At 72.4% G+C, this 57671-nt stretch carries 47 protein-coding genes (1 of these 47 running past the window's edge); 14 read left to right on the forward strand and 33 right to left on the reverse strand.

The features are described 5' to 3' along the window. The first annotated feature begins 85 nt into the window (after positions 1–85). The 4 genes from IE274_RS03850 (at position 86) to IE274_RS03865 (ending at position 4106) form a co-directional block, all read left to right on the forward strand. Positions 86–949, forward strand: a complete 864-nt coding sequence (locus IE274_RS03850) for a phosphatidate cytidylyltransferase (protein ID WP_190114154.1) — start codon at positions 86–88, stop codon at positions 947–949. Further along, positions 946–2250, forward strand: a complete 1305-nt coding sequence (locus IE274_RS03855) for a lysophospholipid acyltransferase family protein (protein ID WP_268255554.1) — start codon at positions 946–948, stop codon at positions 2248–2250. Before IE274_RS03850 ends, IE274_RS03855 begins: the two co-directional genes overlap by 4 nt. 110 nt (positions 2251–2360) lie before the next feature. Next, positions 2361–3092, forward strand: coding sequence for a nitroreductase family protein (locus tag IE274_RS03860; protein ID WP_190114155.1), 732 nt, complete (start codon positions 2361–2363; stop codon positions 3090–3092). 144 nt (positions 3093–3236) lie between these two features. Beyond that, positions 3237–4106 (forward strand): alpha/beta fold hydrolase, encoded by an 870-nt coding sequence (locus tag IE274_RS03865; RefSeq protein ID WP_190114156.1) that lies wholly within the window; start codon positions 3237–3239, stop codon positions 4104–4106. A gap of 98 nt (positions 4107–4204) precedes the next feature. Here the strand turns inward: IE274_RS03865 and pruA are convergent, their stop codons facing one another. Together pruA and IE274_RS03875 are read right to left on the reverse strand one after the other, a co-directional pair. Then, on the reverse strand, positions 4205–5836 hold the full coding sequence (pruA, locus tag IE274_RS03870) for an L-glutamate gamma-semialdehyde dehydrogenase (RefSeq protein ID WP_190114157.1): 1632 nt from the start codon (positions 5834–5836) through the stop codon (positions 4205–4207). A gap of 50 nt (positions 5837–5886) precedes the next feature. Further along, positions 5887–6867 (reverse strand): proline dehydrogenase family protein, encoded by a 981-nt coding sequence (locus IE274_RS03875; RefSeq protein WP_190114158.1) that lies wholly within the window; start codon positions 6865–6867, stop codon positions 5887–5889. A 150-nt stretch (positions 6868–7017) separates the two neighbouring features. Here IE274_RS03875 and IE274_RS03880 point away from each other — a divergent pair, with 150 nt between their 5' ends. Further along, positions 7018–8328, forward strand: coding sequence for a helix-turn-helix domain-containing protein (locus IE274_RS03880; RefSeq protein WP_190114159.1), 1311 nt, complete (start codon positions 7018–7020; stop codon positions 8326–8328). 53 nt (positions 8329–8381) lie between these two features. Here IE274_RS03880 and IE274_RS03885 read toward each other — a convergent pair whose 3' ends face one another. The 3 genes from IE274_RS03885 to IE274_RS03895 all read right to left on the reverse strand — a co-directional run bounded on the left by IE274_RS03885 (position 8382) and on the right by IE274_RS03895 (position 10938). Continuing rightward, a complete protein-coding gene (locus IE274_RS03885) occupies positions 8382–9002 on the reverse strand; it encodes an isochorismatase family protein (RefSeq protein ID WP_190114160.1) in 621 nt (206 codons plus the stop codon). Between the two features lie 185 nt (positions 9003–9187). After that, the gene (locus IE274_RS03890) at positions 9188–10219 is read right to left on the reverse strand and encodes a GlxA family transcriptional regulator (RefSeq protein ID WP_190114161.1); all 1032 of its coding nucleotides are present in this window, start codon (positions 10217–10219) and stop codon (positions 9188–9190) included. A gap of 71 nt (positions 10220–10290) precedes the next feature. After that, entirely contained in the window at positions 10291–10938 is a 648-nt protein-coding gene (locus IE274_RS03895; protein ID WP_190114162.1) for a TetR/AcrR family transcriptional regulator, read from the reverse strand. A 110-nt stretch (positions 10939–11048) separates the two neighbouring features. On the opposite strand from IE274_RS03895, the gene IE274_RS03900 reads away from it, so the two are divergent. Further along, entirely contained in the window at positions 11049–12614 is a 1566-nt protein-coding gene (locus IE274_RS03900) for an MFS transporter (protein ID WP_190114163.1), read from the forward strand. A gap of 93 nt (positions 12615–12707) precedes the next feature. Here IE274_RS03900 and serA read toward each other — a convergent pair whose 3' ends face one another. The 6 genes from serA to IE274_RS03930 all read right to left on the reverse strand — a co-directional run bounded on the left by serA (position 12708) and on the right by IE274_RS03930 (position 22964). Beyond that, on the reverse strand, positions 12708–14312 hold the full coding sequence (serA, locus tag IE274_RS03905; protein WP_190114164.1) for a phosphoglycerate dehydrogenase: 1605 nt from the start codon (positions 14310–14312) through the stop codon (positions 12708–12710). A gap of 295 nt (positions 14313–14607) precedes the next feature. After that, on the reverse strand, positions 14608–15606 hold the full coding sequence (gene ilvC, locus IE274_RS03910) for a ketol-acid reductoisomerase (RefSeq protein ID WP_190114165.1): 999 nt from the start codon (positions 15604–15606) through the stop codon (positions 14608–14610). Between the two features lie 142 nt (positions 15607–15748). Next, on the reverse strand, positions 15749–16273 hold the full coding sequence (ilvN, locus tag IE274_RS03915) for an acetolactate synthase small subunit (RefSeq protein ID WP_030358981.1): 525 nt from the start codon (positions 16271–16273) through the stop codon (positions 15749–15751). 42 nt (positions 16274–16315) lie between these two features. Continuing rightward, the gene (locus IE274_RS03920; protein ID WP_190114166.1) at positions 16316–18178 is read right to left on the reverse strand and encodes an acetolactate synthase large subunit; all 1863 of its coding nucleotides are present in this window, start codon (positions 18176–18178) and stop codon (positions 16316–16318) included. Positions 18179–18431: 253 nt separating this feature from the next. After that, positions 18432–21566: a putative bifunctional diguanylate cyclase/phosphodiesterase gene (locus tag IE274_RS03925; protein ID WP_190114708.1), complete on the reverse strand. Its 3135-nt coding sequence runs from the start codon at positions 21564–21566 to the stop codon at positions 18432–18434. A gap of 447 nt (positions 21567–22013) precedes the next feature. Beyond that, positions 22014–22964, reverse strand: coding sequence for a 2-hydroxyacid dehydrogenase (locus tag IE274_RS03930; protein WP_190114167.1), 951 nt, complete (start codon positions 22962–22964; stop codon positions 22014–22016). Positions 22965–23070: 106 nt separating this feature from the next. Here IE274_RS03930 and IE274_RS03935 point away from each other — a divergent pair, with 106 nt between their 5' ends. Beyond that, a complete protein-coding gene (locus tag IE274_RS03935; protein ID WP_190114168.1) occupies positions 23071–24066 on the forward strand; it encodes an aldo/keto reductase in 996 nt (331 codons plus the stop codon). Between the two features lie 143 nt (positions 24067–24209). Further along, the gene (locus tag IE274_RS03940; protein ID WP_229909194.1) at positions 24210–25394 is read left to right on the forward strand and encodes a PQQ-dependent sugar dehydrogenase; all 1185 of its coding nucleotides are present in this window, start codon (positions 24210–24212) and stop codon (positions 25392–25394) included. Positions 25395–25511: 117 nt separating this feature from the next. Here IE274_RS03940 and IE274_RS03945 read toward each other — a convergent pair whose 3' ends face one another. The 11 genes from IE274_RS03945 to gatC form a co-directional block, all read right to left on the reverse strand. Then, on the reverse strand, positions 25512–25718 hold the full coding sequence (locus tag IE274_RS03945; protein ID WP_190114169.1) for a DUF6191 domain-containing protein: 207 nt from the start codon (positions 25716–25718) through the stop codon (positions 25512–25514). A 74-nt stretch (positions 25719–25792) separates the two neighbouring features. Further along, complete coding sequence (locus IE274_RS03950; RefSeq protein ID WP_190114170.1) at positions 25793–28870, reverse strand: helix-turn-helix transcriptional regulator; 3078 nt, start codon at positions 28868–28870, stop codon at positions 25793–25795. Positions 28871–29018: 148 nt separating this feature from the next. Then, positions 29019–29213, reverse strand: a complete 195-nt coding sequence (locus tag IE274_RS03955; protein ID WP_190114171.1) for a hypothetical protein — start codon at positions 29211–29213, stop codon at positions 29019–29021. Between the two features lie 693 nt (positions 29214–29906). After that, the gene (locus tag IE274_RS03960; RefSeq protein ID WP_190114172.1) at positions 29907–30581 is read right to left on the reverse strand and encodes a hypothetical protein; all 675 of its coding nucleotides are present in this window, start codon (positions 30579–30581) and stop codon (positions 29907–29909) included. A gap of 120 nt (positions 30582–30701) precedes the next feature. Further along, complete coding sequence (locus tag IE274_RS03965) at positions 30702–31307, reverse strand: GNAT family N-acetyltransferase (RefSeq protein ID WP_190114173.1); 606 nt, start codon at positions 31305–31307, stop codon at positions 30702–30704. Between the two features lie 87 nt (positions 31308–31394). Further along, complete coding sequence (locus tag IE274_RS03970; protein ID WP_190114174.1) at positions 31395–33620, reverse strand: MMPL family transporter; 2226 nt, start codon at positions 33618–33620, stop codon at positions 31395–31397. 253 nt (positions 33621–33873) lie between these two features. Further along, entirely contained in the window at positions 33874–35970 is a 2097-nt protein-coding gene (locus IE274_RS03975; protein WP_190114175.1) for a phosphocholine-specific phospholipase C, read from the reverse strand. Positions 35971–36156: 186 nt separating this feature from the next. Further along, positions 36157–37674, reverse strand: coding sequence for an Asp-tRNA(Asn)/Glu-tRNA(Gln) amidotransferase subunit GatB (gene gatB / locus IE274_RS03980; RefSeq protein ID WP_190114176.1), 1518 nt, complete (start codon positions 37672–37674; stop codon positions 36157–36159). A gap of 18 nt (positions 37675–37692) precedes the next feature. After that, positions 37693–37947, reverse strand: a complete 255-nt coding sequence (locus IE274_RS03985) for a hypothetical protein (RefSeq protein WP_190114177.1) — start codon at positions 37945–37947, stop codon at positions 37693–37695. Further along, on the reverse strand, positions 37944–39446 hold the full coding sequence (gatA, locus tag IE274_RS03990; protein WP_190114178.1) for an Asp-tRNA(Asn)/Glu-tRNA(Gln) amidotransferase subunit GatA: 1503 nt from the start codon (positions 39444–39446) through the stop codon (positions 37944–37946). Before gatA ends, IE274_RS03985 begins: the two co-directional genes overlap by 4 nt. A gap of 6 nt (positions 39447–39452) precedes the next feature. Next, positions 39453–39749, reverse strand: a complete 297-nt coding sequence (gene gatC / locus IE274_RS03995) for an Asp-tRNA(Asn)/Glu-tRNA(Gln) amidotransferase subunit GatC (protein WP_016642027.1) — start codon at positions 39747–39749, stop codon at positions 39453–39455. A gap of 218 nt (positions 39750–39967) precedes the next feature. Here gatC and IE274_RS39990 point away from each other — a divergent pair, with 218 nt between their 5' ends. Then, positions 39968–41452: a glycosyltransferase 87 family protein gene (locus tag IE274_RS39990; RefSeq protein ID WP_190114179.1), complete on the forward strand. Its 1485-nt coding sequence runs from the start codon at positions 39968–39970 to the stop codon at positions 41450–41452. Between the two features lie 85 nt (positions 41453–41537). Here the strand turns inward: IE274_RS39990 and IE274_RS04005 are convergent, their stop codons facing one another. The 5 genes from IE274_RS04005 to IE274_RS04025 all read right to left on the reverse strand — a co-directional run bounded on the left by IE274_RS04005 (position 41538) and on the right by IE274_RS04025 (position 49455). Beyond that, the gene (locus tag IE274_RS04005; protein WP_373305714.1) at positions 41538–43700 is read right to left on the reverse strand and encodes a putative bifunctional diguanylate cyclase/phosphodiesterase; all 2163 of its coding nucleotides are present in this window, start codon (positions 43698–43700) and stop codon (positions 41538–41540) included. A gap of 1259 nt (positions 43701–44959) precedes the next feature. Next, entirely contained in the window at positions 44960–47143 is a 2184-nt protein-coding gene (ligA, locus tag IE274_RS04010) for an NAD-dependent DNA ligase LigA (protein ID WP_190114180.1), read from the reverse strand. A gap of 41 nt (positions 47144–47184) precedes the next feature. Further along, positions 47185–48183: a methionine synthase gene (locus IE274_RS04015; protein ID WP_190114711.1), complete on the reverse strand. Its 999-nt coding sequence runs from the start codon at positions 48181–48183 to the stop codon at positions 47185–47187. Positions 48184–48200: 17 nt separating this feature from the next. Next, on the reverse strand, positions 48201–48890 hold the full coding sequence (locus IE274_RS04020; protein WP_190114181.1) for an SDR family oxidoreductase: 690 nt from the start codon (positions 48888–48890) through the stop codon (positions 48201–48203). Between the two features lie 25 nt (positions 48891–48915). Continuing rightward, complete coding sequence (locus IE274_RS04025) at positions 48916–49455, reverse strand: LOG family protein (protein WP_190114182.1); 540 nt, start codon at positions 49453–49455, stop codon at positions 48916–48918. Between the two features lie 136 nt (positions 49456–49591). On the opposite strand from IE274_RS04025, the gene IE274_RS04030 reads away from it, so the two are divergent. Further along, a complete protein-coding gene (locus IE274_RS04030) occupies positions 49592–49924 on the forward strand; it encodes a DUF427 domain-containing protein (protein WP_229909196.1) in 333 nt (110 codons plus the stop codon). Here the strand turns inward: IE274_RS04030 and IE274_RS04035 are convergent. Next, positions 49921–50901 (reverse strand): GlxA family transcriptional regulator, encoded by a 981-nt coding sequence (locus tag IE274_RS04035; protein WP_190114183.1) that lies wholly within the window; start codon positions 50899–50901, stop codon positions 49921–49923. The genes IE274_RS04030 and IE274_RS04035 overlap by 4 nt on opposite strands. A gap of 94 nt (positions 50902–50995) precedes the next feature. Here IE274_RS04035 and IE274_RS04040 point away from each other — a divergent pair, with 94 nt between their 5' ends. After that, on the forward strand, positions 50996–51973 hold the full coding sequence (locus IE274_RS04040) for an NADP-dependent oxidoreductase (RefSeq protein WP_198897788.1): 978 nt from the start codon (positions 50996–50998) through the stop codon (positions 51971–51973). A 38-nt stretch (positions 51974–52011) separates the two neighbouring features. Here the strand turns inward: IE274_RS04040 and mnmA are convergent, their stop codons facing one another. Beyond that, complete coding sequence (gene mnmA / locus IE274_RS04045; protein WP_190114184.1) at positions 52012–53154, reverse strand: tRNA 2-thiouridine(34) synthase MnmA; 1143 nt, start codon at positions 53152–53154, stop codon at positions 52012–52014. 61 nt (positions 53155–53215) lie between these two features. On the opposite strand from mnmA, the gene IE274_RS04050 reads away from it, so the two are divergent. Further along, positions 53216–53929, forward strand: coding sequence for an N-acetylmuramoyl-L-alanine amidase (locus tag IE274_RS04050; RefSeq protein WP_190114185.1), 714 nt, complete (start codon positions 53216–53218; stop codon positions 53927–53929). Positions 53930–54065: 136 nt separating this feature from the next. Here the strand turns inward: IE274_RS04050 and IE274_RS04055 are convergent, their stop codons facing one another. From IE274_RS04055 to IE274_RS04065, 3 genes are all read right to left on the reverse strand, one after another. Continuing rightward, the gene (locus IE274_RS04055; RefSeq protein WP_190114186.1) at positions 54066–55244 is read right to left on the reverse strand and encodes a cysteine desulfurase family protein; all 1179 of its coding nucleotides are present in this window, start codon (positions 55242–55244) and stop codon (positions 54066–54068) included. A gap of 64 nt (positions 55245–55308) precedes the next feature. Next, entirely contained in the window at positions 55309–55644 is a 336-nt protein-coding gene (locus IE274_RS04060) for a DUF4190 domain-containing protein (RefSeq protein ID WP_190114187.1), read from the reverse strand. Positions 55645–55700: 56 nt separating this feature from the next. Further along, entirely contained in the window at positions 55701–55853 is a 153-nt protein-coding gene (locus IE274_RS04065; RefSeq protein ID WP_190114188.1) for a hypothetical protein, read from the reverse strand. 132 nt (positions 55854–55985) lie between these two features. Between IE274_RS04065 and IE274_RS04070 the strand changes: the two genes are divergently transcribed. Further along, positions 55986–56636: a TetR family transcriptional regulator gene (locus IE274_RS04070; protein ID WP_190114189.1), complete on the forward strand. Its 651-nt coding sequence runs from the start codon at positions 55986–55988 to the stop codon at positions 56634–56636. A gap of 101 nt (positions 56637–56737) precedes the next feature. Beyond that, complete coding sequence (locus IE274_RS04075; protein ID WP_190114190.1) at positions 56738–57604, forward strand: alpha/beta fold hydrolase; 867 nt, start codon at positions 56738–56740, stop codon at positions 57602–57604. Here IE274_RS04075 and IE274_RS04080 read toward each other — a convergent pair. Further along, positions 57576–57671: the 3' portion of a helix-turn-helix transcriptional regulator gene (locus IE274_RS04080; protein ID WP_190114191.1), read on the reverse strand. 963 nt of this gene lie beyond the right edge of the window; 96 of the gene's 1059 nt are visible here — the last part of the coding sequence; its start codon lies beyond the right edge, outside the window — the gene reads right to left on this strand; it ends in the stop codon at positions 57576–57578. The two genes, IE274_RS04075 and IE274_RS04080, sit on opposite strands and share 29 nt — an antisense overlap.

The raw sequence follows: 57671 nt of genomic DNA on the forward strand, positions 1-57671 counted from the left end.
CACCGGGCGACGCGGGGCAGCCGCAAGCACCGGGCGACGCGGGGCAGCCGCAAGCGCCGGGTGAGCTGAAGGGGCTGGGGCGGCGATGAGTCTCGCGATTCTGGTCGGGGAGACGGTCGGGCGGGCCGTGCCGGTGGTGGCCGGGGTGCTCGGCGCCGGGGGCGTGGCCGTGGCGGCGCTGCCGGCGCGGGTGCGGATGCGGGCCGAACTGCGTCGGCGGTGGCGGACCTGGGCGCTGGCGGCGCCGCTGTTCCTGGGGGCGTTCTGGGCGGGCCCGGCGGGCGCGTTCGTGCTCGCGGCGGGGCTCGGGGCGGTCGCGGTCGGCGAGTACGCCCGGATGGCGGCCCTGCCGCGCGGCGAGCGCGCGGTGCTGTGGACGGCGGCGGTACTGCTCCCGGCGGCGGCGTGGGGCGCGCCGGACACCCTCGACGTCCGCACCTTCGGCGCGCTCCTGCTCCTCGCGGCGCTGCCCGCGCTGTTCTCGGGCGACACGGCCCACGGCTTCACCCGCACCGCCCGCGCCGTCTTCGGCCTGCTGTGGATCCCGGTGTCCCTGACCGGCCTGGTCCTGCTCGGCGACACGGCGGTCGCGGTGGGCGTGGCGGTGGCGTTCGGCGACGTGGGCGCGTGGTGCGGCGGCACGGCGCTGGGCCGCAGCGGCCCGCTGTCCCGCCCCCTCTCCCCCCTGTCCCCCCACAAGACCTGGGCGGGCGTCCTCGGCTCGGCAGCCGCAACGGCCGCCGCCCTGGCCGCGATCGGCGCCTTCACACCCCTGCTCTGGGCCGCGGTCCTCACCGGCGGCGTCCTGGGCGACCTCCTGGAGTCCATGGTGAAACGCGAGGCGGGCGTGAAGGACGCGGGCACCTGGCTCCCGGGCTTCGGCGGCCTCTTGGACCGCGTCGACTCGTTGCTCCTGGCCCTGCTGGTGACGATGGCGGTGACCCTGTGAGCACGCCGACAGCAAGCAAGTTTCAGCCCGTCCGGCGCTTGAGGACGAGCCGCGGAGCGGCGATCCGGCGGGGGCCTGTCCCACCCGCACGGGACACCCGCCTCCGGGGGTCCCCCGGTTTCGGGAAGGGGCGGGACCGGGGATGGCGCAGCGCGGCGCTCCTGCGCCGAGCCCTCTGGTGGACCCTCCTCACCCTCACCGGCGGCGTCTCCCGCCGCGGCCACCTCCCCCGGGGCGGCTGCGTGGTCGTGGCCAACCACACGTCCCACGCGGACACGGCGGCCCTGCTCGCGGCCCTGGACGCGACCCACGCCCCCACGATCGCCGCAGCCGCGGACTACTGGTTCGCCTCCCCCTGGCGAAGCCGCGTCTGCTCCCGCCTGGCCGCAGGCTTCCCCGTACGCCGCACGGGCGGCGGAATGGACGACCTGCTGGCCCGGACGGGCGCCCTCCGCGCGGGCCGAGCGGTGGTCCTGTTCCCGGAGGGCACCCGCGCCCGGGCGGGCGAGCTGGGCGCGTTCCACAAGGGCGCCCTGGTCCTGGCCAGGGAGGCGAACGTCCCCGTGGTCCCCGTGGGCATCGCGGGCACGGACCGCCTCCTGCCCAAGCACGGCAAGCTCCGCCCGTCCCTGGTCCGCGTCCGCATCGGCACCCCGCTGCCGCCGACGGCGACCCCGGAGGAGGCCCGCGCGGCGGTGGCGGCGCTGCACCGCCGTACGGCCGAGGAGCCCTTGAGGGACTCCCGCACCCGCAAGCGCGTCGCCCGCGTCCTGACGAGCCGCTGGGCCCTCCCGCTGGCGTTCGCCTGGGCGTTCGCGGAGGCGTTGAGCTGGCCGCTGATGCCGGAGCTGCTCCTGGCGATCGTGTGCGTGGCGGTCCCGCGCCGCGCCCTGACGCTGTCCCTGACGGCGCTTGCGGGCACACTGGCGGGCGGCGTACTGGCCCTCCAACTGGCCACCTCCGGAACGCACTTGCCGCACCCCCTCACAACGGACCGCATGCGCGCGGAAGTGCACCGGGAGCTGACGGCCGACGCGGCGGCGGCCGTCCGCGACCAGCCGTGGAACGGCATCCCCTTCAAGGTGTACGCGGCGGAGGCGGGCCACGCCGACGTCCCCACGCCGGACTGGCTGGCCCAGTCGGCCCTCGCGCGCGGCTCGCGCACCCTGACGGTGGGCCTGGCGTTCGGCGCGTTCGGCTTCCTGGCCCACCGCCTGCGCCGGTTCTACGGCCTGTATCTGGCCCTGCTCGGCACGGGTTTCACGATCGGCCTGTCGCTGATCGTGCGGAGCTGGACCTGACCGGAGGCACCACACCGAAGACGGCACACCGCCACCTCCCGCACCCGAAACGAAGCCAAATCCCGCACCGCCCCCTGTCCGCCCCCGCCCCCGCGCGGCACACTCGGCTCATGCCTGATACCGAACAGAGCAAGCCGGAGACCGGACACCCCGAAGAGCGCTGGACCCCGATCCACGGGCAGCCCTACCGCTCCATCCCCTACCGCCCGGCGCGGATGCCGGAGGCCGAATCCCTCAGCCAGGCGGCCGAGTTGAAGGACCGCATGCGGGAGCGCCGCACCGTACGGCAGTTCTCGCCGGACCCGGTGCCGACGCAGGCCGTACGGGACGCCATCGCCTGCGCGGCGACCGCACCCTCGGGCGCGCACCAGCAGCCGTGGACGTTCGCCCTCGTGCAGGACCCGGAGATACGCCGCCGCATCCGCGAGGCCGCCGAGCACGAGGAGCGCGTCTCCTACGACGGGCGGCTGGGCGAGGAGTGGCTGGCCGCGCTGCGCCCGCTCGGCACGGACGAGGTGAAGCGGCACCTGACGGACGCGCCCGCACTGATCGTCGTCTTCCAGCAGCGCTACTGGCTGGGCGAGGACGGCACGAAGCACAAGCACTACTACGTGGACGAGTCCGTCGGCATCGCCGTCGGCATGCTGCTGTCCGCGCTGCACCTGTCGGGCCTGGCCGCGCTGGTGCACACGCCGAGCCCGATGCGGTTCCTGTCCCAGGTGCTCGGCCGCCCGGAGAACGAGAAGGCGTTCGCGGTGGTCCCCGTCGGCTACCCGGCCCCGGACTGCCAGGTCCCCGACCTCGTACGCAAAGCGCTGGACCAGGTCCTCGTGGAGGTGTAGCCGCACCCGCCCGCACCGCCGCCGACTCCACTCCCGGCTCCACCCCACCTCCGCCTAACCAGTAAAAGACACTTGACTGGTTAGGCGGAGGCATGCTCGAATCATCTCATCGGCAACCACCTAAAGAGCGATGAGGGGTTAGAGATGAGCACCCAGGTCCACTACCGGTCCGTCCAGGTCCGCGGCCACGAGGTCTTCTACCGCGAGGCGGGCCCCGCCGACGCCCCCGCCCTACTGCTCCTGCACGGCTTCCCGACCAGCTCGCACATGTTCCGCGACCTCATCCCGCGCCTCGCCGGGCGCTACCGCGTCATCGCCCCGGACCACCTCGGCTTCGGCCGTTCGGCGACGCCCGCCGCCGCGGACTTCCCGTACACCTTCGCCGAACTCGCCGCCGTCACGGCCGAGTTCACGCAGCAGATCGGCCTGGACCGGTTCGCGCTGTACGTGCAGGACTACGGCGCCCCGATCGGCCTGCGCCTCGCGCTCGCCCACCCGGAGCGGGTCACGGCGATCGTCACGCAGAACGGCAACGCGTACGAGGAGGGGCTCGGCAAGGAGGCGTGGGCGCCCGTGTTCGCGTACATCGCGGCACCGAGCGAGGAGACGGCCGGGCCCGTCCGCGCGATCCGCTCCCCCGAGGGCATCAAGTGGCAGTACACGCACGGCGTCCCGGACCCGAGCACGGTCAGCCCCGACGCCTGGGAGCACGACACGGCCCTGATGGCGCGCGCGGGGCAGGACGGGATCCAGCTCGCCCTCATGGGCGACTACGGCAGCAACATCGACCTCTACCCGGACTTCCAGGCGTACTTCCGCGCGAGCCGGGTGCCGGTGCTCGCCGTGTGGGGCGGCCACGACGAGATCTTCGTACCCGCCGGGGCGCTCGCCTTCCAGCGCGACCTGCCCGAGGCGGAGGTCCACCTGCTGCCGACGGGCCACTTCGCCCTGGAGACGCACGCGGCGCAGATCGCGGGCCTGATGGACGACTTCCTCGCCCGGCGGGTGGGCTGACGCGGATACGTCACCGCCCCCGGCCGGGGTGGGGCCCGGGCCGGGGGCGGGGGTCAGGGTGGCGTCGGGCCGGGGCGAGGCCCGACGCCGGTCGGGGGTCAGCCCATGTGCGGGTAGCCGTACTCGGTCGGCGGGACCAGCGTCTCCTTGATGGCGCGGGTCAGGGTCCAGCGCTGCAGGTTCTGCGGGGCGCCGGCCTTGTCGTTGGTGCCGGAGGCACGGCCGCCGCCGAAGGGCTGCTGGCCGACGACGGCGCCGGTCGACTTGTCGTTGATGTAGAAGTTGCCCGCGGCGTAGCGGAGCTTCTCCATCGTGTACGCGGCGGCCGCGCGGTCGCCCGCGATGACCGAGCCGGTGAGGGCGTAGTCCGACGCCGACTCCATCTGGGTCAGCATGTCGTCGTACTTGTCGTCCTCGTAGACGTGCACGGCGAGGAACGGGCCGAAGTACTCGGTCTTGAAGACCTCGTTCTCCGGGTCCGCGCACTCGACGACGGTCGGCCGCACGAAGTAGCCGACGGAGTCGTCGTACGTGCCGCCCGCGACGATCGTGCAGGAGTCGTCCGCCTTGGCGCGGTCGATGGCCGCCTTGTTCTTGGCGAACGCGCGGTCGTCGATGACGGCGCCGATGAAGTTCGACAGGTCGGTGACGTCACCCATCTTGATGCCGTCGACCTCGGCCGCGAACTCCTCCTTGAAACCGGAGTTCCAGATCGAGGCCGGGACGTAGGCGCGCGAGGTGGCGGAGCACTTCTGGCCCTGGAACTCGAAGGAGCCGCGGGTCAGCGCGGTCTTCAGGATGGCGCGGTCGGCGCTCGGGTGCGCGACGACGAAGTCCTTGCCGCCGGTCTCGCCGACCAGACGCGGGTACGTGCGGTACTTGGCGATGTTCTCGCCGACCGTCTTCCACAGGTGCTGGAAGGTCGGCGTCGAGCCGGTGAAGTGGATGCCCGCGAGGTCACGGTGGTGCAGGGCGACCTCGGAGACCGCGATGCCGTCACCGGTGACGAGGTTGATGACGCCCTTGGGCAGGCCCGCCTCCTCCAGGAGCTGCATGAGAAGCACGGCGGCGTGCGTCTGCGTCGGGGACGGCTTCCACACGACCACGTTGCCCATCAGGGCCGGGGCGGTGGGCAGGTTGCCCGCGATGGCCGTGAAGTTGAACGGCGTGATCGCGTAGACGAAGCCCTCGAGCGGACGGTGGTCCAGGCGGTTCCAGACGCCCGTGGAGTTCGCCGGGGGCTGCTCGGCGAGCAGGTCGCGGGCGTACTTCACGTTGAAGCGCCAGAAGTCGACGAGCTCGCAGGGAGTGTCGATCTCGGCCTGCTGGGCGGTCTTGGACTGGCCGAGCATGGTGGAGGCGGCCAGCGTCTCGCGCCACGTCGTGGACAGCAGCTCGGCGGCGCGCAGGATGATCGCGGCACGGTCGTCGAACGACATCGCGCGCCACGCCGGAGCGGCGGCCAGGGCGGCGTCGATCGCGTCCTGGGCGTCCTGCTGGGTGGCGCCGCGGCCGGTGCCGATGACGGCCTGGTGATTGTGCGGCTGCACGACCTGGAAGGGCTCGCCGCCGCCGAGGCGCTTCACGCCGCCGATCGTCATCGGCAGCTCGATCGGGTTCTCGGACAGCTCCTTGAGCTTGGTCTCGAGCCGGGCGCGCTCCGGGGAGCCGGGGGCGTAGCCGTGGACCGGCTCATTGACCGGGGCGGGGACCTGGGTCACAGCGTCCATGAGTTCCGTAACTCCTTTGTGCGGGGGAAATCTGGCGGCCGGGGGCGGGCTCAGCCCTTGGTGAGGACCGAACGGGCGAAGAACAGCAGGTTCGCCGGCTTCTCCGCGAGACGGCGCATGAAATAGCCGTACCAGTCGGTTCCGTAGGCGGTGTACACGCGCATCCGGTGGCCCTCGGCGGCGAGCCGCAGGTGCTCGTCGCTGCGGATGCCGTACAGCATCTGGAATTCGTACTCGTCCAGTTTGCGCCCGGCGCGGCGCGCGAGCTCCTGGGTGATGGCGATGAGCCGCGGGTCGTGGGACCCGATCATCGGGTAGCCGGAGCCGTCCATCAGGATCTTCAGGATCCGGACGTACGCCTTGTCGATCTCGGCCTTGTCCTGGTACGCGACGGCGGCGGGCTCCTTGTAGGCGCCCTTGACGACCCGTACGCGGCTGCCGTTCGCGGCCAGGCGGCGGGCGTCGTCCTCGGTGCGGAACAGGTACGACTGGATGACGCAGCCGGTCTGCGGGAAGTCCTTCCGCAGCTCCTCGTGGATGGCGAACATCGAGTCGAGGGTGGTGTGGTCCTCGGCGTCGAGGGTGACGGTGGTGCCGATCGCGGCGGCGGCCTCCACGACGGGGCGGACGTTGGCGAGGGCGAGCTCGTGGCCGTCCTGGAATTGTTCCGCGGACCCGGAGGGCCCCCCGTTGAGGGTGGTGGTGGCAGACGGGAGGGCTTGTCCGAACATCGACAGCTTCACGGACATCTCGGCCTTGGTGCCGAGGCCGAGGTCCTTGAGCCGGTCGATCAGCTCCAGGTAGGCGTCGCGCGCGGCGTGGGACTGCTCGACGGTGGTGATGTCCTCGCCCACCACGTCCAGGGTGACCTCAAGGCCCTTGTCGGCGGCGTCGACGACGATCGGGACCACCTGGTCGACCGTCTCACCGGCGATGAACCGGTCGACGACCTGCTTGGTGCCCGGCGCCGCCGACACGAAACGGCGCATCTGGTCACTGCGCGACGCGGCAAGGATCACGGGACCCAGCACGGGCACCTCCACGGGAGTACGAGCGAGTGCCGTACCGACAATTTTGCGACAAAACCGGTACGACACGGAGAACCACCGTGAAACTTATGGATCCCTCCGACCCTGGGCCATCGACACCTGTCACGCATCCGTGGGCTGGATCTCAGACATATGTATGAGGGGCGGGCGGGACTGCGTGACAATGGGTTCCGGACGGGCCCGGGACGGGCTTCGTACGGCACGGGCGCGAGCGAAGGGCGGCAGCGGGTGAAAGGCGACTACCAGGAACTGGTCGACGAGATCTCGACCCTGCTCGGCGCGCCCGCCACGCTGGAGAACCGCGACTTCGAGCTGATCGCCTTCGGCGCGCACGACGGCGGCGACGGCCTCGACGCCCCCGACCTCGACCCGGTCCGGACCCGCTCGATCCTCACGCGCCGCTCCACCGCCCAGGTCCGCGCCTGGTTCGAGAGCTTCGGCATCACCCGCGCGACCCGCCCGGTCCGCATCCCGCCCACCCCGGAGGAGGGCGTGCACCGCGGCCGGGTCTGTCTTCCGGTACGCCATCGGGGGTTCGCCCTGGGCTACGTCTGGCTGCTCGACGACGAGCCGGGCCCCACGGACGCGCAGCTCACCGCCGCCATGGAGGTGGCCGCGCGGATCGGGGCGCTGCTCGCCGAGGAGGTGCGGGCGGGCGCCGACCTCACCCGGGAGTTCCGGGCGGCCCTGACGGCGGAGCGCGGCTGGCAGCGGGACATGACGGTGGCGGCGCTGCGCACGGCCCTCGGCCCGCGCGCGGACGGGCCGCACGTGCTGGTGTGCGTGGCGCCCTGGCACACCCCCGGCGCCCGCCGCCGCTCCGGCAGCGGACCGGGCGGCGACTCCGGGCCCGACCCGATCGCCGACCCGGACGACGCGCCCGCGCTGCGGACGGTGCCGGGGGCGGCGGCGCTGTGCACGGTGCCGTGGGCCGGCGGGGCGGCCCTCGGCGTCCTGGTGCGGCTGCGGTCGGCGGACGCCCTGACGCCCGCGCTGACGGTGGCCGCGCGGCTCGCGGAGTCGGCGGGGCCGGGCGCCGCGGCCGGAGTGGCCGGGGCGCGGCGGGGGCTCGACGACCTCGGGGCGGCCTGGGGCGAGGCGACGGCGGCGGCGCGGGCGGCGCTCGCCGAACCGCGGTTCGCGCCGCTCGCGCGCTGGTCGGACATCGGGCCGTACCGCCTGCTCACGGCGCTCCCCCCGGAGGCGGCGCGCGACGCGGCGGCCCGCGAACTGCTCTCCCCCACCCATCGCGAACTGGCCCGCACGGCCGAGGTGTTCCTCGACCGCGCGGGCCAGGCGGGGCGCGCGGCGGCCGAGTTGGGCATCCACCGCCAGACCCTCTACTACCGCCTCTCCCGCGTGGAGCAGCTCACCAAGCTGGACCTGGACGAGGGCGAGGACCGCCTCCTGCTGCACATGATCCTCAAGGCGTCCCGCCTGTAGCGGGTCTCATCTGTAGCGGGTTCCGCCTGTAGCGGGTCCCCCTCGGACAGGCCCTAGCCGACCAGGTCGTCCACCGTCGGGGCGATCCTGCCGAACAGGTCACCGATCGTGGCCAGTGCGGCGGTGTGCAGGGCCGCCGCGGGCAGGGCGGTGCCGTCGGTGTCGGCGAGGGTGCGGGTGGCGGTGGCCTCGGCCACGACGGTGGGCCGGTAGCCGAGGTTGAAGGCGCCCTGGGCGGTGAAGGTGACGCACATGTGCGTCATGAACCCGGCGAGCACCAGCTCCGCGCCCGCCTCGACACCCAGCTCACGCAGCACCTCCTCAAGGCGGGTCTCGTGGAAGGAGTTGGGGAACTGCTTCACCACGACCGGCTCCCCGTCGACGGGCGCGACCTCGTCGCAGACGGCGCCGATCTCCGCGCGGATGTCGTAAGGGGTGCCCTCGCCCCCGTCGTTCACGACGTGGATCACGGGGATCTCGGCGGCACGGGCGGCGGCGAGGAGGCGCGCACCGGCGGCGAGCGCTTCCTTCGCGCCCTCCAGTTCCATCACGCCGGTGGTGTACGTGTTCTGGTAGTCGATCAGGACGAGGGTGGTGTCGGCGAGCCGGGGCAGCTCGGCCTCCAGGCCGATCACCTGACGGAGGGTGGCGGAGGGCTTCGCGGCTGCGGTCATGGCAGTGGGTCCTTTCGGGGTGGGTGATGCGTAGGGGTACGGGGGCTTGCGGGCACCAGGACCCGCGGGCACGCGGGCATGCGGGCACGGCGAAACCGCACGGCTCGCGCGCGAGCCCGGTGCCGGGTGAGGGGGTGGTGGGTGGTCGGTGGTGGGGCTGGTGTCGGGCGCGTGGGCCCGAACGATCAGGTGGCAGCCGTACGGAATCGACGGCGGTAGGCCGCGGGCGTCGTGTCGATCTGCTTGCGCAGCGCCCGGTGCAAGGTCTCCACGGAGCCGAACCCGCTGGCGGCGGCGACCTGTTCCAACGGCTCGTCGGTGCTCTCCAGGATGCGGCGGGCCGCCTCCACCCGGACGGCCTCGACGTAGGCGGCGGGTCCGGTGCCGGTCTCCTGGCGGAAGACCCGCGCGAAGTGCCGTTCGCTGAGGGACATCCGCCCGGCGAGGGCCGGCGCCGACAGGTCGGCGTCGAGGTGCTCCGCGATGTACATCCGCAGCTCCTCGATGTCCCGCCGGGACGCGGGCGGACGGCTCAGCGGTACGGAGAACTGGCTCTGCCCGCCCTGGCGCTTGAGGTACATCACCAGTTGCCGGGCCACCGTGAGGGCGACCTTCTCGCCCAGGTCCTCGGCGACCAGGGCGAGCGCCAGATCCATGCAGGCGCTGATCCCCGCCCCGGTCCAGATCCGCCCCGACCGCACGAAGATCGGGTCGGCGTCGACGATCACCGCCGGGTGGTCGGCGGCGAGTTGGGCGGCGGTCGACCAGTGGGTGGTCACCCGCTTCCCGTCGAGCAGCCCGGCCGCGGCGAGCACATGCGCGCCGACGCACACGGACGCCACCCGCCGGGCGCCGGGAGCGGTGGCCTTCACCCATGCGACGACGTCCTGGTCGATCCGGGCGACCGGACCTTCCGGGAGCATGTCCACGGCTCCGGGCACGAGCAGGGTGTCGATCACCCCGCCGCCCCCGCCGCGCCCGCCCTCCTCAGCACCCTCGCCACCCCCGCCGACCTCGGCGAAGGAGACGTCGACCAGCAGCCGCACCCCGGCCGACGTGGTGACGGCGCCGCCGGAAGGGCCCGCCAACTGCACGTGGTAGCCCGCGCGGCCGCCGGTCTCCCGGTTGGCGAGCGCGAACACCTCGGCCGGACCGGTCACGTCGAGAAGGTCGACGTCCGGGAAGACCGCGATGACGATGCGTCGGGAACGGGGCATGCGTCCATCGTCGCCCCCGCCTCGTACATCCACAATGACGCGCTTCTGTCACATCCGGACACACACGTACGTCAGGAATCCAGGCCAGGCGCCCCCGGCGCACCAGGCACCTCAGGCACACCGGACACCGCAGTCCCCCCAGGCGCCCCCGCCCGCCCCAGCACGCGCCGCAGCCCCTCCGTCAGCTGGGCCGCGTCCGTCGCCGAATCCGGGTCGAAGAGCCACTGCACCATCAGCCCGTTGAGCAGCGTCGTATAGAGCCGCCCCTCGGCGTCCAGGACGTCGTCGGACAGCCGGTCCTCGTCGATGCCGAGCATCATCGCGGCCAGCCCCGCGCGCCCCTCCCCCTGCGCCTTGACCACGAGTTCGCGCACGCCGGGAAGCCGGTCGCCGTGGGTGATGAACTCCATGGTGAGCACCCACACCCCGCGCGCCTCCGGGAACGTACGGATGACGTTCCCCCACACCTCCTGGAACCGCTCCAGGGACCCGCCGGGCGCCTCACCGGCTCCGGCCGCCGGGCCGAAGGCGTCACCGATGGACTCGATGAGCGCGATGTAGGCCTGCGCGAGCAGGGCGTCCTTCGAGCCGTAGTGGTAGCCGATCGACGCGAGGTTCGTCCCCGACTCCTTGACGATGTCGCGCGCCGTGGTGCGCACGAACCCCTTCTCCAGCAGGCAGCGCTTGGCGCCTTCGAGCAGATCCTCACGATGTCCCATGCACCGAACCCTACCCACGATCCAGACACTCGTCCCATACGTACGTCCCATACATACGTCCCATACAATCGTTCTAGACAACTGTTTAAGACGCCCGTACAGTCCCGGTCATGCCTACGAACCCAGACCTGGTGACGCCCCCGGTGACCTCCGCACCCGTCCCGGCCCGCGCGGGCCGCAAGGAGTGGACGGCCCTGGCCGTCCTGATGCTGCCGCTGCTGCTCGTCTCGATGGACGTCTCGGTCCTGTACTTCGCGGTCCCCGCGATCAACGCCGACCTGGAGCCCACCGGCACCCAACAGCTGTGGATCTTCGACGTGTACGCGTTCGTGCTCGCCGGACTGCTCATGACCATGGGCTCGCTGGGTGACCGCGCGGGCCGCCGCAAGCTGCTGCTGTTCGGCGCCGCCGCGTTCGGCGCGGCCTCCCTCACCGCCGCGTACGCCGACAGCGCGGAACTCCTCATCGCCGCCCGCGCCGTCCTCGGCATCGGCGGCGCCACCCTGATGCCGTCCACGCTCGCGCTGGTGCGCACCCTGTTCCGCGACCCCGGGCAGCGCGCGCAGGCGATCGGCATCTGGTCCGGCGTGCTCGTCGCCGGTGTCGCGCTCGGCTCGGTGCTCAGCGGGCTGCTCGTCGAATTCTTCTGGTGGGGCTCGGTTTTCCTGGTCAACCTGCCCGCGATGGCGCTGCTCCTGCTCCTCGCGCCGGTCCTCATCCCGGAGTCCAGGGACCCGCACGCGGGCCGCTTCGACCTCCTCAGCGTGCCCCTGTCGCTGGCCGCGGTGCTCCCGGTCGTCTACGGCCTCAAGGAGATCCCCTCCGAAGGCCCGCGCACGGAGTACGTCGTGTCGATCGCCGTGGGGCTCGTCTTCGCCGCCCTCTTCGTCCGCCGCCAGCGCACCGCCGCGTCACCGCTGATCTCCCCCGCCCTGTTCCGCGGGGCGCGCGGCTTCGGCCCCGCCGTCGTCCTGAACCTCATCTCGTCGTTCGCGATGATGGGTTCGGCGTACTACACGACGCAGTACCTGCAGTCCGTGCTCGGCAAGAGCGCGCTGGAGGCCGCCCTGTGGGCGCTGCTCCCGTCGGTCCTCATCGGCTGCGCGGTGCCGGTCGCGACGGCACTGGTGCGGCGGGGCACGGACCGGGCGAGTGTGGTGGCGGGCGGCTTCGCGGTGGCCGCGTGCGGGTACGGTCTGCTGTTCCTCGCGGACACCGACGCGCTGTGGACCGTACTGGCCGGGGCGGGGGTGCTCGCCTGCGGCGCGGTCGTCGTCGGCTCGCAACTGACCGACCTGGCGCTCGGGTCGGCGCCCGTGGAGAAGGCCGGGGCGGCGTCGTCGCTCCTGGAGACCGGGCAGGAGTTCGGCGGGGCGCTCGGGATGGCGGTCCTCGGGTCGATCGGCACCGCCGTGTACCGGCACGAGATGCCGTCCGGGGCGCCGGACGAGGCGCGCGAGACCCTCGGCGGCGCCCTGGCCGCCACCGGCCACCTGCCGTCACCGGCGGCGGACGCCCTTGCCGCGGCGGCGCGTTCGGCGTTCACCAGCGGTATGCACGTGGCTGCGGTGGCGGGGGCGGGGGTGCTGCTCGCGGCGGCGGGGCTGGCGGTGGTGGCGCTGCGCGGGGCTCCCTCAATCGCCGGAGGGGCTGGAGACAGCCCCTCCGGCGATTGAGGACGAGGCGCGGAGCGCCGACAGCGGGGGTCCGGGGGCTGCCGCCCCCGGGTCCGGGAAGAGGCGGGGTTGGGGAAAGCCCCGCAGGGCGCCCTAATCCGCCAGGTTCACCGAGCGCGCCGAAGCCGCCCCGGTCTCCTCCGCCAGCTCCGCCAGGACCGGCTGCGGCACCGTGTCGTCGACGGTGAGAACGGCAAGCGCCTCACCGCCCACATCGGCCCGCGCGACCTGCATCCCGGCGATGTTGATCCCGGCCTCACCGAGGACGCGCCCGACGGTGCCGACGACACCGGGCCGGTCGGCGTACCGGAGCACGACCATGTGGTCGGCAAGGGCGAGATCGACGTCGTAGTCGCCGACGGCCACGATCTTCTGGTGGTGCTTGGGCCCGGCGAGCGTGCCGGACACGGCGATCTCCTCGCCGTCGCCGAGCGTGCCCCGCACGGTGACGACGTTGCGGTGGTCGGGCGACTCGGAGGAGGTGGTGAGCCGCACCTCGACGCCGCGCTCCTGGGCGAAGAGGGGGGCGTTGACGTAGCTGACGGTCTCGTCGACGACGTCCTCGAACACGCCCTTGAGGGCGGAGAGTTCGAGCACCTTGACGTCGTGCTGGGTGATCTCGCCGTACACCTCGACGTCGAGCCGCGCGGCGACCTCGCCCGCGAGGGCGGTGAAGATGCGGCCGAGCTTCTCGGCGAGGGGCAGGCCGGGACGGACGTCCTCGGCGATGACGCCGCCCTGGACGTTCACGGCGTCGGGCACCAGCTCACCGGCGAGGGCGAGCCGCACGGACTTGGCGACGGAGATGCCCGCCTTCTCCTGGGCCTCGTCGGTGGAGGCGCCGAGGTGCGGGGTGCAGACGACCTGGTCGAGCTCGAAGAGCGGGGAGTCGGTGCAGGGCTCCTTGGCGTACACGTCGAGACCGGCACCGGCGACGCGGCCCTCCTTGAGGGCGGAGTACAGCGCCTCCTCGTCGACGATGCCGCCGCGGGCGGCGTTGACGATGCGCACGGACGGCTTGACCTTGTGCAGCGCGTCGTCGCCGATGAGGCCGAGGGTCTCGGGGGTCTTCGGCAGGTGCACGGTGATGAAGTCGGAGACTTCGAGGAGCTCGTCGAGGGAGAGCACCTTGACGCCCATCTGGGCGGCGCGCGCGGGCTGTACGTACGGGTCGTAGGCGACGACCTTCATGCCGAAGGCCGACATGCGCTGCGCGACGAGCGCGCCGATGCGGCCGAGGCCGACGACGCCGAGGGTCTTCTCGGCGAGTTCGACGCCGGTGTACTTGGAGCGCTTCCACTCGCCGTTCTTCAGGGCGGTGTTGGCCTGCGGAATGTTGCGCGCGGTGGCGACGAGCAGGCCGCAGGCCAGCTCGGCGGCGGTGACGATGTTCGACGTCGGGGCGTTGACGACCATCACGCCGGCCTTGGTGGCGGCGGAGACGTCGACGTTGTCGAGGCCGACGCCCGCGCGGGCGACGACCTTCAGCTTGGGCGCGGCCGCGATGGCCTCGGCGTCGACCTTGGTCGCGGAGCGGACAAGCACGGCGTCGGCGTCGGCGATGGCGGGCAGCAGTTCGGCGCGGTCCGCGCCGTTGCAGTGCCGGATCTCGAAGTCCGGGCCCAGGGCGTCGACGGTGGCGGGCGACAGCTCTTCAGCGATGAGTACGACCGGTTTGCCGTTGGCAGCAGTGCTCACGTGAGTCCTCACAAGTCCAATGCGGACGGCCGTCCCGACGGCCGCAGGCGGTGTCGCTTAGCCGCGTGGAAGACGCACGACGCTGTGGGCCTGACGCGAATGTGGTTGCAGTGTAGTGGCGCGCAGGGGGCCCGCTTGCGCCTGACTGGAAGGATCACCCGGACGTGGCTGGCCACTCCGGACAACAGGATCCAGCCCTTCCGGCGACTGCGGAGGGGCGCCGGGGCGGCGCCCCGGAACCACGACGGCGCGGGTACGGCACCGGTTCCCCGGTGCCGTACCCGCGCCGCGCGGCCTACTTGTCCTCGTCGACCCAGGACATGAGCTTGCGCAGCTCCTTGCCGGTGGTCTCCAGGAGGTGCTCGGAGTCCTGCGTCTTGTACTCGTTGTACTTCTTCAGGCCGCCGTGGTACTCGTCCATCCACTGCTGGGCGAAGGTGCCGTCCTGGATCTCGGCGAGGACCTTCTTCATCTCGGCCTTGGTGGCGTCCGTGATGATGCGCGGGCCGGTGACGTAGTCGCCCCACTCGGCGGTCTCGGAGACCGACCAGCGCATCTTCTCCAGGCCGCCCTCGTACATGAGGTCCACGATCAGCTTCAGCTCGTGCAGGCACTCGAAGTACGCGATCTCCGGCTGGTAGCCGGCCTCGGTCAGCGTCTCGAAGCCCGCCTTGACCAGCGCGGCCGTACCGCCGCAGAGCACGGCCTGCTCGCCGAACAGGTCGGTCTCGGTCTCCTCGGTGAAGGTCGTCTTGATGACGCCCGCACGCGTGCCGCCGATGCCCTTGGCGTACGAGAGCGCCAGCGGGAAGCCGTTGCCCGTGGCGTCCTGCTCGACCGCCGCGATGCACGGGACGCCGCGGCCCTCCTCGTACTGGCGGCGCACCAGGTGACCCGGGCCCTTGGGGGCGACCATGGCGACGTCGACGCCCGCCGGGGGCTTGATGAAGCCGAAGCGGATGTTCAGGCCGTGGCCGAAGAAGAGCGCGTCGCCCTCCTTCAGGTTGTCCTTGATGGACTCCTCGTAGACCTGGGCCTGGATCGGGTCCGGGACCAGGATCATGATGACGTCGGCTTCCTTGGCGGCCTCGGCGGGCGTGACCACGCGCAGGCCCTGCTCCTCGGCCTTCGCCTTGGACTTGGAGCCCTCGTGCAGGCCGACCCGCACGTCCACACCGGAGTCGCGCAGCGAGAGGGCGTGGGCGTGGCCCTGGCTGCCGTAACCGATGACCGCGACCTTGCGGCCCTGGATGATGGACAGGTCGGCGTCGGCGTCGTAGAACAGCTCGGCCACTGGAAATCTCCTATGTGTGCTGATGTTGCGTCCCACCGTACGGCGGGCTGGGTGAGGGAAGTTGTCAGGTCTCGCTATCCGGGACCCACCGGCCGCGCGCGGGAGCGGTGCGGGGGTGTGCGGTCTCCCGCGCGGGGGGGCGCTACGCGGAGCGGTCGAGCGCGCGCAGGCTGCGGTCCGTGATGGAGCGCGAGCCGCGGCCGATCGCGATGGTGCCGGACTGCACCAGCTCCTTGATGCCGAAGGGTTCCAGCATCTTGAGCATGGCCTCCAGCTTGTCGCTGCTGCCGGTGGCCTCGATGGTGACCGCCTCCGGGGAGACGTCCACGGTCTTGGCGCGGAACAGCTGGACGATCTCGACGATCTGGGAGCGGGTCTCGTTGTCGGCGCGCACCTTGGCGAGGACCAGCTCGCGCTGCACGGCCGCACCCGGCTCGAGTTCGACGATCTTCAGGACGTTGACCAGCTTGTTGAGCTGCTTGGTGACCTGTTCGAGCGGGAGTTCCTCGACATTCACGACGATGGTGATGCGGGAGATGTCGGGGTGCTCGGTGACGCCGACGGCAAGGGAGTCGATGTTGAAGCCGCGGCGGGAGAAGAGGGCGGCGATCCTGGCCAGGATGCCGGGGGTGTTCTCGACGAGGACCGAGAGCGTGTGCTTCGACATGGGGGTCATGGCGGTCATTCCTCTTCCTGGTTCCTGCTGCTCTCAGTCGTCTTCGTTGTCGCCGAAGTCGGGGCGCACGCCCCGGGCGGCCATGACCTCGTCGTTGGAGGTCCCGGCGGCGACCATCGGCCACACCTGGGCGTCCTCGTGCACGATGAAGTCGATCACGACGGGGCGGTCGTTGACGGCGTTGGCCTCCGCGATCACCTTGTCGAGGTCGGCCGGGTCCTCGCAGCGGATCGCGTAGCAGCCCATCGCCTCGGACAGCTTGACGAAGTCCGGGACCCGGGTGCCCGCGCTCGGCTGCTTGCCGTCCGCCTCCGGGCCGCTGTGCAGCACGGTGTTGGAGTAGCGCTGGTTGTAGAACAGCGTCTGCCACTGGCGGACCATGCCGAGCGCGCCGTTGTTGATGATGGCGACCTTGATCGGGATGTTGTTCAGGGCGCAGGTGGTCAGTTCCTGGTTGGTCATCTGGAAGCAGCCGTCGCCGTCGATCGCCCAGACCGTGCGCTCGGGCTGTCCGGCCTTCGCGCCCATCGCGGCCGGGACGGCGTAGCCCATGGTTCCGGCGCCGCCGGAGTTGAGCCAGGTCGCGGGCTGCTCGTACTGGATGAAGTGCGCGGCCCACATCTGGTGCTGGCCGACGCCCGCGGCGAAGATCGTCCCTTCCGGGGCGAGCTGGCCGACGCGCTCGATGACCTGCTGCGGCGAGAGCTGACCGTTGTCCGGGTGGTCGTAGCCGAGCGGGTACGTCTCGCGCCAGCGGTTCAGGTCGGCCCACCAGGCCGCGTATCCCTTTCCGGTGTGACCGGCCGTGTGCTCGGCCTGGATGGCCTGCACCAGGTCGGCGATGACCTCGCGGGCGTCGCCGACGATCGGGACGTCGGCGGTGCGGTTCTTGCCGATCTCGGCGGGGTCGATGTCGGCGTGCACGATCTTCGCGTGCGGGGCGAAGCTGTCCAGCTTGCCGGTGACGCGGTCGTCGAAGCGGGCTCCGAGGGCGACGATCAGGTCGGCCTTCTGCAGCGCGGTGACGGCGGTGACCGCACCGTGCATGCCCGGCATTCCCACGTGCAGCGGGTGGCTGTCGGGGAACGCGCCCAGCGCCATCAGGGTGGTGGTGACGGGCGCCGAGGTGAGTTCGGCGAGGACCTTCAGCTCGGCGGTGGCGCCGGCCTTGATGACGCCACCGCCGACGTACAGGACGGGGCGCTTGGCGGCGGTGATGAGCTTCGCGGCCTCGCGGATCTGCTTGGCGTGCGGCTTGGTCACCGGGCGGTAGCCGGGCAGTTCCTGCTGCGGCGGCCAGGAGAACGTGGTGCGCGCCTGCAGGGCGTCCTTGGCGATGTCGACGAGGACGGGGCCCGGGCGGCCGGTCGAGGCGATGTGGAAGGCCTCCGCGATGGTGCGCGGGATGTCCTCGGCCTTGGTGACCAGGAAGTTGTGCTTGGTGATCGGCATCGTGATGCCGACGATGTCCGCCTCCTGGAAGGCGTCCGTGCCGATCGCCTTGGACGCCACCTGGCCGGTGATCGCGACCAGCGGGACGGAGTCCATGTGGGCGTCCGCGATGGGCGTGACCAGGTTGGTGGCGCCGGGGCCCGACGTCGCCATGCAGACGCCGACCTTGCCGGTGGCCTGCGCGTACCCGGTGGCCGCGTGGCCCGCGCCCTGCTCGTGGCGGACCAGGATGTGGCGCACCCGGGTGGAGTCCATCATCGGGTCGTACGCGGGGAGGATGGCGCCTCCGGGAATGCCGAATACCGTGTCGGCCCCGACTTCCTCGAGAGAGCGGATCAGCGACTGCGCGCCCGTGACGTTCTCGACGGCGACGGACTGCGGTCCTGAGGTTCGGGGCCGGGGCTGCGGATGGTGGGCCCCGGAGGCCTGCTCGGTCATCGGCATTCTCTTCTCGAAGCTGAGGGTCTTTGCTGAGGATTCTGCGGGGGTGGCGCGGGGTTTTTGCCAGGGTTTGGCAGGTGCCAGTGCAACAAAAAACCCCTCGTGCCGTGAGGCAAGCGAGGGGAGCGCGCCGGGTGCGGTCGCTGGGAGTCTCCGGTGTCCGGACCGGTGCGTCCCAGCTTCAGCCGACGCGCTTTCCAAGTACGAGAATTCGGGTGCGCATGGCTCTGACCCTCCCTCCGGCGCGCCACACCTGTCAAGTAGGTGGGACGGGCGTCTCAATATGTGAGCGCCCATAGGAGGGAGATCCGGCCGCCAGGGCCGCTCCCGCCCCGCCGAAGGGTGTCGTGGGCCCGCCGAACGGCGTCGGCGACTCGCCGTACGCGGCCGAGGCAGCCTTGAAGGCGGGCGCCCCCTCGCCGTAGGCCACGGGCTCGGGCGCCGGGCCGCCGACGCACACCGGCTCGACGGCGCCGTGCGGCACGGGATACTCCCCCACCGTCAGGGCCCGGCGCAGCCGGTACTCGTCGAGCGGACCCGAGAACGCCATTCCGTACCCGTGCGTGCAGCCCATCGCGCGCAGGGCGACGACCTGTTCGGGCAAGTCGACGCCCTCGGCGACGGAGCACAGGCCGAGGTCGCCCGAGATCCGCAGGAGACCCGAGGTGATCTTGTGCAGCCGCGCGGACTCCACGACGCCCTCAACCAGACCGCGGTCCAGTTTCAGTACGTCGACGGGGAGCCGCCGCAGCGCGGTGATCGCCGCGCTGCCGCTGCCGAACCCGTCGAGGGCGATGCGGACGCCGAGGCGGCGCAGGGACGCCAGACGGCGCTCCAGGTCGTCGACGGACACCCTCGGGTCGCTGTCGGCCAGCTCGATGACGAGCCCGCCGGACGGCAGGCCGTGTCGGGTGAGCAGCGCCTCGATGGAGCCGAGCGGCATGGAGCGGTCCACCAGGCGGCGCGCCCCGACGCGCACGCACACGGGCACCGCGTGGCCCGTCCTGCCGCGCTCGGCGGCCTGCTCGACGGCTTCCTCCAGGAGCCAGCGGCCCAGCTCGGCGGCACGGTCGCCGCCGTCGGCGGTGCGCAGGAACTCGGCGGGCGTGAAGAGGATGCCCTGGGCCGAGCGCCAGCGCGCCTGGGCCGCGACGGAGGTGACCCGGCCGGTCTCCAGGGACACCACGGGCTGGTGCAGGAGCACGAACTCGCCGTCGTGCAGGGCGCTGCGCAACCGCGTGGCCAGCTCGGCCTTGCGTGCGACGTCGGCCTGCATCTGGGGGGCGTACAGCTCGACGCGGCCCTTGCCCGCCGCCTTCGCGCGGTACATCGCGAGGTCGGCGTTGCGCAGCAACTCGCCCGCGCCGACGCCCGGTTCGGCGAAGGCGACGCCGATGGACGCGGCGACCCGGACGTCGTTGCCGTCGATGTCGTAGGGCTGGGAGAGGCGGATTCTGAGGCGGTCGGCGAGCTCGAAGATGTGCCGTTCGCGGGCGGCGTGGTCGCGGCTGCCGTCGCCGACGATGAGGGCGGCGAACTCGTCCCCGCCGAGCCGGGACGCGGTGTCCGAGGAGCGGACGGCCTCCTGGAGCCGCTGGGCGGCCTTGACGAGCAGCGCGTCGCCCGCCTGGTGCCCGATGGTGTCGTTGACGGCCTTGAATCCGTCGAGGTCGATGAAGAGGACTGCCGTGCCCCGGTCGGTGACTCTGCGACCGCCGAGCGCGGCGGCGACCCGGCGGGTGAAGAGTGCCCGGTTGGGCAGGTCGGTGAGCGGATCGTGCTCGGCGTTGTGCTGCAACTGCGCCTGGAGGCGCACGCGTTCGGTGACGTCGCGGCTGTTGAAGATGAGGCCGCCGTGGTGGCGGTTAACGGTGGACTCGACATTGAGCCAGTCGCCGCAGCCGGACTTGAAGCGGCATTCGATGCGGGTGGTCGGCTCCTCCACGGGGTTGGCGGCGAGGAAGCGGCGCACCTCGTGGACGACGCGGCCGAGGTCCTCGGGGTGGATCAGCGTGGCCAGTTCGGAGCCCACGAGGTCGTCGGCCTCGCGGCCGTAGACCCCGGCGGCGGCCGGGCTGACGTACCGCAGGATGCCGCTCGGCGCGGCGATCATGATGACGTCGCTCGATCCCTGGACCAGGGAGCGGAAGTGGTTCTCCTTCTGGGCCAGTTCCTGGGTGAGCGTGATGTTGTCGAGGAGCATGATGCCCTGGCGCACGACGAGCGCGAGGACGACCGTGCCCGCGGTGAACAGCACGACCTCGTCGACGCTGCGGCCGTTGAGGACGTTGTAGAGGATCCCCAGGGTGCAGACCGCCGCGGCCAGGTACGGCGTGAGGGCGGCGAGCGAGCCGGCGATGGGGCGGGTGGTGGCGTACCGCCCGCGGCCGTCGGGACGCTCGCCGGGTCGTTCGTCGCGGTCGTAGCGCTCGTCGTGTCCGCGCGGGCCGCGGCTTTCGATGCAGCGTGCCTTGCCGTACGCCCGGTACGCCGCGCGCACCGGGCCCGCGTCGGCGCGGGCGGGCCCGGGGTCGCCGCGGGTGTGCCCGGACGCCGCCCAGGGTGCGTAGGCGAGCAGGAGCGAACCGGCGAACCAGCCCGCGTCCAGGAGCTGGCCCGAGCGGTAGCTGGCGTGCAGCATCGGTGAGGTGAACAGCGCGTCGCACACCACCGTGAGCGCGAGGGCGCCGATGGCGGTGTTCACGGCGGTGCGGTTCGCCGAGGACCGTCTGAAGTGCAGCGCGAGGACCATGCTGACGAGCGCGATGTCCAGGAGCGGATACGCGAGCGACAGCGCGGCGTGCGCGACGCTGGGGCCCTCGAACTGCGCGTTGTGCGCGAGGGCGAGGCTCCAGGAGAGCGTGAGCAGGGAGCCGCCGATGAGCCAGGCGTCGAGCGCGAGGCAGACCCAACCGGCCTTCGTGACCGGCCGCTTGGCGAGCACGAGCAGGCCGATGATCGCGGGCGGCGCGAAGCACAGGAAGAACAGGTCCGCGTAGCCCGGGCTGGGGACGGGGCGCTCGAGGACGACCTCGTACCATCCCCAGACGCCGTTGCCGCAGGCTGCCATCGCCGAGGAGAGCGCGAACAGCAGCCAGGCGGGTCGAAAGCGGCTGCGGCGGGTGCGGGAGTACCGGAAGCAGGAGACGGCGGCGATGCCGGCGGCGGCGCTGAGTCCGAAGTCCCCCATGATGAACGCGAGCTGTTTCGATCCCCAGCCGAGCGCGGAGCCGGTCGCGTATCCCCCGCAGACCAGCAGCAGGACGGCCTGCGAGAGGAGTCCGGAGCCGCCGCCGGAGGCCGGGCGCCGGGCCAGCGGCGCTCCCGGCGGCGGCCCGGGCGGCCCGAGCCGGCCCTCCAGGACGGTCGCGGAAGCCGACTGCCCGCTCACCGGCCCGCCCCGCTCCTCGCGGTGGCCACCCGGCGAGGGGCGCCACGTCCACAGACCGCGGGAGCCGCGCGCCGTGTACGCGGCGGCCGCGGGCGGCCACAGGACGGGCACGGGCCACCGGAGCGGCGCAGGAGTCGGTGACGCCGGGTGGTGTCCCGGTGTCTGCGGATCGGTGTGCGCGAGAGTCGTCGGCGGTCGTCCCGCCGCGTCGGATCGTTCGCCCATAGGCCGTACATCGCCCGTCGCCCCCCTCGCAGTCCTGTTGCCACAACCCCGGCGCCGAATGGTTCACGGCGCAGCCCCAGTCGGGACGATACACCAGTCTCGTCACTCAGGGACAGGGTTGCTCTACTCTCCGTGACTGCCAGCGTCAATGCGGACACGCGGCGCACGCGGGCGGGTGCGGAGCGTGCGCGGAATATTCCCTACCGCTTCCGCGCCCCTTGGCTACGCGGTCGTCAGGACGACGTTGGCGAGCGGCTCCCCGGCGGCGTAGCGGTTCAACTGGCCGGACAGCAGGCGCTTGGCGCGGGGCAGGAACGCGGATGTCGGGCCGCCCACGTGCGGGCTGATGAGCACGCCGGGGGCCTGCCACAAGGGGTGACCGGGGGGCAGCGGCTCCGGGTCGGTGACGTCCAGGGCCGCGGTGAGGCGGCCGCTCTCCAACTCGGCCAGGAGCGCCTTGGTGTCGACGACGGGGCCGCGGGACACGTTCACAAGGAGCGCGCCGTCCTTCATGTGCGCGAGGAAATCGGCGTTCACCAGGCCGCGCGTGGAGTCGCTCAGCGGCGTGGAGAGGATCACGACGTCGGCTTCGGGGAGCAGTCCGGGCAGTTCGGAGAGCGGAAGCACAGGACCGCGCTCCGTGGCACGCTCGGAGCGCGCAACGCGCGCCACCCGCGCACACTCAAAGCCCGTGAGCCGGTCTTCGATCGCCGAACCGATCGCTCCGTAGCCCACGATGAGGACGGACTTGTCGGCAAGCGCCGGGTTGAACCCCTGCCGCCACTCCTGCACCCGCTGCCCCTCCACGAAACGCGGAATGCCCCGCAAGGAGGCGAGGGTCAGCGTCAGCGCGAGCTCGGCGGTGCTCGCCTCGTGCACCCCGCGCGCGTTGCACAACCGAACGCCCGGAGCGAGGTGTTCCACGGCGGGCAGCACGTGGTCGACGCCCGCGGTCAGAGTCTGGACGACGCGCAGGGACGTCATCCTGGACAGCGGACGCACGCAGACCGCGGGGTCGATCATGTAGGGGACCCCGTAGAAGACACAGTCGGCGGGGTCGGCGGGAAAGTCCGCGCCGCCGTCCCAGAATCGGTAGGTGAAGCCCCCGTCGTGGGTGGCGGGCAGGCCCTCGATCTCGGCTGCCGCCACGGGCAGCCATACGTCGGTCGTCATGCCCTGGAGGCTAATGCGCACAGGCCGCACGCGGCGCGGGCGGGCACAGAGGTTACGTTGGGGGCCGCCCGGACGAAGATCATCGGACAGGGGAGGGCACGGCCAGGTGGAGCGCAGGACGATCGGCGCGGGGGCGCTCGGGGTGGGCGCCGTCGGACTCGGCTGCATGCCGATGAGCTGGGCCTACACCGGCTCCCGACAGCGCGGCGACGCCTCGATGCGGACCGTGCACGCGGCGCTCGACGAGGGCTCGACGCTCCTCGACACGGCGGACATGTACGGGCCGTTCACCAATGAGCTGCTGATCGGCCGGGTGCTCAAGGAACGGCGCGCGGAGGCCTTCGTGTCCACGAAGTGCGGGCTGCTCGTCGGCGAGCAGCACATCGTCGCCAACGGCCGCCCCGGCTATGTGAAGCGGGCCTGCCACGCCTCCCTGCGGCGCCTGCAGACGGACACCATCGACCTCTACCAGCTGCACCGCGCCGACCCCGAGGTGCCGATCGAGGAGACCTGGGGCGCGATGGCCGAGCTGGTGTCGGCGGGCAAGGTGCGCTCGCTGGGGCTGTGCGCGGTGGGCGCGCGGGCGGGCCGCCGCACCGGGCGCGCGGGGCTGTACGACGCCACGATCCGGCAGTTGGAGCGCGTCCAGCAGGTCTTCCCGGTGACGGCGGTGCAGGCCGAGTTGTCGGTGTGGTCGCCGGAGGCGCTGGTCGCGCTGCTGCCGTGGTGCGCGGCGCGCGGCGTGGGGCTGCTGGCGGCGATGCCGCTGGGCAACGGTTTCCTCACCGGCACGCTGACGCCGGGGCAGGGCTTCGAGCCGGACGACCTGCGGGCCCGGCATCCCCGCTTCACCGCCGAGATGATGGCCGCCAACCAGCCGCTGCTGGTGGGCCTGCGCCGGGTCGCCGAGCGGCACGGCGCGACGCCCGCGCAGGCCGCGCTGGCGTGGGTGCTCGCGCAGGGGCCGCAGGTGGTGCCGGTACCGGGCGCCAAGCGGGAGCGCTGGGCGCGGGAGAACGCGGGGGCCGCGGGGGTGGTCCTGACGCCGACGGACCTGGCGGAGCTGGCGGCGCTGCCCGCGGCGCAGGGGTCGTGGGACTAGGGCCTGTCCGATGGGTCGGGCCCGGGTCCAGGTGCGAGTTCGCGTTCGCGAGGGCCGGGCGGAATTGGCGCGCGGGGAATGGGAACCTGCGGGGCGGCTGCGGTGTATGAACAGTAGAAGCTCCGCGTCGAAGGGACCTGATCGTGCTGAGTGCTCACCATCCTCACCGTGCCGCCGCGACGGCCGTGTTGGCCGCCGCCGCGCTCCTGCTGGCGACCGGGTGCTCGTCGGACGACGACGGCCCTTCGGGCGACAAGAGCGCGGAGTCCAGCTCCGCCGACTCGGGCGCGGCACCGTCGGGCGACGCCGCCGACGCGCCACCGGAGAAGGGCTCGGCCGAGGTCACCAAGACCCTCGCCACGGGCCTGAAGTCCCCCTGGGGCCTGGCCCCGCTGCCGGGCGGCGACCTGCTCGTGTCCTCCCGCGACGAGGGCACGATCACCCGGATCGACGGCGAGAGCGGCAAGAAGACCGAGGTCGGCTCGGTCCCCGGGGTCGCCGCCGCGGGCGAGGGCGGCCTGATGGGCCTCGCCCTCTCCCCGACGTACGCCTCCGACCACCAGGTGTACGCGTACTTCACCACGGAGTCCGACAACCGCGTCGCCCGCATGCTGTACGACGAGAAGAAGCCGTCCGGTCAGCAACTGGGCGCCCCCGACACGGTGTTCAAGGGCATCCCGAAGGGCGTGATCCACAACGGCGGCCGGATCGCCTTCGGCCCGGACAAGATGTTGTACGCGGGCACCGGCGAGACCGGTGAGACGGACCTCGCGCAGGACAAGAAGTCCCTGGGCGGCAAGATCCTGCGCCTGACCCCGGACGGCGACCCGGCCCCGGGCAACCCCTTCGCCGACTCCCCCGTTTATTCGTACGGCCACCGCAACGTCCAGGGCCTGGACTGGGACGAGGACAAGCGCCTGTGGGCCTCGGAGTTCGGGCAGGACACCTGGGACGAGCTGAACGAGATCAAGGCCGGCGACAACTACGGCTGGCCGGAGGTCGAGGGCAAGGGCGATGACGACGCCGATGACGGCTTCCACGCGCCCGTCGCCGAGTGGAAGACGTCGGAGGCCTCCCCGAGCGGCGTTGCCTACGCGAAGGGCTCGGTCTGGATGGCGGGCCTGCGCGGCGAGCGGCTGTGGCGCATCCCGGTGCGGGGCGTGAGCGGCGACCCGAAGACGGAGGCGTTCCTCACGGAGAAGTACGGGCGGTTGCGCACGGTGGTCGCGGCGGACGGCGACAAGCTGTGGCTGGTGACCAGCGAGACGGACTCGCGGGGGACGCCCGGGAAGGAGGACGACAAGATTCTGGAGGTGCGGGTGAAGTGAGAAGCGAGTGAAGCCGGGAGCCGGTGACATGAGGTGAGCGGCGCCTGACGTGAAGTGTTGGTGCGGCGGCGGCCAAGGGGCCTCGGGCGTCAGACCTCGGGCTCGGCCCCGGGGAGGTCAGGCCTCCGGCTCGGCCTCGGGGTCCGTGCGGTCCCCCGGAGCCTGCTGGGGCACCCGCACCACGACCTTGCCGGAGGACAGGTCTATCGGCCCGCGTCCGGGGTCGCCGTCGTCCACGTCGACCCGTGACAGCTCCAGGCGCTTGTTCTCGTCGTCCGTGTGTTTGCGGCCCGGCGCGAAGAGCTGTTCGAACACGTTGAACACTGCGCCTCCAGGGAACGGAACGGGGTCCTGTTCTCCAGCGTAAGCGAGCGCGCGGGAAACAAGCCGGGGCTCCGTCAGGCGGTGGCTCGGGGCGCGGGGCCCGTGGAGTCCGGGGGATCTGCCGGGAACAAGTGGAGGCGGTGGGCGAGGGCCGCCGCCTCGCCGCGGCCCGCGACGCCGAGCTTGGCGAGGATGTTGGAGACGTGCACGCTCGCCGTCTTCGGGGAGATGAACAGTTCCTCGGCGATCTGGCGGTTGGTGCGGCCGGCGGTGACCAGGCGCAGGACGTCCCGTTCGCGGGAGGTCAGGCCGAAGGCGTCGGCCGGGTCGGCGGGTGTGGCCGGGGGCGCGCCGGTGAGGGAGAGCCGGGTGCGCTGGGCGAGCCGGTCGACGGCGTCGGCGAGGGGGCGGGCGCCCAGGTGCTCGGCGACGGCTCCGGCCTGGCGGAGGAGTTCGGCGGCCCGGTCGCGGTCGGCGTCACCAGCGCCGGTTCCGGGGGTGAGCAGGGCCTCGGCGAGGCGGTGTCGGACGCGGGCGAGGTCGTAGGGGCGCTCCAGAGGGCCGACGGCGGTGAGGGCGGCCAGCCACTCGTCGGGGGTGGCGCGGCCTTCGGCGCGCAGGAGTTCGGCGCGGACCCAGAGTTCGTAGGCCGCCCAGACGGGGGCGATCGTGGGCAGGGACTTGGCGGTGGTGCGGATGAGGTGGAGGGTGTCGGCGCGGCCGGGGGCGGCGATGGGCAGGCCCCGGGCGTCGGCCTCGGCGGTGGCGGCGGCGAGGAGCAGGGGCCAGCCGTAGCGCTGGGTGCCGGGCGGGAAGCCCTCGGCGAGGGCGCGTTCGAGTTCGGTGCGGGCGTCGAGGAGACGGCCCTCGCCCGCGGCGACGCCGATGGCGACGCGGTGCAGCGGCAGCGAGTTCTGCGGCATCGGGTCGTGGGTGCCGAAGTGCTTGCGGGCCTCGGCGAGTTGGTGGGCGGCCTCGGCGATGTCGCCGCGGGCGAGCGCGAGGTGGGCCAGGCGCAGACAGGCGCCGCCGCGGGGCTTGGCACTGAGGCCCGCGCGGCGGGCGGCTTCGACGGCTTCGGTCCAGCGGCCGAGGGCGTAGAGCGCCTCTGACTGGTTGGCCCACATCCAGGGCTCGGATTCGAGGAGGCCGTAGCGCTGGGCGAGGCGGATGCCCTCGTCGAGGAGTTCGGCGGCCTCGCGGGAGCGGCCGATGCCTTCGAGGACGGACGGGAGGTTGATGAAGGTGCGGCCGACAGGGCCGACGCTGCCACCGGCGAGGACCTGCTCGCGGACCGCGAACATCTCGGCGACCCCGGCGTCGACGTCGCCCGCGTCGACCATCAGGCCGCCGAGGGTGAGGCGGGCGGACAGTTCGATGTCGCGGGCACCGACCATGCGGGCGTACTCCACGGCCTTTTCGGCGGCGGCGAAGGCGTCGGGTCCCGGCTCGTGGAGCATCGACCACCCGGCGACCATGGAGAGCACTTCCGCGTGCACGACCGACGGCGGCAGGCCGCGGACGAGGTCCTGGGCGGTGGCGAGTTCCTTCCAGCCGTCGCCGCGGGCGAGGGTCTGCACGAGCCGGGAGCGCTGCACCCAGAACCAGGCGGCGCGCAGCGCGTCCGGCTCGTCGTCGAGGAGGCGCAGGGCCCGCTTGGTGATTTTCAGGGCGCGTTCGCGTTCGCCGCAGATGCGGCCCGCGACGGCGGCCTCGGCCATCAGGTCCAGGTAGCGCAGCGGGGTGGTCTCGGGGTCGCAGCCGCAGGGCGGGTAGACCTCGGTGTAGTCGACGGGGCGCAGTTGGACGCGGACGTCGTCGGGGGCGCCGTCCCAGAGTTCCATCGCCCGCTCCAGGAGCCGCAGTTGCTCGGCGTAGGCGTGCCGGCAGCGGGCCTCGACGGAGGCGTTGAGGACGGCGGGCAGGGCCTTGGCGGCGTCGTGGGCGTGGTACCAGTAGCTGGCCAGGCGGGTGGCGCGCTGGTCGGCGGCGACGAGCGCGGGGTCGGCTTCAAGGGCGGTGGCGAAGCGGCGGTTGATGCGGGAGCGCTCGCCGGGCAGCAGGTCGTCACCGACGGCTTCGCGGACCAGGGAGTGCCGGAAGCGGTAGCCGTCGCCGCCGGGCGAGGGGATCAGGATGTTGGCGCCGACGGCGGCACGCAGTGCGTCGATGAGGTCGTCCTCGCCGAGGCCGCTGACCTCGGCGAGCAGGTCGTACTCGACGGTGGAGCCGCCCTCCGCGACGATCCGCGCCACCCGCTGGGTGTCCTCGGGGAGTTCCTCGACACGGACGAGGAGCAGGTCGCGCAGCGAGTCGGTGAGGGCGGCGCAGCTGCCGCCGTGGGAGGCGACGGCGAGTTCCTCGACGAAGAAGGCGTTGCCGTCGGAGCGTTCGAAGATGTCGTCGACCAGCTTCGACGCGGGCTGGGCGCCGAGGATCCCGGCCATCTGGCGGCCGACCTCGTCACGGGTGAAGCGGCCCACCTCGACGCGGCGGACGGTGCGCAGCCGGTCGAGTTCGGCGAGCAGGGGGCGCAGCGGGTGGCGGCGGTGGACGTCGTCGGCGCGGTAGCTGGCCAGGACGACGAGGCGGCCGCGGCGCAGCGTGCGGAAGAGGTACGACAGGAGGTGGCGGGTGGAGGCGTCGGCCCAGTGCAGGTCTTCCAGGGCGAGGACGATGGTCTGTTCGGAGGCGAGTGCTTCCAGCAGCCGCGCGGTCAGTTCGAAGAGCCTGGCCGTGGCTTCCTCGCCGTTGCGCCCGCCGGTGCCCGGGAGCGGCGCCGAGTCGCACAGCTCCGGCAGCAGCCGGGACAGTTCCTCCTCCTGGCCCGCGGCCGCGGCGGCGAACCGGTCGGGCAGTCTCCGGCGCAGGGTGCGCAGGGCGGTGGAGAAGGGGGCGAAGGGCAGCCCGTCGGCGCCGATCTCCACGCAGCCGCCGACGGCGACGACCGCGCCGCGCGCGCAGGCCACGCTCGCGAACTCCTCCAGGAGCCTGGTCTTGCCGACGCCCGCCTCGCCGCCGAGCAGCAACGCCTGTGGCTCGCCCGCGGCCGGTGCGGCGGCGCGGGCGAGCGCGTCTTCGAGGGCGCCCAGTTCGTCGGTCCGGCCGACGAACACCGGGCTGACGGACCTGGTCTCCATGGTCGTGAGCATGGCACAGACCTGCGACTTCGTGGCAGACCGTTTCCCGGTGGGCGAAACCGGGGCGGCCTCGGACGGTGCGACCGGGGCCGCCTCGGGTGCCGTGGGAGGGGTGGGGTTCACCCCCGGCGCCGGGTGCGGGGCGGGCACGCCCGGCCCCTCACGCGGCGCGCGTGAAGCGGTCGGTGAGGCGTTCCGTTATGCGCCCGGGGGTCACCCGCCCCTCGGTTTCGTTGCCGCGTCGGCCCCGGCGGCCCGCGCGGGCGGCCTTGCGGGCCTCCCGCACCAGGCGGTCGTGCTCGGCGGCCTGGGCGAGCTCGGCGGTGCGCTGCTGGTGGAGTTCGTACTCGAACATGGTGTGCTCCCTGGCTGGTCAGTGGTGCTCTGTGGTGTTCGCCTCGCGTTCGGCGATGACTCCACTTTCGTCTGCCAGGGGGGTGCGGCACATCGGGAGAGTGCCGCATCTTGGGGCCGGTGGGGGTCTTAGGGAGGGAGTGGGTGCTTAGGGAGGTGCTGGTTCCGGGGCGAGGGGGGCCTTAGGGCAGGTGAGGGCCTACGTGAGGGCTTAGGCAGGACTTGGGAGAGGGCTTAGGCGAGGGTGGCCCAGAGGGGTGGGACCGCAGGTCAGGGGGGCCTGGTCCGGGGCCAGGAGGGCCTGGTCCGGGGCCAGGAGGGCCTGGTCCGGGGCCAGGGCGGCGTCACCACGGTCCCGATACGTGTGGGACTCCGCCGCGAGGGCCGCCTAGGACACGTCGGGCAGCAGGGCGCGGAGTTCGGTGGTGGTGCGCGTACGGCCGTCAGGCATGGCGTGCACGATGCGGATGCGTACGGGGTACGGCAGCAGTCCGACCGTTTCCGTGGGCCGGTGTGCTCACCCTCCGGATCCTCGTCGGCCTCGCCCCCCGCGTCCGTGCCGGACGGGAGAAGGGCGAGGCCGAGAGGGAGTTGAGAGCACGGCGGGGAGCCGCGCCGCGCTCTCGGTCGTGCCGTGGCGCTTCGTCGGCGGCGCTAGCTCGTCGACAGCGGTGTTAGCTCGTCGTCGGCGGCGCTAGCTCGTCGACGGCAGGTCCAGGAGTACGTTCGTGTACTTCGCGATCGCCAGCAGCAGCCCGATCACGCCCAGCGCGACTCCGGCCCACGCCACCGACTTGATCCACGGCGCCTGCGGCCGCCCCGGCTCGCCGAACGCGGGGCGCACCAGGACACCGGCGCCGACCACCAGGGCCGCGAGCGCGAACAGCCCGCCGACCAGGGCGGTGGTCTTCCAGGAGTCGCCGTAGACCTCCTGGACCTGCTGGGCCACGCTCGCGCCCTGCGACGTCTTGAGCTGGCCCATCAGCGACTCGCGGGCGGACGCGACGGTGCCGAGCCAGCCGCCGGAGAGCCCGACCACGCCGAGCGCGGCGGCGACGACGGCACCGGCGCCCTGGCCGACCCCGGCGGACGAGGCGGCGGCGTCGGCCGCGGCGGCCTCGAACTCGTCGTCCTCGTCGTCGGCCTCATCGTCGTCGACCTCATCGGCCGCGCCGTCCACCAACTCCCCGTCCGCCGCGGCGCCGTCGGCCTTCGCGACCTCGTCGGCCTCAGCAGCCGCCGGGCTCACCTTCGCAGCGCCCGCAGCGCTCTCGGCCTCATCCGCGCCCTCGCCCTTCTTGAGGTCGACCTCGGCCTCGGCCCCGGCGCCAGCGGTGTCTGCGGTCTCGTCAACTGCCTTGGTTCCCATGCCCCGCACCGTACGGACGCAGTATGAGAACTCCCTTACGGAGACGGCCCGTTTATGAGAGCCCGCTTAACGCCGGGCGCGGCCGGGCACCCCCGAGCCGCGCCCCGACAGCGACTCGTCCTAAGCCTGGGCCCCAGCGGCCCCAGCGGCCTCAGCGCCTTCAGCGGCCTCCCGCGCGGCCCGCGCCTCCCGCCACTCCGGCGCGAGGACCGACCACACCTCCATGTCGTGCCGCACCCCCTGCCAGGGGAAGGACTCCCGCAGCACCCCGTCGAGGACGAAGCCGAGCCGCGCCGCCACGCCCTTGCTGCGTTCGTTGCGGGAGGACACCAGCCACTCGATGCGGTGCATGCCGCGCTGGTCGACCGCCCAGTCGATGATGACGCGCGATGCGTTGGTGATCAGGCCGCGCCCGGCCGCGGACGGCTCCAGCCACACCCCGACCTCGCAGGACTCGACGGCGGTGTCGAAGATCCGGAAGAGGACGCCGCCCACGAGCGTGCCGTCGAGCCAGATGCCGTAGAGGCGCCCCGTGTCGGCGGCCTGCCGCTCGGCGAAGTGCTGGAGGTGGGCCCGCGCCGACTCAAGGTCCTTGACCTTCACGGTGAACGGGACCCAGGGGCCCGCGTACTCGCGCGCCCGCTCCACATGAGCCAGCAGCTCCTCGGCGTGCCACGGCTCGATCGGCCGCAGCTCGGCCCCTTCGCCCACGGATATCGCGAACATCCCGCTCCTCACACGTCACACGGCACAGGTCGAGGCACGCCGCTCGCCGTGCGCGCTCACGTGCCCTCTCCAGGTCCTCGAAGACCCCTACAGATCCTTCAGCGCGAGCGGCGCGTCCTCCACCGCACGCTGTCCCGGGATCCTCGCACGCACGCGCGATTCGGGCACCTCAATACTGATCCGGGGCAGCCAGCGGTCGAGGCGCTTGGGCAGCCACCAGTTGGCGCCGCCGAGCATGTGCATCAGGGCGGGCACGAGCAGCGTGCGCAGCACGAACGCGTCGAGCGCGACGGCCGCCGCGAGCGCGATGCCGAACATGGCGATCACCCGGTCCCCGCTGAGCACGAACGCCAGGAAGACCGAAATCATGATCACCGCCGCGGAGTTGATCACGCGGCTGGTCTCGGCGAGGCCGACGCGGACGGCGACGCGGTTGTCGCCGGTCTCCAACCACTCCTCGTACATCCTGCTGACCAGGAACACCTGGTAGTCCATGGAGAGGCCGAAGAGGACCGAGACCATGATCACGGGGAGGAAGGGCTCGATCGGCCCGGCCCGGCCGAGCCCCATCAGCTCGCTCCCCCAGCCCCACTGGAACACCGCCACCACGACGCCGAAGGCCGCCGCCACCGCCGCCACGTTCATCACGGCGGCCTTGAGCGGGATGCCGACCGAGCGGAAGGCGAGCAGCAGCAGGACGCAGCCGAGGCCGATCACGACGCCCACGAACAGCGGGAGCTTGCCGACGATGATCTCGGCGAAGTCGTCGTATCCGGCCGTCACGCCGCCGACGTGCACGTCGAGGGAGGTGTCGGTCTGGGCCTTGGGCAGCACGTCGGAGCGGAGTCGGTCGACCAGGTCGCTGGTCTGCTGGGACTGGGGCGAGGAGTCCGGAACGACGGTGAGGAAAGCCGCGCTGCCGCTGTCGTCGTACGTCACGGGGCTCACGGAGGAGACGCCCGGCGTGGACTTCAGGGTGGCGCCGAGGTTGTCGAGGGCGAGCCGGTCGGGGGCGCCGTGGACCTCGGTGACGAGGGTGAGGGGGCCGTTGACGCCGGGGCCGAAGCCGTCGGCGAGGAGGTCGTAGGCCTGCCGGGTGGTGGCCGACGAGGGGTTGTTGCCCTGGTCGGAGGTGCCGAGGTGAAGGGAGAGGGTGGGGATGGCGAGCAGCGCGATCACGGCGACGGCGATGCCGCCGAGCAGCTTGGGGTGCCGCTCCACGAACGCCGACCAGCGGGCGGCGAGCCCCGTCGGCACCTCCGGCTCGGGCCCGCGCTCGGCCAGCTTGCGGCGCTCGCGGCGGCTGAGGGCGCGCGGGCCGATGAAGGAGAGCAGCGCCGGGAGCAGCGTCACGGAGGCGGCCACCGTGAGGATCACGGTGAGGGACGCGGCGATGGCGACGCCGTTGAGGAAGCTCAGGCGCAGGATCAGCATGCCGAGCAGGGCGATGCAGACGGTGGCGCCCGCGAAGACGACGGCGCGGCCGGTGGTGGCGACGGCCCGTTCGGCGGCCTCGGCCACGGGCAGACCGCTCTTGAGGCCCTTGCGGTGGCGGGTCACGATGAACAGCGCGTAGTCGATGCCGACGCCGAGCCCGATGAGGGTGCCGAGCATCGGCGCGAAGTCGGCGACGGTCATGAAGTGGCCGAGCAGCACGATGCCCGCGTACGCCGTGCCGACGGAGACGACCGCCGTGGCGATGGGCAGCAGCGAGGCGGCCAGCGAGCCGAAGGCCAGGAAGAGCACGACGGCGGCGACGGCCACGCCGACGATCTCGGCGGTCTTGGCGCTCTTGGACTCGGTGAGCCCGATCGCGCCGCCGCCGAGTTCGATGTCGAGGCCGTCGAGACCTACCGCCTCGGCGGCCTTCGCGGTGTCGACGACGGCCTGGGCCTGGGCCTGGTCGAGGGAGTCGATCTGGTCGCGGAAGGTGACGGTGGCGTAGGCGGTGCGGCCGTCCGCGCTGATCTGGGCGGCGCCCCGGTCGGCGTACGGGCTGGCGACGGAGGCGACGCCCGGCAGCTCCGCGATCTTGTCGAGGGTCTCGGTCATCGTCTGCTCGACGGCGGCGGAGCGGACCTTCTGGTCCGCGGGGGTGTGCCAGACGACGGTGTCGCTGTCGCCGCCGAGGTCGGGGAAGCCCGCGGCCAGGAGCTTCGTCGCGCGGTCGGACTCGGTGCCGGGCACTTCGTAGTTGTTCGAGTACGCGGAGCCGACGGCGGCGGCAGCGGCGGCCGTGCCGCCGAGTGCGAGAAGCCAGAGCAGTACGGCGACTAGGCGGTGCCGGACGCACCACCGGGCGAGTGCTGCCACGAACTGGCTCCCTGAGTTATTCGTGGATCTTCAGCGGGAGCAGCCGGGAAGCGTCGGAGTGACCCGTAAAGAACACATGAGCGACATGAGCGGGGAAATGGATCATGATCATCGCTTATGCGGCGAGATGACCCATGCGCAGACACTCTGACAGCCCCCGGAGATCCTTGGTCCCTTTCGTGGCCTTACTCACAAGGGCACAAGGGGAACCCCAGAAGGCTTCGAGGCCCTTCTGGGGTTCCCGGTGAACAGGTCAGCCGGAGACGCCGGCGCGACCGTTCTCGATGTGCCCCATCAGGCGCCGCCGGAAGCCCTTGTCGCCCTCGGCGGTGACCTCGATGTCGTACCAGCCGCGCTCGTCGCCCGTCTGCCAGGCGATGGTGCGGCTGCTTCCTGCCTTGATCCTCACCGTGCGGGTGCGCCGCCGGACGTCGGCTTCCTCGACGTATCCGATCGGCTTGACCGTGAAGACGAGGTGCCCCCTGCCCCGGTTGGCCAGCGTCAGATGGATCTCGCGCCGGGTGATCGCCGAGGAGAGGGCGGCCGCGCCTTCCCTCTGTCCTACGAATTCGCGGCGGAATCCGTTCGGCCCGGTGACGGTGAAGTGATACGCGTCACTCTGCGCGGGCAGGGTCCAGGAGCCGTCGTGCACCACGTCCTGATGCTGCGGCAGGGGGAACTCCGCGGCGTACGGGTACAGCGCGAAGTGCGCGGCGCGCCGGCCGCCGTTGCGCAGCCGCACCTTCAGGGTGCCGTCCTTGGTGCGCTTGAGGTCGGCGTCCGGCTGGTACGGCAGCGGCCGGGCCCGGCGCACGCCCGGCTCCTGCACGGGCATCGTCTGCTTCTCCGGCGGCTTGGGCTGCCAGCGGCCGGAGAACACCGGGATGGTGCCGGGCTGCTCGACCTCGGGCTGACGGTGGCCGCGGTGGAAGTCGAAGGCGCCGGTGAGGTCGCCGGTGACCTTGCGGCGCCAGGGGCCGATGTTGGGCTCGCGCACACCCGTCCACTTCTCCAGGAAGCGCACGACGGAGGTGTGGTCGAAGACCTCGGAGCACACGTAGCCGCCGACGGTCCACGGCGACACCACCAGCATCGGCACCCGCGCCCCGAGCCCGGTCGGCCGCCCCTCCCAGCGCTCCGCCTGTTCCTCGGCGGAGTCCCCGCCCGGCACGGGCGGCGGCACGTGGTCGAAGAAGCCGTCGTTCTCGTCGTAGTTGATGAAGACGGCGGTGCGCCGCCACACCTCCGGGTGCGAGGCGAGCGCGTCCAGGACCTTGTAGACGATGGTGGCACTGTGCACCGGCGAAGACACCGACGGGTGCTCGGAGTCGAGCGCGGACGGCACCAGATAGTTCACCTTGGCCAGCTTGCCGCGCGCGACGTCCTTGGCGAACCGGTCGGCCAGCGTGCCGGTGGGCACCCGCCTGAGCCCCCGCTCGAACAGCGACCGCTCCCGCTTGCTGAGCGTCTTGACGCCCTCGTCGAGCGCGGCGAGCAGCTTGCCCCGCTCCACCTGATCCTTGGCGTCGCGCACCTTGGCGTAGAACGCCTCCATGAACGTGTCGCCGGTCTTGGCCAGGACCTTGCGCGCGATCGCCTTGAAGGTGGTGAAGAACTCGATCTGGTTGTCGGTGAAGTTCTCCCACTCGGTGTACGTCTGCCAGCTCACCCCGGCCTTCTCCAGGCGCTCCGCGTACGTCCCCCAGTCGTAGCCCGGGTGCGTGCCCTCGGCGTACGCGTCGTTCTCGACGGCGCGCCTGCCGTTCGCCTCGAAGCCGGTCTTGCCGCTCCACAGGTGGTTGCGGTTGGGGCTGGTGGAGGTGTGGATGGAGGAGTGGTAGGCGTCGCAGACGGTGAAGGTGTCCGCGAGTTCGTAGTGCAGCGGGATGTCCTCGCGCGTGTAGTACGCCATCGTGGCCGCGGTCTTCGCGGTGATCCAGCCATCCATCCAGCCGTCGTGCCAGGCCTTGGCGCCGCCGCTCCAGGAGTGGTCGAGGGCGCCGATGTACTGCAGGTCCTTCTGCTGCGCGGCCGCGGCCTCGCGGACCGGGAAGGGCAGGACGGAGCGCAGCGGCCCGGGCTGCTCGAACACGCTCCTGCCGCCGGGCAGTTGGATCGCGTTGCGGTCGGAGAAGCCGCGCACCCCGCGCAGCGTCCCGAAGTAGTGGTCGAACGAGCGGTTCTCCTGCATCAGGATCACCACGTGCTCGATGGCGCCGAGCCCGCCCTTCGGCGGCTCCTTGGCGAGCGCCTGCTGGAGGGACGGCGGCAGGAAGGAACCCACGGTGGCGGCGCCCAGGGCACCACCGCCCACTGCCATCAGCCGTCTGCGCGATATCTCCGCTGCCACGCCCAACCTCCAGTCGACACCCAATGGTTGTCCATTGATCCATTGGTCTGCTGAGCTGGGACGGTAGTGACTCCCGGTGGACCAGGGAAGACCGGTGACCGAAGTCGGCGTGAACGTCCCCGCCACGCGAAGGGGCGCCGCACCGAATCGGTGCGGCGCCCCTTCGCGTACGGGAACGAGTCGGCGTCAGCCCTCGACGCCCAACTGCTGCAGGATCAGCTCCTTGACGCGGGCCGCGTCGGCCTGCCCCCGGGTGGCCTTCATGACCGCGCCGACCAGCGCGCCGGCCGCCGCCACCTTGCCGCCGCGGATCTTGTCCGCGATGGCCGGGTTGCCGGCGATGGCCTCCTCGACGGCCGCGGTCAGCGCGCCCTCGTCGGAGACGACCTTCAGGCCGCGCTTCTCGACGACCTCGTCGGGCGTGCCCTCGCCCTTGAGGACGCCCTCGATGACCTGACGGGCCAGCTTGTCGTTCAGCTCACCGGCGGCGACGAGCGCGGCGACCCGCGCCACCTGCTCCGGGGTGATCGGCAGCGAACCGAGTTCCACGGCCTGCTCGTTGGCGTTGCGCGCCAGCTCGCCCATCCACCACTTGCGGGCGGAGACGGCGTCCGCGCCCGCGTTGATGGTGGCGACGATCGGGCCGATGGCACCGGCGTTGAGGATCGACTGCATGTCGTGGGCGGACACGCCCCACTCCTCGCGCAGCCGGTTGCGCTGGGCCAGCGGCAGCTCGGGCAGTTCGGCGCGCAGCGCCTCGACCCACTCGCGGGACGGGGCGACCGGCACCAGGTCCGGCTCCGGGAAGTAGCGGTAGTCCTCCGCCTCTTCCTTCACCCGGCCCGACGTGGTCGAACCGTCGTCCTCGTGGAAGTGCCGGGTCTCCTGGATGATCGTCCCGCCCGCGTTGAGCACGGCCGCGTGGCGCTGGATCTCGAAGCGGGCGGCACGCTCCACGGAGCGCAGCGAGTTGACGTTCTTCGTCTCGGAGCGGGTGCCGAACTTCTCCCGGCCGTGCGGGCGCAGCGAGAGGTTCACGTCGCAGCGCATCTGGCCCTGCTCCATGCGCGCCTCGGAGACGCCGAGGGCCTTGATGAGCTCGCGCAGCTCGGCGACGTACGCCTTGGCGACCTCGGGAGCACGCTCCCCCGCACCCTCGATCGGCTTGGTGACGATCTCGATGAGCGGGATGCCCGCGCGGTTGTAGTCGAGCAGCGAGTGCGAGGCGCCGTGGATGCGGCCGGTGGCGCCGCCGACGTGCGTCGACTTGCCGGTGTCCTCCTCCATGTGGGCGCGCTCGATCTCCACGCGGAAGACCTCGCCGTCCTCCAGCTGGACGTCCAGATAGCCGTTGAAGGCGATCGGCTCGTCGTACTGGGAGGTCTGGAAGTTCTTCGGCATGTCCGGATAGAAGTAGTTCTTCCGGGCGAAGCGGCACCACTCGGCGATCTCGCAGTGCAGCGCGAGGCCGATCTTGATGGCGGACTCCACGCCGATCTCGTTGACGACCGGCAGCGCGCCGGGCAGGCCGAGACAGGTGGGGCAGGTCTGCGTGTTGGCGTCCTGCTTCAGCTCCGTGGAGCAGCCGCAGAACATCTTGGTCTTCGTGCCGAGCTCGACATGGACCTCAAGGCCCATGACCGGGTCGTACGTCGCGAGCGCGTCCTCGTACGACACCAGCTCGGGGGTGGTCGTGGCAGTCACGGTGTTGGAACTTCCCTCTCAGCCGAGCAGAACGTCGTCGTCGCCGATGCGCTTCAGCTCACGCACCAGGATGGCGATGCCCGTGACGATGGCGGCGGCGGAGACGACCGCGTCGACGAGCTTGAGCGTGTCGTGCTCGGCGCGGGCCTTCTTGACCTGCTTGAGCGTGCTGAGCGCGCCGAACGCGGTGGTGCCGATGGACAGATACGTGCCGGTCTTGGACTTCTTGAAGCCCTTGGCCTTGGTCAGTGTTTTCGACGTCTTGTTGCTCACAGCGACGGTGCCTCCTCAAGGAGCGGGTGACCCCACTTTTCCACGAAGGCGGCCTCGACGGCGGCGCCCACCTTGTAGAGACGGTCGTCCTTCAGGGCGGGGGCGATGATCTGCAGTCCGACCGGCAGGCCGTCCTCCGGCGCGAGGCCGCAGGGCAGCGACATGGCGGCGTTGCCCGCCAGGTTGGTCGGGATGGTGCAGAGGTCGGCCAGGTACATCGCCATCGGGTCGTCGGCGCGCTCGCCGATCGGGAAGGCGGTTGTGGGCGTGGTCGGCGAGACGATCACGTCGACCTGCTCGAAGGCCTTCTCGAAGTCGCGCGTGATGAGCGTGCGGACCTTCTGGGCGCTGCCGTAGTACGCGTCGTAGTAGCCGGAGCTGAGGGCGTACGTACCGAGCATCACGCGGCGCTTGACCTCGTCGCCGAAGCCGGCCTCGCGGGTGAGCGCGGTGACGTCCTCGGCGGACCTGGTGCCGTCGTCGCCGACGCGCAGGCCGTAGCGCATGGCGTCGAAGCGGGCCAGGTTCGAGGAGCACTCGGACGGCGCGATCAGGTAGTACGCGGACAGGCCCAGGTCGAAGGACGGGCAGTCCAGCTCGACGACCTCGGCGCCGAGGGACTTGAGCAGCTCGACGGACTCGTCGAAGCGCTGCATCACCCCGGCCTGGTAGTGCTCGCCACGGAACTGCTTCACGACGCCGACGCGCATGCCCTGGACCGAGCCGTTGCGGGCTGCCTCGACGACCGGCGGGACCGGGGCGTCGATGGACGTGGAGTCCAGCGGGTCGTGCCCGGCGATGACCTCGTGCAGCAGGGCCGCGTCCAGGACCGTACGGGCGCAGGGCCCGCCCTGGTCGAGGGAGGACGAGAACGCCACCATGCCGTAGCGGGAGACGCCGCCGTAGGTCGGCTTGACGCCGACCGTGCCGGTGACGGCCGCGGGCTGGCGGATGGAACCGCCGGTGTCGGTGCCCATGGCGAGCGGGGCCTCGTACGCCGCCAGGGACGCGGACGAGCCGCCGCCGGAGCCGCCCGGGATGCGGGTGAGGTCCCAGGGGTTGCCGGTCGGGCCGTACGCGCTGTTCTCCGTCGACGACCCCATGGCGAACTCGTCCATGTTGGTCTTGCCGAGGATGACGACGTCGGCGGCCTTGAGGCGCTTGGTGACCGTCGCGTCGTACGGCGGGATCCAGCCTTCGAGGATCTTGGAACCGACCGTGGTCGGCACCCCCTCGGTGGTGAAGATGTCCTTGAGCGCGATCGGGACACCGGCGAGCGGGCCGAGCTTCTCGCCCCGCGCGCGCTTCTCGTCCACGGCGCGGGCCTGCGCGAGCGCGCCCTCGCGGTCGACGTGCAGGAAGGCGTGCACCTTCTCGTCGACGGCGTCGATGCGGGCCAGGTGGGCCTCGGTGACCTCGACGGCGGTGAGCACGCCGGAGGCGATGTTCTCGGCGATCTCGGCAGCGGTGAGCTTGATGATGTGGTTCTGGTCCGTCATGACTTCTTAGTCCTCCCCCAGGATCTGCGGCACCTTGAAACGCTGCTGCTCCTGTGCCGGGGCTCCGGAGAGCGCCTGCTCGGGGGTGAGCGACGGACGGACCTCGTCCGCGCGCATGACGTTCGTCAGCGGCAGCGGGTGGGAGGTCGGCGGTACGTCTTGGTCGGCGACCTCCGAGACGCGGGCGACCGCGCCGATGATGTCGTCGAGCTGTCCGGCGAAGTGGTCGAGCTCTTCGTCCTTCAGCTCCAGACGTGCAAGGCGGGCGAGGTGGGCGACCTCCTCGCGCGTGATGCCAGGCATGCGGCGATCCTCAGGGGTGAGTGTGATGGTTTCGGCCCCAATCCTATGGGGCTGGCCGCGCTGCCCGCGCCCGAGTTCCCTCCGGCCCCTCGCGAGCGCTGCCGCCACCGGCCGCGACCGCCCCCGTTGCGCCACCCGGCGCACTGTTCCGCCGCTCCCCCGGTGAGCCGCCGGTGAGCTGCGCGGACGGGAGGTGGGGCGGGGCCGAGCATGCGGGCATGGGACTGCGTCACGCCCGCACCGGGCTCCGTACCGCCGAGGGCCGTCGGGCCCTGATCCTGGGGGCGCCCGTCGTCGGCGCGCTCCTGTTCGCCGCTTCGCTCATCGCGTGGTGGTACGTCGTGACGGACCCGACGTACGCCGGTGCGCGCAGCCCGGCCGACCTGAGCGTGTACCTGGACGCGGCGGACGCGCCGGACCGGGGCCTGTACGAGGGCAAGTACGGCATCCACGGGCTGCCGTACCTCTACCCGCCCTTCGCCCTGCTGCCGTTCCGGGCCTTCGCGGGTGCGGACCTCGTGGTCGCGGTGCGGGTGCTGGCGGGGGTGTCGATCCTCGCGATGGTGCTGGTCGCGTGGGCGGCGGCGCGGGCGGTGGCCGGGCAGCGGTCGGAGTCAGGGCCGGAGTCGGGGTCGGGGTCGGCGGCGGGCACGGCCGGGCGGCGGCCGGGGGCGGTCACCGCCGGGTTCGCGTTCGCCGTCGCCGGGGTCGCCCTGTGGACCGAGCCGGTGCTGCAGAACCTGGACTTCGGGCAGGTGAACCTCGTCCTCCTCGCCCTGGTGCTCACCGACCTCGCGACGAACGACCGGCGGCCGTGGAAGGGGCTCGGCGTCGGCGTCGCGGCGGGCCTGAAGCTGACGCCCGCGCTGTTCATCGTGTACTTGCTGCTCACCCGGCGGTTCCGGGCGGCCGCGCTGGCGACGGCGGCGTTCGTGGGCACCGTGCTCGGCGGCTGGATCGCGCTGCCGGAGGCGTCGGCGGACTTCTGGGGCGGGGCGCTCGCGGGCAGCCCGGGAGGCAGGGACTATCTGGCGAACCAGTCCCTGAACGGCGTCTTCGTCCGCCTCGGCTTCGGCGGCGACGGGGTCGGCGGGCCGTGGTGGGGCGCGGCGTGCGGGCTGCTCGTGGTGGCCGGGCTCGCGGCGGCGACGGTGGCCTCGCGGCGGGGCCGCGAACTGGTGGCGATCTGCGTCGTCGGCGCGCTGACCCTGGTGTGCTCGCCGCTCTCCTGGACCCACCACTGGGTCTGGATCGTGCCGGCCCTGGTCCTCGCGGGCGACGCGGCGGCCCGCCGGGCCACGGCGAGGGCCTGGCTGTGGGTGACTGGCCTGTTCGCGCTGTTCGCGGCGTGGCCGATCCGCATCGACGGCTTCGGCACCTGGGACCCGACTCGGCCGCTCCTCCCCTACGGCCTCCTCTGGTACACCCCGCACTGGCACCGCGAACAGGACTGGGACCCGTTCCACTTCGTCTCGGGCAACTTCTATGTGTGGCTCGGACTTGGGTACGTGGTGTGGGCGGTTCGGGTGTTCGGGGGGTGGGGACCTGCACGGCGGGCGCGCGAGGTGCGCGGTGCGCGGGAGGTCGGGGGGCCGCTGGGCGCGGGGGCCGAGGTGCCGGGGCCCGGGGTGGAGGCGGGGGCGCCGGGGGGCTCTTCAGGGGTGGAACAGGAGGCCGCGGGGATCGGGCGGCGTCCGGGGTAGTGCGGTGGGGGCGGGGCCGGGGCGCTGAGCAGCCGGCGGGGCCTGGGGCGTTGCGGGCGGACGGGTACCCGGAGGGGCGGTTACGTCACTTGGCCGCGCGGGTGGGGGACGGTGGGGCCGGGTCCGGGGTGTCGGGGGTGGTGGCGGGCGGGGGCGGGTCGACGGCGCGGTGCCAGCCGCGTTCGCCGCGGGTGCGCAGCCAGGCCGTCGTCTCGTTCGGGGGCATCGCGGCGGCGACGAGCCAGCCCTGGACGGCGTCGCAGCCCAGGTCCCGCAGCCGCTCCCAGGTCTCGTCGTCCTCGACGCCCTCGGCGACGACGAGCAGGCCGAGGGAGTGCGCGAGGTCGACGGTGCAGCGCACGATCTCGGCGTCCTCGTTGTCGACGGCGAGCCGGGCCACGAACGACCGGTCGATCTTCAGCTCGCTGACGGGCAGGCGGCGCAGATGGACCAGGGAGGAGTACCCGGTGCCGAAGTCGTCCAGGGACATCTTCACGCCGTGGCCGGTGAGCCCGGCGAGGGTGTCGGCGGCGCGCTGCGGGTCCTCCAGGAGCACGTGTTCCGTTATTTCGAGCTGGAGGGCACCGGCGGGCACCCCGTGCCGGGCAAGGCGCGCCGCGACGGCACCCGCGAAACCGGGGGTGTGCACGTCGCGCGGCGACACGTTCACCGCGACCGGGACCTTCAGGCCCTGCGCACGCCACCGCGCCACCTGGGCGAGGGCGGACTCCAGGACGTACTCCGTGAGGTGCGGCATGAGCCCGGACGACTCGGCGATGGCGATGAACTCGTCCGGCGGCACCTTGCCCCGCTCCGGGTGCACCCACCGCACCAGCGCTTCCAGCCCGGCGACCTGCCCGTCGAAGCGGACCTTCGGCTGGTAGTGCAGCTCCACGTCGCCCGCGTCCAGGGCGCGGCGCAGATCGCCGAGGAGGCCGAGCCGGTCGGGGGTGTTGGAGTCCCGCTTGGACTCGTACACCTCCACGCCGGTGCGGTCCCGCTTGGCCTGGTACATCGCCACGTCCGCGCGCCGAAGGAGCCCCTCGGCGTCGAGCGCGTGGTCGGGGAAGACGGCGAGCCCGGCGCTGGCCTCCAGGACGAGGCTGAGTCCGTCCAGGTCGAGGGGCGAGCCGAGGGCGGCGACCAGGGATCGGGCGACGCGCGTGGCCGACGTGGTGGAGTCGGCGACCGGGAGCAGCACGGCGAACTCGTCGCCGCCGAGCCGGGCCGCCTCCGCGCCGCGCGGCAGCGCGAGCCGCAGCCGGTCGGCGATCTGCAGCAGCAGCCGGTCACCGGCGAGGTGGCCGAGGGTGTCGTTGACCGAGCGGAAGCGGTCCATGTCGATCAGCATCAGGGCGGAGCGCGCACCGATGCGCTCCGCGTCGTCGAGGGCCGTCCAGGTCCGCTCCAGGAGCCACTGCCGGTTGGGCAGTCCGGTCAGCGGGTCGCGGAGCTGCTCCTCGGCTCTGGCCCGCGCGATCCACAGCGTGGAGTCCAGGGCGACGAGCGGGATCGTGAACAGGGGCAGGAGCAGCGGCAGGGACATCGCGACGACGCAGATCAGCGGCGCGATGCCGAGCAGGGCCACGCCGAGCAGTCCCTGCCTGACCAGCGCGGTGCGGGTGACCGTGGGCAGCGCGCCGGTGCGCGGGGCGTGCACGTACCAGAGCAGGACGCGCGTGACGGCGAGGTAGGCGACGGCGACGAGGGCGACCTCGGGTGCCGTGTAGAGGTCCCAACTCTCGGGGTTCCAGGGGGCGTCGGCTGCCGGTGCGGTGCCGAACGCCGCGAGGGTGAGGGCACCCGCGCCGATGCCGAGGATGTCGACGGCGCCGTGCAGCACGCCCTGGCGCCAGCGGTGGCGGCGGGCGACGCCGACGAGGACGACGACGGTGAGGCTGACCATGCCCGCGGGCATCCAGCCGTACAGCAGCAGCACGGCGACGGTCAGCGCGCCGCCGGAGCCCGTGCCGCCCCACCAGCGGTCGCGGCCGAGCGCGACGAGGTGGCCGACGATGAGTCCGGTGAGGACGGCGAGGGACCAGCCGACCGTGCCGGACGGGAAGAGCGGGTGGCCGCCGGTGAACGCGTGGAAGAAGCCCGTGCCGAGGACGACGGCGGCCGCCGCGACGACGGCCGCGGGCAGCAGCTGCCAACTCCCGCGCCCCTCGGCCTCGTCCGCGCCCCCGTCGGCCCCGTCGAGACCGCCCTGGCCCCGCAGGTCCGTCCCGCGCCCGCCGTGCCACAGCCCGCGCCGCGCACCGCCGCCCGCGGCTCCGCGGGCGGCCGAGGCATCCCCGCCGACGGCACCACCGCCGCCGATCCTGCCGATCCCGACACCGCCCGTACTGACACCGCCGATCGCGGCACCATCCCCGATACGGCCGATCCCGACCCCACCGGTCCCGACACCGCCGATCCCGACCCCACCGGTCCCGACACCGCCGGTCCCGACCCCGGCCGCCCCGCTGCCGCCGATACCGCTGCCGCCACCGGCACCACCGCCTCCGGTCGCCGCACCCCGGCCGCTCCCGACGTCACCGCCACCCGCGGAGCCCCCGGAACCGCCCACAGCGGCCCGGACACCCGCGGGGCCGGGCCCCGCGCCTTCTCCGAATCCCGCGCCGAACCCAGCGCCTCCCGCCGCCCGTACGGCCAGGCCCTCGCCACCGGCGGCCGACACCGCCCCGGCGGCCGTCACCGCACCGCGCACCGCCGCCGCGCCCACCGCGGCGCTCTCGGCGAATCCGCTACCGGACGCCGCGTCAACTCCCGCCGCCCGCACGGCGGGTGACGCTCCGTCCGCCACGGTGTCCGTCTCGTCCCTGCCGGGCCGGGGCGCACCGTGGCCACCCGCACCCCGCCGTTCACCTTCGGCACTCGCCGTCACGCCAGCCTCCGCCGGGACCGCAGTTCCGTGACCGCCGGTTCCCCGCACAGGCGCCCGTCGTCCGCCCGGCTCCGGTCCCTCACCAACTGGCTTACCCCGTATGCCCGTTACTTCCTCCTGCACGGCCGCATCGGGGCCGGAAACGGCCGCCCGGCCCAGGATCTCGTCCGCGTCCACGCCGCCCGAGGTCCAGGCGCGCTCGCGGGGACGGAAGCCGGGCGTCCCGTCGACCCGCGCGGCCGAGGCGTCATTCGGGTCGCGCACCGTGTCGCGCGCACGCCCGCGCCGGGCGCCGAGCGCGCGCCGCAGGCGCGACCGCAGCCATGAGTCCGGGGCGACGCTCTCGGTCGGTTCCATTCCCGTCCCTCTCACAGCCGGCGGTGCCCACGCCACGCGGAGCCACGCGGACTTGAAGATCCCTGGACAGCCGCGTCCGAAAACCCTGCCCCGGCTCTCGGCGAGCAGGGGAGACCCCATCCGCAGCGGGGCACGGCAGGCGCACACCTCAACAGTAGGCCGCAGAAGGCTTCCACGGGCAGCGGTCGTCTACGGTTGCCCGAATGCGACCCGGCCACCCGTATGCATCTGATATGCGCTGAACGGGTGGCCTTCAACCGCTATTCTTCGGCCGGAAGTGCGGCTTCCCGAGCGGCGTCCGCCCCTTGTTCCAGCAGGACGGCGAAGCCGTCCTCATTGAGAACCGGAACCTTCAGTTGCATGGCCTTGTCGTACTTGGAACCGGGGTTGTCCCCCACTACGACGAATCCCGTCTTCTTTGAAACGGAACCGGTGACTTTCGCCCCGCGGCTCTGCAGCGCCTCTTTCGCGCCATCCCGGGTGTGGTGCTCCAGTGTGCCCGTGACGACGACGGTGAGTCCTTCCAGGGGACGCGGCCCTTCGTCCTCTCCCGCGCCCTCTTCCTCCATCCGGACTCCGGCGGCGCGCCACTTGCGCAGGATCTCCCGGTGCCAGTCCTCGGCGAACCACTGCTTGAGGGACTCCGCGATGGTCTTGCCGACGCCCTCGACGGCCTCGAGCTCCTCCACCGAGGCCTGCTCGATGCGGTCGATGGAGCGGAACTCGCGGGCCAGCGCCTCGGCGGCGACCGGGCCGACATGGCGAATGGACAGGCCGGTGAGGATGCGGGCGAGCGGGCGCTCCTTGGCGGCGGCGATGTTCTCCAGCATGGCGAGCGTGTTCTTCTTCGGCTCGCCCTCCTGGTTGGCGAAGAAGGTCACGACCTTTTCCTCGCCGGTCTTCGGATCCCGCTTGGGCAGGCCCGTGTCCTGGTCGAGGACGTACGACTTGATGGGGAGCAGTTCCTCGACCTTCAGGTCGAAGATGTCGCCCTCGTCGAGGATCGGGGGTTCGGCGGGCTCCAGCGGCTTTGTCAGCGCGGCCGCGGCCACGTACCCGAAGTTCTCGATGTCGAGGCATTTGCGGCCCGCGAGATAGAACAGGCGCTCGCGCAACTGGGCGGGGCACGTCTGTCCGTTCGGGCAGCGGAGGTCGATGTCACCCTCTTTCATGGGCCGCAGCGCGGTGCCGCACTCGGGGCACTCGGCGGGCATCACGAACGCGCGCTCGCTGCCGTCGCGCAGGTCGACGACCGGGCCGAGGATCTCCGGGATGACGTCGCCGGCCTTGCGCAGCACCACCGTGTCGCCGATGAAGACGCCCTTGGCCTTGACCACGTCCTGGTTGTGCAGCGTGGCGAACTCGACCTCGGAGCCCGCGACCGTGACGGGCTCCACCACGGCGTACGGCGTGACGCGGCCGGTGCGGCCGACGCCGACTCTGATGTCGACGAGCTTGGTGTTGACCTCCTCGGGCGCGTACTTCCAGGCGATAGCCCAGCGCGGGGCGCGGGAGGTGGAGCCGAGGCGGCCCTGGAGGGGGATCTCGTCGAGCTTGACGACGACGCCGTCGATCTCGTGCTCCACGGAGTGGCGGTTCTCCCCGAAGTACGTGATGAACTCGCGGACGCCGTCGAGGCCGTCGACCACCTTGTTGTGCTTGGCGGTGGGCAGGCCCCACTCGCGCAGCAGGTCGTACGCGTGCGAGAGGCAGTCGATGTCGAAGCCCTCACGGGCGCCGATGCCGTGCACCACCATGTGCAGCGGGCGGGTGGCCGTGACCCGCGGGTCCTTCTGGCGCAGCGAACCCGCCGCCGCGTTGCGCGGGTTGGCGAAGGGCTTGTCCCCGGCCTCCACCAGGCGGGCGTTCAGCTCCTCGAACTTCTCCATCGGGAAGAAGACCTCGCCGCGGATCTCGACGAGGGCCGGGACGCGGTCGCCCTGGAGGCGCTCGGGGATGTCCGTGATGGTGCGGACGTTGGGCGTGATGTCCTCGCCGGTGCGGCCGTCGCCGCGGGTGGCGGCGCGGGTCAGCCTGCCGTTCTCGTACGTCAGGTTGACCGCGAGGCCGTCGATCTTCAGCTCGCACAGGAAGTGGTGGTCGCCGGTGCCGACTTCCTTGGCGACGCGGTCGGCCCAGGCGGCCAGCTCCTCGTCGTCGAAGGCGTTGTCGAGGGACAGCATCCGCTCGCGGTGCTCGACGGAGGCGAAGTCGGTCTCGTAGGAACCGGCGACCTTCTGGGTCGGCGAGTCCGGTGTGCGCAGCTCCGAATACCGCTCCTCCAGGGCCTCCAGCGAGCGCAGCAGCTTGTCGAACTCGGCGTCGCTGACGACGGGCTGGTCCTTCACGTAGTACCGGAAGCGGTGCTCCTCGATCTGTTCGGCGAGCTGGGCATGCTCGTCGCGTGCCTCGGCCGGCACCGTGCCTTCCTGTTCGACAGCCACCGTCTCGTCCTCCCGTTACCTTCAGACCCAGTTGCTCAGCGTTACTCAGGAGAGTCCGCGAGTGATCTCGCCGCCCGGGCGCAGTGCGCGAGCGCCGCACGGGCATATGCGGGCGAAGCACCCGCGAGACCGCACGACGGCGTCACCGTGACCGACTCCGCGAGTGACCCCGGATTCAGCCCCAGCCTGCGCCACAGCGTCCTGACACCCATGACGCTACCGGCAGGGTCTGACAATGAGCCGTCCGCGCCCGGTACGACACCGGCGAACAGCTTCGTGCCGGCCTCGACGGCCTCGCCGAGCACCTCGTCATCACGCTCGGTGAGCAGCGAGAAGTCGAACGACACAGCGTCCGCGCCCGCCCTGCGCAGCAGCGCGAAGGGTACGTCGGGCGCGCAGGAGTGGACGAGCGCGGGGCCGTCGTGGACGGCCAGGACGTCGCGCAGCGCGCTCTCGACGAGCTGGCGGTCCACGGCGCGGTGGGTGCGGTACTGGCTCGCGGTCTTGATCTGCCCGCGCAGTACGGCGGTGAGCGACGGCTCGTCGAGCTGGAGGACGAGGTGTGCGCCCGGCACCCGCCGCTTGACCTCGGCGAGGTGGGTGCGCAGCCCCTCCGTGAGCGATCCGGCCAGGTCCCGGCAGGCGCCGGGGTCGGAGAGCGCGGCCTCGCCGTTGCGCAGTTCCAGGGCGGCCGCGAGCGTCCAGGGGCCGACGGCCTGGACCTTCAGCGGGCCCTGGTAGCCCTGCGTGAACTCCTCCAGGGCGTCCAGGTCCTCGCCGAGCCAGGACGCCGCGCGGCGCGTGTCGCGTCCCGGCCGGTCGCCGAGGCGCCAGCCGCTGGGCTCCACGCGCGCGTACAGCTCGACGAGCAGCCCGGCCGTGCGGCCGATCATGTCGGCGCCGGGTCCGCGCGCGGGCAGCTCGGCCAGGTACGGCATGCCCTGCTCGGCGCCGTCGAAGGTGCCCGTGACGGTCTTCGCGGTCTCGCGCGCGTCGCCGCCGGGCATGGATCCGACGCCGGTGGCGCCGCCCCACCGCATGGTGCTCACCGGGTCGCTCACCGTCCGGGCCGCACCGTCAGGTCGTTGACCTCGGCGTCGCGCGGCAGGTCCAGGGCCATCACGATCGTCGTGGCGACCGACTCGGGGTCGATCCACTGCCCGGCGTCGTACTCCTTGCCCTCCTGCTGGTGCACCTTGGCCTGCATGGGGCTCGCCGTGCGCCCCGGGTACACGGAGGTGACGCGCACGCCGTTGCCGTGCTCCTCGTTGCGCAGGGAGTCCGCGAGGGCCTTCAGGCCGTGCTTGGAGGCGGCGTACGCGGACCACTCGGCGCTCGCGCGCAGGCCCGCGCCGGAGTTCACGAAGATCACGTGGCCCTGGGTGACGCGGAGTTGGGGCAGGAAGTGCCGGGTCAGCTCGGCGGGCGCGATCAGGTTGACGTTCAGCTGGTGGCGCCAGGACTTGGGGGTGAGGTCGCCGACGGGGCCGAGGTCGACGACACCCGCGATGTGCAGCAGCGAGTCCACCCGGTCCGGGAGGCTCTGGTGGGAGAAGGCCCAGGAGAGCTTGTCGGGGTCCGCGAGGTCGCCGACCAGGGTGCTCGCGCCCGGGAACTCGGCGGCGAGCTCCTTGGCGCGGCCCGCGTCGCGCGCGTGCAGCACGAGGGTGTCCCCGCGCGCGTGGAGGCGGCGGGCGACGGCCGCGCCGATGCCGGAGCCCGCCCCGGTGATCACATGAGTTGCCATGTGCCCATCGTCGCATTGCGGCCGGTCAGCGCGTGCCCATGGCCTCCTCCAGGTAGGCGAGGGCACCCACCGGCTCCTCCGCGAAGAAGACCAGGTCGGTCAGCGGCACCGGCAGGAAGCCCTCGGCCTCCATGCGGCGGAACTGCTCCTTCAACCCGTCGTAGAACCCGCCGGAGTTGAGCAGCACCACCGGCTTGGTGGTCCTGCCGTGCTTCTTCAGCTCCAGGATCTCGGTGGCCTCGTCGAGCGTGCCCGTGCCGCCGACCATGATCACGACGGCGTCGGCCTTCTCCACGAGCAGCGCCTTGCGCTCCGCAAGGTCCTTGGCGATCACCATGTCGTCCACGCCCGGCCGGGCCTTGGCGGCGAGGAAGTCGACCGAGACGCCCATGAGGCGCCCGCCGGCCTCCTGCACGCCGTCCGCGACGACCTTCATCAGGCCCACGTCCGAACCGCCCCACACCAGCGTGTGGCCGCCCTTGCCGAGCAACTCGGCGAATTCGCGGGCGGGGCGGGTGTAGGTCTCGGGCAGGTCGGCGGCGGAGAGGAAGACGCAGATGTTCATGCCGTCCACGGTACGTTCCGGCTCCGGCGGTCCGGCAGCACCCCGGAACCGGGAGGATCAGCACCCCGGAACCGGGAAGAACGGCCCCCGTGGACGCGCTGAACCGGGAACACGACTCCTACGGAAGGCCACCACCGTGACCCAGGGACACCGCATCACCGTCGAGCAGGGCACCCAGCACGTCCGCGTGGAGCAGGGCGGCCAGGTCGTGGCCGAGAGCAAGCGGCCGCTCCTGCTGCGTGAGACGGGCTTCCCGGTGCGCTACTACCTGCCTCCGGAGGACGTCCGCACCGACCTCCTGGCACCGTCCGACACCCACACGTACTGCCCCTTCAAGGGCACGGCGTCCTACTGGTCGCTGCCGGACACTCCCGACGCCGTGTGGGCGTACCCGGACCCGAAGCCCGAAGTGGCCGAGATCAAGGACCACTTCTGCTTCTACGAGGTGGCGGAGGTGCCCGCCGCCTAGGCCGCGGTGGCCGTGAACGTCCTGCGGTAGGCCGCCGGTGAGACGCCGAGCACGGACCGCATGTGCTGGCGCAGCGAGTTGGCGGTGCCGAAGCCCGCGCGGTGGGCCACCAGGTCGATGGGCAGGTCGCTGGCCTCCAGGAGGTGGCGGGCCAGTTCGAGACGCTGGGCGGTGAGCCAGCGGCCCGGCGTGGTGCCCACCTCGTCGCGGAAGCGGCGCGTGAACGTGCGCAGGCTCATGCGCGCGTGGTCGGCCATCTCCCCCAGCGTCAGGGGCTCCTGGAGCCGCTGCAGCGCCCACGCGCGCGTGTCCGCCGTGGTGGCGAGGGTGGCCGCGGGGACGGGCCGTTCGATGTACTGCGCCTGGCCGCCGTCGCGCCAGGGCGGCACGACGCAGGAGCGCGCGACGTGGTTGGCGACGGCGCTGCCGTGGTCGCGGCGGACGAGGTGCAGGCACAGGTCGACCCCGGCGGCCACACCGGCCGAGGTGAGGATGTCGCCGTCGTCCACGAAGAGCACGTCCTCGTCCACGCGCACGCGCGGGAAGGTGCGCTGGAAGTGCGGGGCGACGTGCCAGTGGGTCGTCGCGGGGCGCCCGTCGAGGAGCCCCGCGGCGGCGAGGACGTAGGAGGCGCTGCAGAACGACACCAGGCGGGCCCCGGTCCTGATCCGGCCGAGCGCGGCGGCGATCGGCTCCGGGAGCAGTTCACCGGTCAGGCCCTTGTCGAGTTCGCTGGTGGGCGGGATCACGACCGTGTCGGCGCTCTCCAGGGCCTCGGGTCCGTACTCGACGGCTACGGAGAAGCCCGCTTCCGTACGTACAGGGCGGCCGTCCACCGTGCAGACCACGATGTCGTACAGCGGCCGTCCCGCCTCGTCCGCCGCCGTGCCGAAGACGCGCGAGGGAATGCCCAGCTCGAAGGGGTACACGCCCTCCAGGGCGAGGACGACGACACGGTGGGTACTGCTGGAGGCCATGGCCAGATTCTGTCACATGATGGCCAAACTGCCAGCACTGCGAGCGGGCCGGCGGGCGCACGCTGGTGGTCGCTCAGCAGAAAGGACCAGATCAATGAGCTCCCGTACGACCGCCACCATGCGTGCCGTCAGCCCGCGCGCGTGGGGCACCCCCGACGTCCTCGTTCCCGTCGAGGTGGACCGCCCCGAGCCCGGGATCACCGAGATCCTGGTCAAGGTGCACGCGGCCGGGGTGAATCCGGTCGACTGGAAGACGCGTGCCGCGGGCGAGTTCGGGGCCTGGGGCGACACCCCGATCCTCGGCTACGACGTGTCCGGCACGGTCGAGGCCGTCGGCCCCGGGGTGACGCTGTTCGCGCCCGGTGACGAGGTGTTCGGCATGCCGCGCTTCCCGGAGCAGGCGGGCGGCTACGCCGAGTACGTCGTCGCCCCGGCCCGGCGCTTCGCCCGCAAGCCCGCGAACATCGGCCACGTCGAGGCGGCCGCACTGCCCCTGGCGGCGCTCACCGCCTGGCAGGCCCTGATCGAGACGGCCGGCCTGCGCGCGGGACAGCGCGTCCTGATCCACGCGGCGGCCGGGGGCGTCGGCCACCTCGCCGTGCAGATCGCCAAGGCACAGGGCGCGTACGTCATCGGAACGGCGCGCGCCGACAAGCACGACTTCCTGCGCTCCCTCGGCGCGGACGAGCTGATCGACTACACGACGACGGACTTCGCCGAGGCGGTCCGCGACGTGGACGTGGTCCTGGACGGCGTCGGCGGCCCGTACGGCGACCGTTCGCTGCCCGTGCTGCGGCGCGGCGGCCACCTGGTGACGCTGCCCGACCCGGGCGGCCTGCCGGACGCCGAGCGGGCGCGGGAGCGCGGCATCCACACGGGCTGGACCATCGTGGAGCCGGACCGGCACGGCATGCTGGAGATCGCCCGGCTGGTCGCGGAGGGACGTCTGCGCGCCGAGGTCGCCGAGACGTTCCCGCTGGCGCGGGCGGCCGAGGCGCACGCCCTGGGCGAACGGTCCCGTACCCAGGGCAAGCTGGTCCTCACGGTGAGCACGAGCCCGTCCGGCGACTGAGGACGAGCCCGTCCGGCGATTGAGGGCGAGCCGGGGCCTCAGGTCAGGGCCGCGACCCGCTCCGTGGCGGCGATCGTCGCCGAGCCCACCACGCGCGAGCCGTCGTACAGGACGATCGCCTGCCCGGGCGCGACGCCGCGCACGGGCTCGGTGAAGCTGACGTGCAGACGGTCGTCGACCAGTTCGGCGGTGACCTCGGTCTCGCCGCCGTGGGCGCGCAGCTGCGCGGTGTAGGTGCCCGCTCCGGAGGGGGCGGCACCGCACCAGCGGGGCTTGACGGCCGTCAGGGCCGTCACGTCCAGGGCGGCGGCCGGGCCGACCGTCACCGTGTTGTCGACCGGGGAGATGTCCAGGACGTAGCGGGGCTTGCCGTCGGGCGCGGGCGTGCCGATGCGCAGGCCCTTGCGCTGGCCGATGGTGAAGCCGAACGCGCCCTCGTGGCTGCCGACGACCTCGCCGGACTCGTCGACGATGTCGCCCTCCGCCTTGCCGAGGCGGGAGGCCAGGAAGCCCTGGGTGTCGCCGTCCGCGATGAAGCAGATGTCGTGGCTGTCGGGCTTCTTGGCGACGGCGAGTCCGCGCCGCTCGGCCTCCGCGCGGATCTCGTCCTTCGTGGTGACCGTGTCGCCGAGCGGGAACATCGCGTGCGCGAGCTGCCGGTCGTCGAGCACCCCGAGGACGTAGGACTGGTCCTTGGCCATGTCCGAGGCGCGGTGCAGTTCGCGCACCCCGTCCGCGCCCGTGATCACCTGGGCGTAGTGGCCGGTGCAGACCGCGTCGAAGCCGAGGGCCAGGGCCTTGTCCAGGAGCGCCGCGAACTTGATCTTCTCGTTGCAGCGCAGGCACGGGTTCGGGGTGCGCCCGGCCTCGTACTCGGCGATGAAGTCCTCGACCACGTCCTCGCGGAAGCGCTCGGCGAGGTCCCACACGTAGAACGGGATGCCGATGACGTCCGCCGCGCGGCGGGCGTCGCGCGAGTCCTCGATGGTGCAGCAGCCGCGCGCGCCCGTACGGAACGACTGCGGGTTCGCCGACAGCGCCAGATGCACACCGGTCACGTCGTGCCCGGCTTCGGCGGCACGGGCGGCGGCGACGGCGGAATCCACCCCGCCGGACATGGCGGCGAGGACACGGAGCGGGCGGCTGGTGCGCGGCGGGGCCGACGGGATCTGCGAAGTCATAGCCCTAACAGGGTACGGGTCCGCGGGAACCCGGCGCCCCTGAGTATGCGTTGGGGATCGCATGGGGGCCGAGAAGACGGAGAGCACCGAGGACGGCGGGAACACCGCGCCACCGCCGGGTCGTGCGGTCAGTCGGCGCGCGCTCCTGCTCGGCGGCACCGCCGCCGTGGGCGTGGGGGTGTACGCGCTCGCCCACGACGAGCTGGGACGGCTGCGGTGGCGGATCCCCGGAGTGGTGAAGAAGCGCAAAGAGGGCGCGGTCGACGCTCGGGGCGTGCAGTGGACAGCGGCGTCCTCCGCGAACTGGCGGCGGGCCGACCGCCCCGACGACTACGAGATCGACCGCGTCGTCATCCACGTCGTGCAGGGCAGCTATCGCACCGCCCTGAAGGTCTTCAAGGACCCCGGCCACGGCGCCGCCGCGCACTACGTGGTCCGTAAGGACGGCCACATCGCCCAGATGATCCGGGAGCTCGACGTGGCGTTCCACGCGGGCAGCAGGGACATGAACGAGCGCAGCGTGGGCATCGAGCACGAGGGTTTCGTGGACAAGAAGGAGTCGTTCACGGACGCGATGTACGAGGCGTCGGCGCGGCTCACCGCGGGGATCTGTGAGCGGTACGACATCCCGGTCGACCGGAAGCACATCATCGGGCACGTGGAGGTCGAAGGGACGGATCACACGGATCCGGGGCCGCACTGGGACTGGGAGCGGTATTTGCGGCTTGTGCGGCGGGAGCGGGATCGGCCCGCCCGCACCAAGGCTCCGGCCTAGCGCCCCCCACCGCGCGGGGGGGCCGGGGTGCCCGGCCGGGAGCTCCCGATCCCGCCGCTTCCCGATCCTGGGGCTCCGCCCCAGACCCCGCTCCTCAATCGCCGGAGGGGCAAAAAGTCACCGGAGGCGCCAGACGTCAGCTCAGGCCCGCCGTCCGCGCCCGTTCCACCGCCGGGCCGATCGCCGCCGCCACCGCCTCCACATCCCCCTTCGTCGACGTGTGGCCCAGGGAGAAGCGCAGGGTGCCGCGGGCCAGGTCCGGGTCGGTGCCCGTGGCGAGGAGGACGTGGCTGGGCTGGGCCACGCCCGCGGTGCAGGCGGAGCCGGTGGAGCACTCGATGCCCTGGGCGTCCAGGAGCAGCAGGAGGGAGTCGCCCTCGCAGCCGGGGAAGGTGAAGTGGGCGTTGGCGGGGAGCCGCCCGGCGGGGTCGGGGTCGCCGCCGAGGATCGCGTCGGGGACGGCGGCGCGGACGGCCGCGACCAGGTCGTCGCGGAGCGCGCCCACCTCGTGGGCGAACTGCTCGCGGCGCTCGGCGGCGAGCCGCCCGGCCACGGCGAACGCGGCGACCGCGGGCACGTCGAGGGTGCCGGAGCGCACGTGCCGCTCCTGGCCGCCGCCGTGCAGCACGGGCACGGGGCTGTAGGCGCGGCCGAGCAGCAGCGCGCCGATGCCGTAGGGGCCGCCGATCTTGTGCCCGGAGACGGTCATCGCGGCGAGCCCGGAGGCGCCGAAGTCGACGGGCACCTGCCCGAAGGCCTGCACCGCGTCGGCGTGCAACGGCACGTCGAACTCGGCGCAGACGTCGGCCAGTTCGCGTACGGGCTGCAGGGTGCCGATCTCGTTGTTGGCCCACATGACGGTGGCGAGGGCGACGTCGTCGGGGTTGCGGGCGATGGCCTCGCGCAGCGCTTCGGGGTGCACGCGGCCGTGCGCGTCGACGGGGAGGTACTCGACGGTGGCGCCCTCGTGCTCGCCGAGCCAGTCGACGGCGTCGAGGACGGCGTGGTGCTCGACGGGGCTGGCGAGGACCCGGGTGCGGGCCTGCCCGCCGTCCGGGCCGGGGCGCCGCGCCCAGTACAGGCCCTTCACGGCGAGGTTGTCCGCCTCGGTGCCGCCGGAGGTGAACACCACCTCGCTGGGGCGCGCGCCGAGCGACTCGGCCAGCGTCTCACGGGCCTCCTCGACGGTGCGGCGAGCCCGGCGGCCCGCCGCGTGCAGTGAGGAGGCGTTGCCGGTGACGGCGAGCTGGGCGGTCATCGCCGAGATCGCTTCCGGGAGCATCGGGGTGGTCGCGGCGTGGTCGAGGTAGGCCATGGTGGGCTCGATTCTACGAGCCGCGGCCGGGCGGCCGGACCCCGCGGTGGCGCGTCCGCGCCGGTCAGCCCGCGAAGCTCCAGGACACCGAGTTGTTCAGGGACATCAGCGCGACGAGGACGACGAGATCGGCCACGCCGAGACCGAGTCCGAGCAGCGCGCGGCCGCGCCGGGCGGTGCCGCGCCACAGCGCGACGGACGCGAGGGCGATGGCGACGGGGCCGAGCACGATGTTCAGGACGAGCAGCCCGAGCAGGCCGAGGACGAAGGACGCCACGGCCATGCCGTCGGTGTCACGGCGGCCGACGGGGAGGTTCCGCGACCCGCTGTCGGTCGGCAGCGGGCCGGTGCCGGTCGTCCGCGGAGCGCTGTCGGTGGGCGCCTGTGCGGTGAGTTCCATGGTGCGACTCCTCAGGGTGGTCGGAGGTCGTACGGAGTCGGGCGGCCGTACGGCGGTCAGCGGTGGCGCGCGTGCCGCTCGCGCAGCGCGAACACCAGCAGCCAGACGCCGATGACGGCGGCAAGGGCGAGTGAGACGGACAGCGGGGCGTGCGCCACGGTGCCCATGGCGACGCCGAGGAGCAGGAGCGCGGCGACGAGGAACAGCATGAGAAGAACCCCTCCTGTACGGACAGCTGCCGAAGCTTCGGTGAACGATTGTGGTTACAACTGTTCACTGACTGGAGAGTCTACTCCCCTCACGGCTTTCAAATCTCAGAGAACAGTTGTTAACTGCATGGCATGAGTCACACCCTCGACGGCCCGGCCCCGGGCGCCCGGCAGGCGCAGAAGCAGCGGACCCGGCAGGCCCTGCTCGACGCGGCGCTGCACCTGCTCGCGGAGCAGAGCCTGTCCAGCCTCGGCCTGCGCGAGGTGACCCGCGCCGTCGGGGTGGCCCCCACCGCCTTCTACCGGCACTTCCGCGACACGGCCGACCTGGGCGTGGCCCTCGTCGAGGAGGCCCTGGGCAGCCTGCACAGCACGCTCGTCGCCACGCTCGCGGCGACGGGTGACGGCGAGGAGCGCATCACGGCCGCCGTGGACCTGATCGTCGCGTACGTCCGCACGTATCCCGCCCACGCCCGCTTCATCGCGCGCGAGCAGCACGGCGGCGTGAAGCAGGTCCGCGAGGCCATAGGCGGCCAACTCACGCTGTTCGCAGAGGAGGTGGCGGCGCAGTTCGCCAAGGAGCCGGAGGCGGCGGGCTGGAGCGCGGAGGACCTGCTGATGCTCGCCCGGATGTATGTGGACCACATGGTGATGACCGCGTCCGCCCTCCTGGGCACCGACGACGAGGAGCCGGTGGCCGACCGGGCCCGCCGGCAGTTGCGGCTGCTCACCCTGGGGCGCCGCCACTGGCTGGACGCACCGCCGGAGGGAAGCGGCGGATAGCGACAGCGGAGGGAAGAGACGGAGGGAAACGGTGGACGGACACGGTGACGAAACTGGCCGGTACTCGACGGACAGGTAAGGGGCAACTAGCCTTCTGGGCTATGACACGCACCCACGCCGACTGGCTCCTCGACCAGACCTTCGCCTCCTCCTCGGGCACCGTCCGCTGGGCCGCCCTCGGGCCGGCCGACGCGCCGCCCGTCGTCCTGGTCCACGGCACCCCGTTCTCGTCGTACGTGTGGCGGGGCGTCGCCAAGGCGCTCGCGCGCGAACACCGCGTGTACGTATGGGACCTGCCCGGGTACGGGGCGTCCGAGATGCGGGCCGGGCAGGACGTGTCGCTCGCCGCGCAGGCCCGGGTGTTCACCGAACTGCTCGCCCACTGGGGCCTGGACCGAGAGGACCTCCCGGCCGTCCTCGCCCACGACTTCGGCGGCTGCGTGGCGCTGCGGGCGTACCTGCTGCACGACGCGCGCTACGCCCGGCTCGCCGTGGTCGACCCGGTGGCCCTCGCGCCGTGGGGCTCGCCCACGTACCGGCTGCTCGGCGCGCACGCGGACGTGTTCGCCCAACTGCCGCCCGCGCTGCACGAGGTACTGGTGCGGGAGTACGTCGGCTCGGCGAGCCACCGCGGGCTGCACCCGGACGTGCTCGACCGGCTCGTGGCGCCCTGGTGCACGGAAGCGGGACGGCCCGCGTTCTACCGGCAGATCCAGCAGAACGACCAGCGCTTCACGGACGAGATCCAGGGCAGGTACGGCGAGTTGAAGCTGCCCGTCCTGGTCTGCTGGGGCACCGAGGACACCTGGATCCCGGTGGCGCGCGGCCACGAACTCGCCGGTCTCGTCCCCGGCGCCGAGCTGCGGCTGATCGAGGGCGCGGGACATCTCGTACAAGAGGACGCTCCGGCGGAACTCACGGGGGCGCTCGCCCGTTTCCTCAATGCGGGCCCTCGTACAGAGCGCTGACAGCCGCGGCGGCCCGCGCCAGCTCTTCACGCACCTCCGGCGGCGAAAGCACCTCGACGGCGTCGGA

It is taken from the genome of Streptomyces flavofungini (assembly GCF_014650815.1).
Taxonomy (GTDB): domain Bacteria; phylum Actinomycetota; class Actinomycetes; order Streptomycetales; family Streptomycetaceae; genus Streptomyces; species Streptomyces flavofungini.

Coding starts and splice junctions, on each gene's coding strand:
- IE274_RS04055 (WP_190114186.1), bottom strand. CDS start 55,244: ATGGCCTACCTCGACCACGCCGCGACCACCCCGATGCTCCCGGAAGCG.
- IE274_RS03950 (WP_190114170.1), bottom strand. CDS start 28,870: ATGCTCACGACCATGGAGACCAGGTCCGTCAGCCCGGTGTTCGTCGGC.
- IE274_RS04050 (WP_190114185.1), top strand. CDS start 53,216: ATGGGGGCCGAGAAGACGGAGAGCACCGAGGACGGCGGGAACACCGCG.
- IE274_RS04075 (WP_190114190.1), top strand. CDS start 56,738: ATGACACGCACCCACGCCGACTGGCTCCTCGACCAGACCTTCGCCTCC.
- IE274_RS03880 (WP_190114159.1), top strand. CDS start 7,018: ATGTATGAGGGGCGGGCGGGACTGCGTGACAATGGGTTCCGGACGGGC.
- IE274_RS03955 (WP_190114171.1), bottom strand. CDS start 29,213: ATGTTCGAGTACGAACTCCACCAGCAGCGCACCGCCGAGCTCGCCCAG.
- IE274_RS03850 (WP_190114154.1), top strand. CDS start 86: ATGAGTCTCGCGATTCTGGTCGGGGAGACGGTCGGGCGGGCCGTGCCG.
- IE274_RS04020 (WP_190114181.1), bottom strand. CDS start 48,890: ATGGCAACTCATGTGATCACCGGGGCGGGCTCCGGCATCGGCGCGGCC.
- IE274_RS04035 (WP_190114183.1), bottom strand. CDS start 50,901: ATGGCCTCCAGCAGTACCCACCGTGTCGTCGTCCTCGCCCTGGAGGGC.
- IE274_RS03890 (WP_190114161.1), bottom strand. CDS start 10,219: ATGCCCCGTTCCCGACGCATCGTCATCGCGGTCTTCCCGGACGTCGAC.
- IE274_RS04065 (WP_190114188.1), bottom strand. CDS start 55,853: ATGCTGTTCCTCGTCGCCGCGCTCCTGCTCCTCGGCGTCGCCATGGGC.
- IE274_RS03965 (WP_190114173.1), bottom strand. CDS start 31,307: ATGTTCGCGATATCCGTGGGCGAAGGGGCCGAGCTGCGGCCGATCGAG.
- mnmA (WP_190114184.1), bottom strand. CDS start 53,154: ATGACTTCGCAGATCCCGTCGGCCCCGCCGCGCACCAGCCGCCCGCTC.
- IE274_RS03885 (WP_190114160.1), bottom strand. CDS start 9,002: ATGACCGCAGCCGCGAAGCCCTCCGCCACCCTCCGTCAGGTGATCGGC.
- ilvN (WP_030358981.1), bottom strand. CDS start 16,273: ATGTCGAAGCACACGCTCTCGGTCCTCGTCGAGAACACCCCCGGCATC.
- IE274_RS39990 (WP_190114179.1), top strand. CDS start 39,968: ATGGGACTGCGTCACGCCCGCACCGGGCTCCGTACCGCCGAGGGCCGT.
- IE274_RS03895 (WP_190114162.1), bottom strand. CDS start 10,938: ATGGGACATCGTGAGGATCTGCTCGAAGGCGCCAAGCGCTGCCTGCTG.
- IE274_RS03960 (WP_190114172.1), bottom strand. CDS start 30,581: ATGGGAACCAAGGCAGTTGACGAGACCGCAGACACCGCTGGCGCCGGG.
- gatA (WP_190114178.1), bottom strand. CDS start 39,446: ATGACGGACCAGAACCACATCATCAAGCTCACCGCTGCCGAGATCGCC.
- pruA (WP_190114157.1), bottom strand. CDS start 5,836: ATGGACGCTGTGACCCAGGTCCCCGCCCCGGTCAATGAGCCGGTCCAC.
- IE274_RS04015 (WP_190114711.1), bottom strand. CDS start 48,183: ATGCGGTGGGGCGGCGCCACCGGCGTCGGATCCATGCCCGGCGGCGAC.
- IE274_RS03920 (WP_190114166.1), bottom strand. CDS start 18,178: ATGCCGATGACCGAGCAGGCCTCCGGGGCCCACCATCCGCAGCCCCGG.
- IE274_RS04040 (WP_198897788.1), top strand. CDS start 50,996: ATGAGCTCCCGTACGACCGCCACCATGCGTGCCGTCAGCCCGCGCGCG.
- IE274_RS03930 (WP_190114167.1), bottom strand. CDS start 22,964: ATGACGACCGACGTATGGCTGCCCGTGGCGGCAGCCGAGATCGAGGGC.
- IE274_RS04060 (WP_190114187.1), bottom strand. CDS start 55,644: ATGGAACTCACCGCACAGGCGCCCACCGACAGCGCTCCGCGGACGACC.
- IE274_RS03860 (WP_190114155.1), top strand. CDS start 2,361: ATGCCTGATACCGAACAGAGCAAGCCGGAGACCGGACACCCCGAAGAG.
- IE274_RS04070 (WP_190114189.1), top strand. CDS start 55,986: ATGAGTCACACCCTCGACGGCCCGGCCCCGGGCGCCCGGCAGGCGCAG.
- IE274_RS03865 (WP_190114156.1), top strand. CDS start 3,237: ATGAGCACCCAGGTCCACTACCGGTCCGTCCAGGTCCGCGGCCACGAG.
- IE274_RS03900 (WP_190114163.1), top strand. CDS start 11,049: ATGCCTACGAACCCAGACCTGGTGACGCCCCCGGTGACCTCCGCACCC.
- IE274_RS04025 (WP_190114182.1), bottom strand. CDS start 49,455: ATGAACATCTGCGTCTTCCTCTCCGCCGCCGACCTGCCCGAGACCTAC.
- gatC (WP_016642027.1), bottom strand. CDS start 39,749: ATGCCTGGCATCACGCGCGAGGAGGTCGCCCACCTCGCCCGCCTTGCA.